A 57,671-nucleotide genomic window follows, 5' to 3' on the forward strand; every position below is an offset into this window, starting at 1 on the left:
TTAAATGCTTTAATTCCCAAACAGCTTCTTCTACTTGCATGGAAATTTCATACCATTTTTCTTCGCCTTTTTCGGTAGTTAACTTTCTAGACATTTCACGTAGATGTTGCGCACGTGGGTCTCCACCACGATAAACTCGGTGACCAAAGCCCATAATTTTTTGTTTCGTATCGATTTTTGTTTGGATGTAATTGCGCACATCACCAGCTTCATCGATTTCTTCTAACATATCAAATACACGTTCATTGGCCCCACCATGAAGTGGTCCTTTTAATGCCCCAATTGCAGCCGTAACACCAGAATAAACATCAGAAAGTGTTGCTACACAAACTCGCGCTGTAAAAGTAGATGCATTAAATTCGTGGTCTGCATGAAGTACAAGTGCTTTATTCATCGCTTCTACAGATAATTCATCTGCTTCTTCTCCAGTAATCATATAAAGAAAATTCGCAGCCATATTTAAATCTTCTCTTGGCGGAATCGGATCAAGACCACGACGAATTCTGGAAAATGCAGCGACAATTGTTGGCATTTTTGCTTGTAGACGTAATCCTTTGCGATAAACTGCTTCCCCGTCATCCAATTCTGCTTCTGTGTCAAATACACCAAGCATAGAAACAGTTGTTCTTAAAACGCTCATTGGATGTAATTTTTGATGATTTTGCATTCTTAAACTTGTAATAATTGTTTCAGATACAGCCATATTTTCTTGGATTTCTAATTTAAATTTTTTAAATTCATCTTTATTAGGCAAACGTAAATGCCATAATAAATAAATCACTTCTTCAAAAGATGCATTGTTTTCCATCAAATCATCAATACCATAACCAACATAAGTTAACATATCATCAATGATAGAGCTAATCGAAGTCTCAGCAACATATACATTTTCTAATCCTTTAGATAACGTCATTTCTTTTCCTCCTTTTATCCTTTTTTACATATGTACTTATTTTATGAATGCAACTAACTGCATTGCCATGTACGCAATACCAGCAGCAATTACTGGTCCAGCAGCTATCCCTCTAAAAAGTACCACTGCTAAAATAGTTCCAAACACTAGAGAAACCGTCACTTGTGGATCAACAGCCATATAGCCAACACCTTTTTTAGCTAATATAGAAACGGCAATTCCTGCTCCAAGACCAATCCACCCAGCGGCCGATTTAAAAGAGTCAATTAAATCTTTAAAACCGATTTGCCCAGTTGCAATTGGAATTAAGATGGCAACAGTAATAATCGTTACACCCCAATTTATTCCTTTTGCTTGAATCATTTCCATTATCTTGCCATCAGCGTGAAATAACTTCAACAAAATGACAACCGCTACCGCAATAATAAGCGAATTATTTTTTGCTATAAGTCCGAGAAGTAAAAAAAGAAGTAAAAACAACATACTTTCCGTAAACATACTAAGTCACCTTTCAGTATCGCGCATCTATGAAGCGAGATAACAATTATTATATCATAAATATACCTTATAGTAATACTAAAATGCCATAAGGAAAATGAATTGCCCTTTTTTTAACTAAACCTCTATAGAAAGATTTTCCCATAGAGGTTTTTATTACATATCAAAATAATAATATTGTGTATGTTTCTTTTGATTTCCAAGCCATTTCGTTAATTTAGGTTTTAATAGTTTGCGAGAAAATGGAATAAAAATAAGTAATCCTAGTATTGTTGTAATAATTCCAGGAATAATTAATAAAAAGCCGGCGATAAAAAAACATAAACTATCTAATAAATACGGCGCTACCGTCCGTCCATCTCGCAAATTTCGGAAAAGATTGCCACCAAGACGCTTGAAAATAAAAATACCAAAAGCGCTGGACGCTATTTGAATAAAAAGAAGTGGTAAAAAGCCGATTACTTGGAATAACCAAACATACATAATCAATTCTATTAAACCATATAAAGCCCAATAAAGCATAAATTTTCTCATACAATCAACTCCAATACTTAATAACCATTATAACCTATTTTTTTGTAATCGAAAAACAATACAGGCGCGCAAATAAAAAAAGCGCCCCGCTAACGAGACGCTTTTTTGAAAGTTAAATTTTAGTGAGTAGCTGTTTTGCCGTTATAAACAACACCTTGACGAGAATCAACAGTGATAATTTCACCGTCTTTTACAAGAGAAGTTGCATCTTTAGCACCAACGATAACAGGAATACCAAGATTAATTCCAACGACTGCTGCGTGACTAGTTAAGCCACCTTCTTCAACAACGACTGCAGCACTTTTCTCAAATGCAGGAAGGATTTCTTTATCTGTTGTTTTAATGATTAAGATTCCGCCTTCTTCTGCTTTTTGAAGCGCTTCTGCATTAGATTTTGCAACAATTGCTTTACCAATTACAGATTTACTACCAATTCCTTGGCCTTTAACTACTTTTTCACCAATTAATTGGATTTTCATTACGTTTGTTGTTCCGCTTTCTGCAACTGGAACACCTGCAGTAATAATGATAAGATCACCTTGTTTTGCAACACCTGAAGCAAGTGATTCTTTCACTGCAAGGTCAAACATTTCATCCGTGTTGCTAACTGGAGTAGCTAAGCGAGGATAAACACCCCATGAAAGAGCTAAACCACGGTATACATGCTCATTAAATGTTACTGCTACGATATGAGATTTCGGACGATATTTAGAAATCATACGCGCTGTGTGACCACTTTGAGTTGCAGCAACGATTGTTTGTACATTTAGGTTTTTCGCAGTATGACCAACTGCTTGTCCAATAGCTTCTGTCATATCTGTATTTTCGTGAAGTTTAAGCGCAAATTTATCCTGAGCAACTAGCACTTCTTCTGTACGAACAGCGATTTTCGCCATCATTTTAACTGCTTCAATTGGATAGTCCCCAGCAGCTGTTTCACCAGATAACATAATTGCATCTGTTCCGTCAAAAATCGCATTCGCTACGTCACTTGCTTCAGCGCGAGTTGGACGTGGATTACGTTGCATGGAATCAAGCATTTGTGTTGCAGTGATAACAGGTTTTCCAAGTTTATTACATTTTCTAATAAGTTCTTTTTGTACAATCGGAACTTCTTCAGCAGGAATTTCAACACCTAAGTCTCCACGAGCAACCATTAAGCCTTGTGATACTTGTAAGATTTCGTCAATATTATCAACGCCCTCTTGGTTTTCGATTTTCGGAATAATTTGAACGTGAGTTGCGTTATATTCTTCTAAAATCTTAGTAATTTCAAGAACATCTGTAGCTCGACGTACAAAAGATGCCGCGATAAAATCGATACCTTGTTCTAAACCAAAACGGATATCTGCAGCGTCTTTTTCTGTGATTCCTGGTAGGTTGATAGAAACGTTTGGTACGTTAACGCCTTTTTTATTTTTAAGCACACCTGGGTTAAGTACTTTTGTTACTAGTTCACGATTAGCTTCGTCTTTTTCAATTACTTCCAGACCGATTAAACCATCATCAAGTAAAATGGAAGATCCAATTTCTACATCGTCAAAAAGTTCTCCATAAGTTACAGAGAATTTTTCTTTTGTTCCTTCAACAGGTGTCATAGAAACACGTACAACGTCGCCTGTTTGGAATTCTAATTTTCCGCCAACCATGTCATTTGTACGAATTTCTGGACCTTTTGTATCAAGTAAAATAGCAACTTGTTTGCCAGTAATTTTTGATGCTTCACGGATGTTCACAATTCGTGCACCGTGCTCTTCAAAATCTCCGTGTGAGAAATTAAGACGTGCTACGTTCATTCCTGCTTCAATTAGTTGAACTAATGTGTCAACTGACTCGCTTGCAGGACCAATTGTACAAACAATTTTCGTTTTTTTCATGTTATTACTCCTCCTAGAACTTAGCTATTCATTCGTATTTATTATAAACATATCTTTCACATTTTACCAGTAACAACCATGTATTACAAGTAAGTTTGTGAATAAAAATGCATTTACCCAGTATAGTGCTGTTATTAAGAAAACGCTTTATAGGATTTTACGGCATCCCTATTCAGACATTTACTTCTTTTGTTTCAAAGAAGTTTATAACTACATTTTTTCACAAAGAAAGGCTACCATGCGTTGTTATGGCAGCCAGCTCTTCAGCCGTTTTAAATCGACAAAATAGAAGCAAGATCAAACAGTTGTTTATCACATACATGTTTTTCTTTCAAAATTTCGCCAATATTATTTTCGACAATACGATTTTCGCGGATTCCTACAGCTAATCCACCACGATTTTCTAATAATAATTCTACCGCATGCGCGCCAAGACGGCTTGCAAGCACACGATCAAATGCAGTTGGGCTTCCACCACGTTGAACATGTCCTAAAACAGTTACACGTGCATGATAGTCGCCATATTCAGCTAATTGTTTAGCAAATTCATTTCCTGACATAACACCTTCTGCAACGACAATAATGCTATGTTTTTTACCACGTTCACGACCTTTGTTTAAACGATCCACGATATCATCCATATTGAATTCTTGTTCAGGTACGATGATAGCTTCAGCGCCGCCACCAAGACCAGACCAAAGTGCGATATCCCCAGCATCACGACCCATTACTTCAATAATAAAAGTACGTTCATGACTTGTCGCTGTATCACGGATTTTATCTAATGCATCTAAAACAGTATTTAGCGCAGTATCAAAACCAATGGTGAAATCAGTACCAGAAATATCATTATCAATCGTTCCTGGAATACCAATAGTTGGAAAACCACGATTTGTAAGTGCTTCCGCTCCGTGGTAAGAGCCATCTCCACCGATAACAACTAAGCCGTCGATTTGATGTTTTTTCAGTTGTTCGATTCCTTTAAGTTGTCCTTCTTCTGTAGCAAATTCAGGATATCTTGCAGAATAAAGGAATGTTCCTCCACGATGAAGTATATCACCAACAGAACCTAACTCTAATTTATGGATATCACCATTAACCAAACCTAAAAAACCATAGTTAATACCATAAACTTCAAGTCCTTCATAGATTGCTTTACGTACAACAGCACGAGTGGCTGCATTCATTCCTGGAGCGTCTCCTCCACTTGTCAAAATTGCAATTCGTTTCATTTTACTTACCACCTCAGACAATGATATTGTTTTTCATCACATGTGTTTATTCTACATGAAAATCCGCTAAATGAAAAGCACGAATAGAACACTTTTTTCGCCAGCAATAGCACTATTTCAGCTTTTTTTATATCGGTCTATTCCAATTAACTGTTCAAACGGCATTATATCAACAAAAAGATATAATCGGTCTATACTTGTTAAGTGTTTAACTTTCTTTATCTATTTTGGTACATACCAAAAAGATGATTTCCAAAAAACAGGAAATCATCTTTCATTATCGCTTATAAAGTTTCATATGCACCAATTTTCTTGAATTTTTCATAACGTTGCTCTTTTAATTGTTCTTCAGAAAATGCCATTAAAGCATGTAGCGACTTGGTAATTGTTTTATTTATTTCTTCTGCTTGAGCAGCTAAGTCGCGATGTGCTCCTCCTTTTACTTCTGGAATAATTCCATCCGTAATATTAAGTTCATACAAATCGCCTGCAGTGATACGCATTGATTCCGCTGCTTTTTTTGCTTGCCCAGCATCTTTCCATAAAATGGCTGCCGCTCCTTCTGGTGAAATAACCGAGAAAACCGCATTTTCAAGCATGAATATCTGATTTCCAACACCTAAAGCAAGCGCTCCTCCACTACCACCTTCACCAATAACAATAGAAATGATAGGTACTTTCATATCGCTCATTTCATAAAGATTCCGAGCAATTGCCTCACTTTGTCCGCGTTCTTCGGCAGCACGACCAGGATATGCTCCTTTTGTATCAATGAAACAAATAATTGGTCTACCAAATTTATCTGCTTGTTTCATTAACCGAAGCGCTTTTCGGAAACCTTCTGGATGTGGCATTCCAAAATTACGATGCAAATTATCCTTTGTATCCTTACCTCGTTGATGTCCAACAATAGTCACAGGAATACCTTTAAACGTAGCAATCCCGCCAACAATAGCTGCATCATCGCCAAAAGAACGATCGCCATGAAGCTCCATAAAATCTTCAAATAAAAGTGGAATATAGTCAAGTGTTGTAGGTCGTTCTGGATGACGAGCGACTTGAAATTTATCCCAAGCAGTCATATTACTATAGATACTTTCTTCCAATTTAGCTAGACGCTTTTCTAACTTTTCGATTTCACTAGATAAGTCTACATCTGATGTTTCGTTATATTCTTTTAAGTCAGCAATTTTACTTTTTAGTTCTAATATAGGCTTTTCAAATTCCATTTCATTCGCCATCAGATTCACCTCCTGATTCAGGTGTTTTTACATGGATTTTTAAAATAAAACTTAATTTATTTTGCAAATCAAGCCGTGAAATGCAATCGTCCAGTTGTCCATGCTTAAGTAAAAATTCTGCTGTTTGGAAGTCTTCTGGCAGCTCTTCTCGGACAGTTTGTTCAATCACTCGACGCCCAGCAAAGCCAATAAGTGCTCCTGGCTCAGCAAAATTATAATCGCCTAAAGAAGCAAAACTTGCAGAAACTCCACCTGTTGTCGGGTGTGTCATCACAGTGATTGCTAAACCGCCATGATTGCTAAACCGCTTGAATGCAGCGGATGTTTTCGCCATTTGCATAAGGGAAATCATTCCTTCTTGCATACGAGCGCCACCTGAAGCAGTAAATATCACAAAAGGTTTCTTTGTTTTATCTGCCTCTTCTACTGCACGAAGAATTTTTTCGCCTACAACAGATCCCATACTTGCCATTCTAAAACGAGAATCCATTACTGCGATAACTAAAGGATTTCCATCTATCGTTGCATGACCAGTAACAATAGCTTCGTTCAATCCAGTTTTTTGTTTATCTTTTTCGATTCTATCCATATAATTTTCAAAACCAAGTGGGTTTGCTGTAGTTAAGCTAGCATCAAGTTCTTCAAAAGAATCCGGATCAACAAGCATATCAATTCTTACTTTTGCTCCAATTGGATGATGAAATCCGCAATAACTGCATACCATCAAGTTTTTTTGCAATTCTTTAGTATACATTATTTTTTTACACTCTGGACATTTTGTCATAATACCTTCTGGAACATCTGCTTTCGTCCCATCAGAAGGAATTGTGGCATATTTTCTCTTTTTTGGTTTTGTAAACAAGTCTCCTAACAAGGATAACCCTCCCCATTTACGCTTTCTATTGTGGTAATAACGGTTTTTAAATACTATAAAATGAAAAATTATAAAGACATGAAACATATTTTTAACCGCATTTTCCCATAAGAAGACAAAATGCCAGTCCGTCCGAATAATCATTGGACAGACTGCGCAATATCGTTTCCCACGTTAAACTATAACATACTTTTGCTAAATATAGAAAGTTTAAGATTACTTAAAAACAACATTCTCTTTACCAAGAAGTGTTACTAAGGCCTCGTGTAATCTCTCTGAAGGCTCTACTTGAATATTTTTTAACTCTGTTGTTTGCTTAGTTAATGCTTGATGGATAATAACCTTAGAGCTCCCTTTAAATTTTAATAAAATGGGTCTTATGCGTTCCATTTGAGACGGCTCAGTTAGTTGAATAAATAGTCTCATTGGAGCTTTCACTTCTTTTAAATCTTCTGCTTGATTTACAATTAACTGAAGTTCGCCATTTCGCTTATCTGCTTTCACTTGTAAAAACAGAATCTCTCCTTTTTGAGCGAAAGAAGCATATTTACGATAACTTTCAGGGAACATCACTGCACTTAATTCTTTCGTGTCATCACTAACAGTCAAAAAGCACATTGTCTCCCCTTTTTTCGTTCTAATGGATTTAACTTCATGAACATAAACTGCAACTTGATAATTTTTCCCAGAACTAATTTCCGCAAGTCTAGTAATTTCGATATTTTGTAGTTTAATTTGATAGTAAGCTACTGGATGCGCAGAGACATATTGGCCAGTATAGAGCTTTTCTTTTTCTAATTTTTCATCAATGGAAATAGGTGCTGTTTTTCGGTAACGCGGCTTCATTTTCTTTAAAAAATCATCATCTTCTGCAAAAAGGTTCATCCCTTTAGAATCTTCACCAAGTAAAGAAATATACTGCAATACGGCATCAATCGTCGCGAGTATCGTTGCTCTATCTTCACCAAATTCATCAAAACAACCTGATAATACTAAAGCTTCTAAGACAGTTTCTGATAACATTTTATGTGGCATACGTTCACAAAAATCAAAGAAATCTTGGAAAGGTGCTTTTTTTCGTTCGTTAATAATTTCGAGAACAAACTTGGTTGGCACTTTTCGAATGACTCGAAAACTATAACGAATGGCCGTTTCGCCTTCCATTTGAAAATAATAATGACTATGATTAATACTAGGCGCTAACATTTGGATACCATAGTTTTTTGCTTCAGTAATATATTGCGCAATCTTATCATCATTTCCAGAAACAGAGCTAAGCAAAGAAGACATAAATGCCGCTGGATAATTCGCCTTTAGGTAGGCTAATTGAAAAGCAATTTTAGAATATGCCGCTGCATGACTACGGTTAAATCCATAATTCGCAAACTGTACAATCATGTCATACACTTGATTGGCGCTACTATCAGAATAGCCCTTACTTCTCGCCCCATCTACAAAATGTATCCGTTCTTCATTTAGCACATCTGCTTTTTTCTTACTTACTGCACGACGTAATAAATCCGCTTCGCCAAGTGAAAAACCTGCCATTAAGTTAGCGACTTGGATAATTTGTTCTTGATAAACAATCACCCCATAAGTCACTTCTAAAATTGGTGCTAAATCTGGATGTGGATATTGAATCGCTTCTTTTCCATGTTTTCTGGCAATAAATGTATCAATTTGTTCCATTGGACCTGGGCGATAAAGGGCGTCTACTGCGACGATATCTTCAAAAGAAGTTGGTTTTAACTTCCTGAGCACCCGACGAATTCCGTCCGATTCAAATTGAAAAACACCGGTTGTATCCCCTGTTTGGAATAACTTCAATGTTTTTTCGTCATCTAGTGAAATATCAGCCAAAGTTAATGGTTTTTCACGAGTGTAATTAACTGATTTTAGCACACGATCAAGTAAACTTAGATTTCTAAGGCCAAGAAAATCCATTTTAAGTAAACCGATTTTTTCTAGTTCTCCCATGGCAAACTGTGTTAAACGTGCATCACCACTGCCTAATTGTAGAGCAACTTGTTCAACAAGCGGTTTATCACTTATTACAATTCCAGCAGCATGCGTTGAAATATGTCGTGGGAGGCCCTCTAGCTGACATGCAACTTCCCAAATCATTTCATTTACTTTGGAGCTTTTTATATGATTTTCTAGTCGTGGATTTTCTTGAATCGCCTTCTGTAAAGTAATACCTAACTGGCTTGGAATTAATTTAGACCACTCAGATAAAAGAACCGAATTTAAACCAAAACTTCTTGCAGTATCACGGATAGCTGCTTTTGCTGCAAGTGTACCAAATGTACCAATTTGTGCCACATGTGCTTCACCGTATTTTGATACAACATAAGAAATTACTTCATCACGACGATTATCCGGAAAATCCAAGTCAATATCGGGCATGGTAATTCGTTCTGGATTTAAAAAACGTTCAAATAACAAATGGTATTTAATTGGGTCCACATCTGTAATTCTTAATGCAAAAGAAACTAACGAACCTGCTGCGGAACCACGACCAGGACCCGTTAAAATTCCTGCTTCTCTAGAATAGCGAATAACATCCCATACAATAAGAAAATAATCCGCAAATCCCATTTCGGTAATTACTTTTAACTCATAATCTAAACGTTCTTGATATTCAGCCCCCATTAGTCCGCGTTCTTTTAATCCGGCATATGCTGTTTGTTGTAAAACATCAGAGGCCTTTTGATTATCAGCTATTGGAAACCTTGGCAGTAGATGTTGATCTAATGCTATTTCAACTTGACATCGATCTGCTAATTTACCAGTCTCCTCGCATGCCTTTTTTTCAAAATCAGTTTGCCAAACTCGCTCCATCTCATCCTGCGAAGTAAAATAATTAGAGCCCGCAAGTGGAAGTGTCGTCCAGTCCACCGTCCGATTATCACGAATGGCTGTTAATACTTCTCTTGCCTGTGCATCTTTTGGTTCAATATATTGCACATCTTTAGTCGCTACTGCGCGTACTTTTTCTTCTGCGCAAAATGTTTCAATTTTTGCGAAAAGACGTGGGTTTTCTTTTTGCACTGATAGATAAACAGAATCTTTACCAAAAATAGTCACTAAGTTTTCGTAAGCTTCTAATGATCCATCCTGATTATCTTCCATAAGAAGCCGCTCTACTTCTCCTTTTGCTCCTGGTGAAATTGCAATAAGGTCAGTACTATAAGCACGTAGCCAGCTTTGCGGAAGCTCTAATCCTTCTTCGCGTGTTTGAATGGCACTAGCGATTTTCAGTAACTCATGATATCCAGCAGTTGTTTTTGCAATTAATATTAACTCGTAGGAATTAATTGGATTTACATAACCTTGTATCGTTACCGTCATCCCAATAATTGGTTTTATATCCGCCGCTAAACATTTTTGGTAAAATTCAATTGCTCCATAAAGCACGTTTTTATCCGTAATTGCTAAGGCTGGATAATGGTATTCTTTTGCTTTAGCGACAAGCGAATCAACTGATGCAGTACTTGAAAGTAAATCATATGCGCTTGCAACTTGTAAATGAACAAATCCCACTATCCTCTCTCCTTTCAAAACTCTCTTTTTCCATTATATCGGTTAAATTCTAAAAAAGAAAGTGTGTTCGTGTTTTTATGTAAAAATAAAGCCAGATAGATATCTGACCTTATCGTCCTTCTATTTAGTCGCACAAATCAGTTGTAATTTTTCTGTCATTTCTTTAATTTCTTCTTCACTATGCAAGGTCGCGCCAGAAGCAAGCGGATGACCACCGCCACCATATTCTTTCGCTAGTTCGTTAATGACAGGTCCTTTTGAACGTAATCGTGCTCTAAAAACAGATCCCTCTTGAATATACATAATCCAGGCTTTAATACCCGCTACATTCTCAATAGAGGAAACAAGTGCTGAAGCGTCTCTCGGATTAACATCAAATTCAGCTAATAGTGTATCACTTAGATAAACTGTTGCTGCACCATTTTCGTCCATCACAAAGTTTTGTAAAATATAACCAGAAAGCTTTATTGTATTTTTGGGCAATTCATATAGTTGCCGGTAAAGCGCTGGACGATCAAATGGAAAAGTAACAAGACTCGCTGATAATCTTAACGTCTCCTCAGTCGTACTCGGATATAAAAATCTGCCTGTATCCCCAACAATTCCAGCATATAGTAGTCGAGCTGCTTTTTCATTTAATACGAGTTCTTCGGAAAAAGTTTCCCAAAAATCAACTATCATTTCACTACAAGAAGAAGCATTTGTGTTTACCCAAAGTATGTCCCCGTAAGCATCATCATTTGGGTGATGATCTATTTTTATTAATTTTTTTCCTAATTGAAAACGTTGATCTGAAACACGTTCTTGATTGGCAGTATCACATACAATAACAAGTGCCTCTTTGTAAGTATCATCGGAAATCTCTTCTACTTTGCCAAGAAATTGTAAAGAAGTTTCATCATTTCCTACTGAATAGACTTTTTTTTCAGGAAAACTTGCATGAATAATTTCCGCAAGTCCCATTTGCGAACCATAAGCATCTGGATCTGGTCTTACATGCCGATGCAAAATAATCGTTTCATATTGTTTTACTTCATGTAAAATCTCATTTTTCATTTTTTCGCCTCATTTTCTGTTTAACGTTCCATCATTTGACAAGCCACAATTGCTTTTCCGGTTAATATTCCTTCTAAATATAGTTCCACATCTAATTTTCCTGCTTTACGTCCCATTTCCAAAATACGTGGTTTAATCACCATTGTCGCATCCATTTGGACAGGTTTTAAGAAATACATGGTCACATTTTCGATTGCCACATTGCGTTTTTTCATTGAAAATAATTTCTGCTGAACAACTTCACATACAATCTGCGTGAAAACACCATATGATAATGTACCAAGAGAATTAGTCATTTGCGGACTCACTTTAAATTCATAATCTGCCTCCACATGTGTGTCAGCTTTTTCGGAAAGTTGATTCGTAATCGTGTCATCAATGGTCTCACCAACTTGTGGTTGTTTTTGAATCATTTGCATTGATTTTAGAATATCTTGTCTGCTCACAATCCCAATTAATGTTAAATCATCTTTTACTACTGGGATTACTTCAATACTTTCCCAAATCATCATGTGCGCAACGGAAGCAACACTCATTTTTGGTCCTACTGTTAGAGGATTTTTCGTCATTACTCGTTCTATTGAAATACTTGGATTTTTATCTAAAATATCTTTGCTTGTAACCATTCCGGTCAGCCTCATAGCTCGGTTTACAACTGGAAAACGGCTATGTCCGGTAGTATCTTCCATTTTATGCCAGTCTTCTACTTTATCTGCTGTGGATAAAAATGCAGTTGTTTCTAGTGGTGTTAAAATATCCTCCACAAAAACAACTTCCTTTTTGATTAACTGGTCATAAATTGCTCGATTAATCATGGTTGCGACAGTGAATGTATCATAAGAAGTAGACAAAATCGGTAGTTCTTTTTCATCTGCTAGTCGTTTTACTTCATCATCCGTGTCAAATCCACCTGTAATCAGTACTGCTGCCCCGCGTTTTAGAGCAAGTTCATGGGCGCTCACTCGATTTCCAACAATTAGTAAATTGCCAGCATCTGTGTAACGCTCCATTGCTTCTACAGTCATCGCGCCAATAACAAACTTGTTTAGTGATTTATAAAGTCCAGCACGTCCGCCAAGAACTTGTCCATCAATCATATTGACAATTTCTGCAAAAGTTAATTTTTCAATGCTGTCTTTTTGTTTTCGTTCTATTCGAAGGGTCCCCACTCGCTTAATAGTAGAAACAAAGCCGATTATTTCCGCGTCTTTGATTGCTCGATAAGCAGTTCCTTCACTAACAGATAAGTTTTTAGCAATTTTTCTTACAGATATTTTTTCTCCAACTGCAAGGTTTTCAATATATTTCAAAATCTGTTCATGTTTTGTGGCCACGACTCATTTCACCCATTTCTTTTGTTAGATTTCGATTTCTTCGCCAATTTCTAGTACTTTTCCAGTAATTTCTTTATCTAGCGATGCAACAAATTTATATGGATCTTGTTCAATTAGTGGAAATGTATTGTAGTGCATGGGAATAACCATTTTTGTTTGTAAGAATCGAGCCGCAATCGCAGCATCTTCAGGTCCCATTGTAAAATTATCACCAATTGGTAAAAAAGCTAGATCTAGCGGATTTAATTCCCCGATTAATTTCATATCAGAAAATAGACCTGTATCTCCTGCAAAATAAATATTCTTTCCCTCAATTGTAAATACGATACCAGTTGGAAAACCTACATTAATAATACGGCCGTCACGAACGGTTTGCGAGCCATGAAAAGCTTGTGTTAACTTCACTTGGCCAAAATCAAATTGTCTTTTTCCACCAATATGCATTGGAGAAATTTTTTCAAGTCCATCTTCCACTGCTAAAAATGCAGCCAAATCTGCGTTACAAATAACTTCTGATCCAGCGTTTTTCGCAATTTGAACTGTATCACCAACATGGTCATCATGTCCGTGTGACAGCACAATATAGTCTGGCATCTGCTCTTCTGCTTTTAAATCGCATTTTTCATTTCCAGAAATAAATGGATCGACTAAAATAGTTGTATTTCCAGTAATAATTTTAATACAAGACTGCCCGTGAAATGAAATCTTCATGAAAAAAACATCCTTTCCAATTAATATTAAGTGCGTATTGTTGTACCACTCTTATTATAAACTAATATATAACACCTCGTAAACTAGGAGGTGTTTATTAGCAAAATATTTCCTTTGCATGTTATTATTATATAGAAATCAATTGGAAAGAAGGTACACAAAAATGGAAAAAAATATCGATGTCCTACAAAATTGGTTAAAAGAGCAAGGTGCCGAAGTAGCATTTTTAACAGATCCTGAAAATATTGCTTACTTTTCTGGTTATCACAGTGAACCACATGAAAGAGTACTAGGACTAGCTGTATTTTCAGAAAGCGAACCATTTCTTTTCACTCCTGCTTTAGAAGTAGAAGATGTACGTGGAGGCGACTGGACTCATCCAGCATATGGTTATACTGATACAGAAAACCCGTTCGAAATCATCGCTAGTGAAATTAAAAAGCGAGTAGCAACTCCAAGTAAATTTGCAATAGAAAAAAACCATCTGAATGTTGATCGTTTTGAGCAATTAGCTGGTCTTTTCTCTACTAGTTCTTTTATTCCGATTGAACATAAAATAGCACAAATCCGCTTAATAAAAACAGAAACAGAATTACAAATATTAAAAGAAGCAGCTTTACTTGCTGACTTCGCTGTTCAAGTGGGCGTAGATGAAATTGCAGAAGGAAAAACAGAGGCAGAAATTGTTGCCAAGATTGAATACGAAATGAAGAAAAAAGGCGTAACAGCAATGTCTTTTGATACAATGGTTTTAACTGGTAAAAACGGTGCCCTTCCGCATGGTACACCAGGAGAAACAAAAATTAAAAAAGGAGATCTAGTCCTATTTGATTTAGGCGTAGTTCATAAAGGATATTGTTCAGATATTACTCGGACAGTTGCTTTTGGTGAAATTTCTGAAGAACAGCAAAAGATTTATAATACTGTTCTAGAGGCGCAAACAGCAGCAGTTGCTAAAGTAAAGGCAGGGATAAAAGCGAGTGAAATTGATTTAACTGCAAGAAACATTATCCGAGAAGCTGGTTATGGAGATTATTTCCCGCATCGTCTCGGTCATGGTCTCGGAGCAAGTGTCCATGAGTTCCCTTCTATTACAGAAACGAATGACATGCCGCTTCAAGAAAATATGGTGTTTACAATTGAACCAGGAATTTATGTACCAGGAGTTGCCGGTGTTCGTATTGAAGATGATTTAGTCGTAACAAAAGACGGCGTGAAAGTTCTAACGGAATTCCCAAAAACATTACAAATCATCCAATAAGATAAGCAATTAAAATCAATTAGTATAAAATAAAAAGCAGAAATCATTATATAACCATTTTTTAAGGATTCTCTATCTCTAGCGTTTGATTTATACTCTAGAAGGAGGCTTAAAATGGCATATACTAGGTTTCTGCTTTTTTGGTGTAAAAATACTTCTATTTTAATCTTGTTGTTAAATTAATTGTTTATTATCTGTATAAACTAGTCCAAGTGAGTCTGCCACAGCTTGATACGTAATATGCCCTTGATACGTATTTAATCCACGCAGTAAATATGGGTCTTTTTTCACAGCTGCTTCTAATCCATGATTTGCAAGTTTTAATCCAAAAGGTAATGTTGCGTTGGTAAGTGCTATAGTGGATGTTCTTGGTACTGCACCTGGCATATTAGCTACAGCGTAATGAAGAACGCCAAATTTTTCGTAGGTTGGATTATCATGTGTGGAAACATGGTCTGTTGTCTCAAAAATCCCTCCCTGATCAATGGCAATATCTACTAGAACAGCTCCCGGATTCATTTGTTTAATCACATGCTCTTTTACTAATTTTGGCGCTTTAGCCCCTGGAATAAGCACTGCTCCGATAACTAAATCTGCTTTTTTTACAGCTATTTCAATATTAAAATCATTCGACATTAAGGTTTGTACTTGAGTGCCAAAAATATCATCCAACTCACGTAATCGTTTTAAATTTAAATCTAAAATAGTTACATTTGCACCAAGTCCTATCGCAATTTTTGCAGCATTAGTACCTGCAATGCCACCACCAATAATAACGACTTCACTTTTTTCTACACCTGGAACCCCGCCGAGCAATACGCCCATTCCACCATTTGTTTTTTGCAAAAATTGTGCACCTATTTGAGCTGCCATCCTCCCAGCCACTTCACTCATCGGCGAAAGTAACGGCAGTGAGTGATCTGCTAATTCCACTGTTTCATAAGCAATGCTGTTAACTTTACTTTCGATTAAAGCTTTTGCCAAAGTTGGCTCGTTTGCTAAATGTAAGTATGTAAAAAGTACAAGTCCTTCTTTAAAATAGCCATATTCTGATGCAATTGGTTCTTTTACTTTTACGACCATATCCACATTCCAAGCTTCTTTAGCTGTTTCAACCATTTTTGCTCCCGCCTGCACAAAATCGGCATCTTGATAACTAGAACCTACACCCGCCCCTTTTTCTACGAGTACTGTGTGCCCTGCATTAACATAGGATAAAACACTCGCCGGAGTCATAGCCACTCTATTTTCATTATTTTTTATCTCTTTCGGTACGCCGACTAACATCTAAATCACGCTCCCTGAATAGGTATAATGAACCACATATTTTTTCTACACCATCATGCTAACACAATATACCTAAGTTGTAAAAAATTAACCAACTGAAATTCACACAAAATCAGCCTAATAAATGCAAAATAATTTTGAAGCCAATTTTTTTAGTAATTAATGGTTCTTTTACGAAAAAAGGGGTAAAGTATAGTTATAGAAGATACATATTTTGATTGGAGGAATTATTATGTTACAACAATACGAAAGAGTTTTAGTGGCAGTCGACGGTTCAAAAGAAGCAGAAAGTGCATTCCAAAAAGCAATTCAGGTAGCTAATCGTAATGATGCTGCACTGGGTCTTGTGCATGTTATTGATACTCGTGCTTTCTCGTCTGTGGCTAACTATGATACAAGCATGGCAGATAAAGCGACTGAATATGCAGATGAACTACTTAGCGGTTATAAAGAAGATGCCTTAAAAGCTGGTGTGACAAAAGTAGAAAGCTATATTGAATATGGTTCTCCAAAAACAGCTATTACAAAAGAAGCTGCAAAAGCATTCCAAGCAGATTTAATTATGTGTGGTGCTACAGGGCTAAATGCAGTAGAACGCTTATTGATTGGTAGTGTATCTGAATATATTATTCGCCACTCCCCTTGTGATGTTCTCGTTGTTCGGAATGACGAACCAGATTACAAAGATGAAAAATAAACATACATGCTTAAAACAGATACTTTCCTTTGAGAGTATCTGTTTTTACGCCAGAAAACGTATAAAATAAACACGAAAAAACAAGAATGTGTCAGTTATGTAGATTTTATTTAAATAATATTGTTTTTATAAAATTCCATGCTATATTTAAAACATCTTATATTTTGTTAAAGGAATGTAACCTTTTGGGCATAACCTGAAACAAATGCGCACTTTTTAAGTACGCGTTTGTTTCAGGTTTTTTTAGCTAAATTAATAATAAGGAGTGGGAAAATGAAAAAATGGATGTTGTTAGTATTTGTTAGCTGTTTACTTATAGTTCTTGCTGGATGTGGCTCCAATCAAAACGAAGAAGCAGAAAAAGACCATTTAAATTACAAAAAAGGAGTTACGGTAACTACTAAGTATGGAAAAGTAAAAGGTTATAAGGATAAAAATGAAAGCGTTTTAGTTTGGAAAGGTGTTCCCTATGCCAAAGCCCCTGTGAAAGAATTACGCTGGAAGAAACCAGAAAGTCCAGAAAAATATGATGGCACTTTAGATGCAACAAAAGATAAAGAAGTATTTATTCAAACTGCACAAGATGGTGTAACAGGAAGCGAAGAAAGTCTTCATATGAATATTTATCGCCCAGACACTTCAGAGAAAAAATTGCCTGTTATGGTTTATATTCATGGTGGAAATAATCAAGGCGGAAGTGCTACAGAAATTGGCGGAGAAGCTTTTGTAAAAGATTTAAATACGATTTTTATTTCTGTTGATTATCGTCTTGGTGCACTTGGTTTTAACCCTTTAAAAGCCTTAAATACTGGTGATAAACTAGAAGATTCAGGTAACTATGCTTTGCTTGATATGGCAAAGTCGCTTGATTGGGTAAAAGAAAACATTGAAGCTTTTGGTGGTGATCCAGATAATATTACTTTCTCTGGTTTTTCTGCGGGTGGTAGAGATGTAATGGCCTCACTCACCTCTCCTATTTTTAAAGATAAATACCAAAAAGCAATTGCCTTTAGTGGAGGTATGACTGTTGCCGATCCCGATGATAGCATCAAAGTTTTTGCCAAAGCAATTGCCCCACTCGTTGTAGAAGATGGTGTAAAAGCAACGGAAGAGGAAGCTTATACTTGGTTACAAGAAAATAATAAGGAAGTTTCTGATTACTTATATGGAGTTTCTGCTGAACGATTAAGTAAACTCATGGGAAATGCTTCCATTCGAATGAGCGCTTTTCCCCACTTGTACACCGATGGAGCAGTGATTCCAAAAAATGGCTTTGATACAAAAAATTATAATAATGTGCCTTTAATTATGCTCTCAGGTACAAGCGAGTTTTCCTTTTTTGCTATGGGAGATCCTTATTTTGCAGAAAGTTTTGCAAGTGGAGCCATTCCTAAAAACAAGGAAAAACTAGCTGAATTCCAGTTCGCTAAGCAATATGGCAGTGATTTTTATACCCTATTTAATACTGAATTATCTGCTAAAAAAATGGAACAACATTACGATGCGCCCATTTACAATACAAAAATGCCATTTGGAACCAATTTAAAAACGACTACAGATATGAGTCTAGTTGGTGCATATCATGGTGTATTTATCCCCTTCTTAGATAGTAACAACCAGACGTATCTCTCTACAATTACAGAGTCTTATCAATTGCCAGGAGCAGAAGAGTTACAAGAAAAATTCCGCGCTTATCTTAAAAATTTCTTGCATGATGGGGATCCAAATGGAGATAATTTAACGAAATGGACAACGTGGAGCGCTGACAATCCAAGTAATCTAATTTTAGATGCTGATGATAACCAAGCTCAAATTAAAATGGAAAAAGAAACCGATACAAATCAAGCTATTATTGATCGTATCGAAGCAGATACAAGTATTTCTGAAACAGCAAAAAACCAAATCGTTCATCAAGTATTAAACAGCCGATGGTTTAGCGATGATTTAGATGCTTACTACTCAAACCCTAGTTTATGGCCTAACTAAGTTATCAAAAAAACAGAACGCCCCTTCTTTTGAAGAAAGGCGTTCTGTTTTTTATAAAGCTAAAAATTACTATTTAGCGATTATTTTTAATTGTTTCTACATCACGAGCAATCATTAATTCTTCGTTTGTTGGAATAATGATAACTTTTACTGGGGAGTGCGGATAGTTAAGAAATCTTTCTTCACCGCGGACTTGGTTAAGTGCAGGATCCCAGTATACGCCCATAAATTCTAAACCACGTAATACTTTTTCACGGATGAAAGAACTATTTTCACCTATACCAGCTGTGAAAATAATTGCATCTACACCGTTCATGCGAGCTGCATAAGATCCAATATATTTATGAATACGATCAACGAATACTTGTAGTGCAAGCTCTGCACGATCATTTCCTTTAGCTGCTTCATCTTCTAAATCACGAAGATCACTAGAAATTCCTGATACACCAAGCATGCCAGATTCTTTATTTAAGACATCTAATACTTGTTCTGCTGTTTTACCTGTTTTTTCCATGATAAACGGAATAAGCGCTGGGTCAATGTTACCAGAACGAGTTCCCATTGAAACACCGGCAAGTGGTGTGAATCCCATGGAAGTATCCATTGATTTTCCACCTTCAACTGCGGCAATACTTGCTCCATTACCAAGGTGACAAGTTAATAGACGTAATTCTTCTACAGGGCGTCCTAGAAGTTCTGCAGCACGTTCGGATACATATTTATGGCTTGTTCCGTGGAAACCATATTTACGGATGCCATAATCTTCATAGTAGCTAAATGGTAAACTATATAAATAACTTGCTGGTGGCATAGTTTGGTGGAAAGCAGTATCGAAAACAGCAACTGATACAACATCCGGCAAAATTTTACGGAAAGCTTTAATTCCTGTAACGTTAGCTGGGTTGTGAAGTGGTGCAAGTTCAGACAACGCTTCAATATCTTTAATTACTTCATCGTCAATATAAACGGACTCAGGGAATCTTTCCCCACCGTGAACAACTCGATGACCAATACCTGTAATTTCGTCATAAGAACCGATTACTTTATGGTTAATTAATTTTTCAAGTAACATTTGTACTGCGACTTCGTGGTCAGGAATATCCACCACTTCTTTAATTTTTTCTCCATCTACAGTAATAGTAAAAATAGAATCCTTTAAGCCAATTCTTTCTACAATACCTGCTGTAATAACTCGTTCAGATGGCATATCGTATAATTGGAATTTCAAAGATGAACTTCCGGCGTTAATTGCAATTGTTTTTTCCATTTTATTTTTGTCCATTCCTTCCATTATTGTTTCCTTTGAACCAATTCTCGATTTCCGCTAAAATCGGCGCAGTAACGCTTGGATCTGTGAGCGATGAGAGATTAGCCAGTAAAACTTCTTTTGGCGGCTTTACATTTTCTGCCGCTTTTCGTAAAATCAAGATGCTTTTTCGTGCTTGTTCAGACTTAAACAGTGTTTCGGGTAATTTAATAATCCCCTCGATATGACCGTTTTTCTTGATAAACTTGTCCACCTTAGCAAAGTCACTAGTCCCAAACATTGCGTCAGGTACCAAAAAGAATAAATATCCTCCTGGTTTTGTGTAGCGCATTCCTTGTTCAATGAAAAGGAAATGTGCAAATGAATGTCCTTCTTCACGGCTAAGTTCAAATGATTTCGCATTTTCATCATCCGGATAATAGCCAACAGGTAAATCACTTAATACAACATCAACTGGGTCCACTAATAAATTAGCTAATCCATCTTGATGCAGCAACGTCATTTTTTGTCGCTGTAAATCCGCCCCAACAAGTGCAAGCGAAATAAGCAAATCGTCTACATCTACACCAGTTGCATGAATCTCTATTGCTTCTTTTAGTTCCAGCTGATTTATTACTGTCGTTAAAAGATTAGCTGTCCCACATGCAGGATCCAAAATCGAAATATTTTTCTTTTTTTGAATCACTTTTTCAAGTAAATATGCCACAATAAAACCAATGGAGTCTGGTGTCATTTGGTGATTCACTTGAATACCATGTTTCATGCCTTTAAGTAGTGCCAGTTGGAGACCTTTGCGAATCTCTTCATTGGAAAAATTATCGAGCTCCAAGCTTTCATAGGACTCTTCTAATTTCGCTTGTTTTTCAGAAGACAGCTCTTCTTTTTGTAAAACTTCTTTTTGAAACAGATTTTCGCCTGTTTCATAGACCGCTTCCAAATAGCTTATTTCAAGCTCATTTTGCAAGATAATAGCTGTATTATCAAGCGCTTGAAATAATTCTTGCGTTGCTTCATTTGCCAAAAGTAACACCTCGAATTTTTATCATTACTAACACCACCAAATATTATACAGTATTTAGAGAGAATGTGAAAGGATTTTCTAGCGTAAAATAAGAATTGTTTATTCTAAATATATAAAATTAATTAGTACAGTTTATTTCTAACAATAATACAGAAAAAGCCTCCCTATAAAAGGAAGACTTTTCTATATTATGCTTTTTTAGCAGCTTCAATTGCCGCTTCATAATTTGGGTGTTCACTACCTTCTGGAACCACTTCTGTATAAACTATTTCACCTGTTGCATTTACAACAAACACAGAACGAGCAAGTAAGCGAAGTTCTTTCATAATTACACCATATGCTTCCCCGAAAGAAAGATCTCGGTGATCTGATAATGTAATTGCATTTGGTAACCCTTCTGCTGCACACCATTTTTTTTGCGCAAATGGTAAATCAACCGAAATTGTCAAAACAACGGTATTATCTAAGTTGCTTGCTTCTTCATTAAATTTGCGTGTTTGTGTTGAACAAACACTTGTATCTATCGAAGGAACAACACTGATAAGTCTAACTTTCCCGTCATAATCGTGCAAAGTTACTTCTTCTAAATCTCTATTTACTACTGTGAAGTTTGGCGCTTTATCGCCAACTTTTCGTTCTGTACCTATTAAGGTAACTGGATTATGTTTAAATGTTACTTGAGTCATTTTTCTTCCTCCTTTAATTTGAAGCTTCTATTTCATTTTAAAGAAGATAATCATTATAAGCTATTTTTTTGCTCCATTTGACCATTTATCATCTAATTCTAAGTAGCCATTGTGTACAACTGAAGTAGACTCAAGAAAGTCAGCAATCCCTTGTTTATTTGGCGTAAAGGCACAAACTAAATATAGCGGCCAAATAGTTTTTAATACAAATCGCATTGCTCCTTCACGAAATAAAACGGTTAACCAAGATAATTTTTCCCCATCGAGTTTAATCACTCGAAGACCAAATAGCATCTTGCCAAGTGTCTGTCCAAAAAACTTAGTTAATAGAACAAAATATGCTAAAAATAAAAGTGTGATGCCAATCCAGTAAATAGAAAAAAAGCTTTTATCCATGGTGATACCTGCGACACGGAAAATCGGATTAACTAGAATGCCAGTAATCGCCAGGATTGCAACTAAATCTACTAGGTAAGCTAAAAATCGAATCCAAAAACCGGCAAAATATTGCTTTGGTATAGAGTTTTCTGGAAGTATTTTAGGCTGATAATGATAGACTTGACGTTTATTTTGAAAAGGGATATTTTCTTCCGTCATTGATACTTCTCCTCCCCTGTTATTCTCCATATAAATACATCATCCTTGGTGCTTGTAGCGTACCAGTTAGTTTAATTAGTTGCGTAATATCCGCATTTTGGCCTGTTATTTTTTGCGTGGCAACAGAGAAGAATGAATTAAAACCGGTTGGAGCATCATATTGAATAACAGATGCATTCGATAATTTTTGCTCTTTTTTAAGTGCGGCTAAGGCATCTTCTTGGTAGCCAAATTCATCAATTAAACCATTTTCTTTCGCTTGACGACCATCATAAATCCGTCCATCCGCAATTTTACGAACTTGTTCTTCGCTCATACCACGACCACTTGCAACCACATGGACAAATTCATTATACGAATCATCAATCATGGACTGCATAATTTTTTTCTCTTCGTCCGTCATTGGTCTTGTCGGGCTCATAATATCTTTATGGGTACCACTTTTAATTGTATTGTCGGAAATCCCTAGTTTTTTCATTAATTCACTATAGTCATATCCTTGCATAATAACACCCAGAGAGCCAGTAAGCGTTTCTTTACTAGCAAAAATTTTGTCAGCTGGTGCGGAGATATAGTACCCGCCTGATGCTGCCATACTACCCATTGAAACATAAATTGGAATGGAACGTTCTTTTTTAATTTGTAAAATTTTATCGCGAATTTGTGCAGATTCCATTACACCTCCACCTGGTGAATTCACATAAAGCAGTACACCTCTAATCGAATCATCGTCACGAACTTGTTCTAATTGATCCATAAAGAAGGAATGATTATATCCTGTTTCTCCAAATAAAGAGCTGCTCTCTCCTGTATCTTGAATTGTTCCATCTACAGATAAGACTGCTATTCTGCTTGGCCCTGCGTCTTCTATAACGGTTTCAGTTAATTCATTTGTCCCTGCAAATAAAGTATCCATTACCGCCATTTCTTCCTCTTCTTCGTTTGCTAGTTGAGTTGATGTAACTTTCGCTAAAGCACTTACGATTAAAAGTGCCAAAACGATTCCCAGTGCAATCCATCTTTTAGCATTCATTAATTTCTCCCCTTTTTTCCTTTAAGATACTGTAATAATACCAGTATCGGTAATTTTGTACAAATATCTTTCATAATTGTGTCCCATTTCACTTTTTTCAGGATGAAGAAAGAAATTGCCTCTAAGTCATGTTATAATAAGTTTGTTGATTTAAAATTGTATTCTGGAGGGACAACTAACATGGCAAAAACTATTTTTTATTTTTCCTATCGAAAAACAGAAGAACTACATGCAAAAGCAAAAGAATTAAAGAAAATTACAACGGACTACGGTTATGAACTAACTGATGACTATCAAAAAGCAAATGTAATTATTAGTATTGGTGGAGACGGTGCATTTCTTAAATCAGTCAGAGAAACTGGCTTCCGTCAAGACTGTCTATATGCTGGAATTGCATTAACTGAGCAATTAGGACAATACTGTGATTTCCATATTAATCAATTAGATGAGATTATTAAAGCAGCCATTGAAGATCGCTGGTTGGTTCGTCGTTACCCAACAATTTACGGTACGGTTAATAATACCAAAGCATTTTATGTATTAAATGAATTTAACATTCGTTCTTCCATCATCCGAACACTTACGATGGACCTATATATTAATGACTCACACTTTGAAACTTTCCGCGGTGATGGTATGGTTATTTCCACACCAACAGGAAGTACAGCTTATAATAAATCAGTAAACGGTTCGATTGTGGATCCATTACTTCCATCTATGCAAGTGAGTGAGCTTGCTTCTATTAATAATAACAAATTCCGGACGCTAGGGTCTTCGTTCATACTTAGCCCAAAACGCAAACTGCGAATTGAAATCTCTTCAGAAGAAGGAAACAATGAATTTCCGATGATTGGCATGGATAGTGAAGCACTTAGTATCCAACATGTCCATGAAGTAAATTTAGAAGTTGGCGATCGTTTCATTAACATAATTAAATTGCCTAAAAACTCTTTCTGGGACAAAGTAAAACGTAATTTCCTATAAAAAATAACAGTCTGGCCAAGCTCGGCCGGACTGTTATTTTTTTGTTTCTAAAATGGCGGCAAGTAATGCTTTTTGTGCATGCAATCGATTCCCTGCTTGCTGATAAATAACCGAATGCTCACCGTCGATAATTTCCGTTGTCACTTCTTCTTCCCTATGTGCTGGTAAACAATGTAAAAAATGATAATCTGATTTCGCATATTTTGTTAACGCTGCATTCACTTGATATTTTTCTCCAAAGTCTGCAAATCTTTTCGCATTCTCCTCTTCTTGCCCCATACTCGTCCAAACATCAGTATAAATGAAATCAGCATCCATTACTGCAAGTTTTGGGTCTTCAGTAATAAAGAGTTTACTTCCTGTTTCTGCTGCTAATTTTTGTGCAGTTAACAGAATTGCTTCATCTACTTCATATCCTTTTGGCATCGCGAGGCTAATATCTAAGCCAACCATCGCACCAGCTAAAAGTAAGGAATGGCAAACATTATTTCCATCTCCAATATAAGCTAACTTCACTCCATTAAATTGATCTTTCCATTCATAAATCGTCATTAAATCTGCAAGCGCTTGGCAAGGATGATGTAAATCTGTTAACCCATTGATAATCGGAATTTCTGCATGCAGTGCGAGTTCTTCTACTTTCTGATGGCTAAAAGTTCGAATCATAATAGCATCAATATATTCTGACATTACGTGAGCTGTATCTTTGATTGGTTCCCCGCGACCAATTTGTAATTCTTTTGAGCTCATAACAATTGCCTGTCCTCCAAGCTGTAAAATTCCTGCTTCAAATGAAACCCTCGTTCTAGTGGATGGCTTATCAAAAATCATTCCTAAAATTTTTCCACTTAAAATATGACTGTATTGAGCTGGATTCGTTTTCATTGAAACGGCAAGCTCCATCAAATCTATTAATTCAGCTTTGTTCCATTCTAGCAAACTCAACATATCTTTCCCAAAAGAGTTCGTTTTTGTATCTGTTGTCATCCCATTTCACTCCCAATCAATTGATTTTCTAATACTGTTTTAAGTATGTCTGCTGCCTCATTCATTTCCGCGTAACTTACTGTTAAAGGTGGTAAAATACGAAGAACATTAGGACCAGCTGTTAGTATGAGCAAGCCCTGTTTCATTAAATCACTTACTAGCAAATCTGCGCGACAACCCACTTCTATTCCAATAAGAAAACCTTCTCCACGAATGCTCGTTACGTTTGGCAAATGAGCGCACTTTGTTTCTAATATATCTCTGAAATAATCCGCTTTTGCTTGTACTTCTTCTAAAAAAGCTGGTTGCTTTATCGTTTCTAAAACTTCTTTTGCAGCGGCAAGTGCAATTTTATTTCCCCCAAAAGTTGAACCATGACTTCCAGGTCCAAAAGCGCTACTAAGTTCTGATTTTCCAACCATCGCTCCAATTGGCAAACCATTACCTAATCCCTTTGCTAAAGTAAAAATATCTGGATCTAAACCAATATGTTGATAACTATAAATGGAGCCGGTTCGCCCAAGTCCAGTTTGTACTTCATCAATAATTAATAATGCACCAGCTTTTCTACATAGTTGTTGAACCTCAAGCAACCATGCTGCATTCGCAGGAATAACGCCTCCTTCGCCTTGAATTATTTCCAGCATCACTGCCGCTGTATTTTCATCAATAGCTGTTCGAAAAGCTGCTATATCATTAAAAGGAACATAGGTAAAACCAGGCACAAGACCGCCGAATCCTTGGTGAATTTTTGCTTGAGCTGTAGCGGACATCGAGCCAAATGTTCGACCATGAAAAGATTTTTCGAAGGTGATAATTTTCTCTTTCCCAGTGTGTTTTCTTGCTAATTTTAACGCTGCTTCATTTGCTTCTGTTCCGCTATTGCAAAAAAATACTAATCTATCTTCCGCGCCAACAATCAGTTCGGCAACATGATCTTGCAAAGCCGATTCATATAAATTGGATGTATGCCAAATGCGGCTTAATTGGTTTTGGATTGCATTAGTGATATTTTCCGGGCAGTGGCCCAAGTTGCAGACTGCTATTCCGCTTGTGAAATCAAGATATTCTTGACCCGTTTCAGCTGTTACAACGGTCCCTTTTCCTTGGACTAAATCAATTGGAATTCTAGTATATGTTGGAAAGACATGTTTCATTATATCGCCACCTTACTTGTTATTTTAGTGCCTACTGATAAAAGAGAATCAGTAATAATTACTTGTTTAACCCCATTTTCTACGGCAAAAGCAGCACTTGCTAATTTTGGAATCATACCACCCTTTATAATACCGGTTGTTTGTAGTTGTTCCATGTCTGAACTAGTTATCTCCGTAAGTATTTCAGATTCATTTCTTACTCCTGGAACATCTGTTAAAAGATAAAGAGCCTCTGCCTTTAACGAACTTGCAACCTCACAAGCTACCGAATCTGCATTTACATTTAACCAGTTGTATTCTTTAGTTACCCCAAGTGGCGCAATAACTGTAATCATATTTTCCCCAAGTAGCTGCTCTATTAAAGTTATTTTCACTTTGGTTATTTCACCAACAAAGCCAAGTTCGCAATCACTTACTTGGACAGCTTCGAGCAAACCAGTATCTCCAGCATTTAAACCAATTACAGCCATCCCTCGTTTTTGAAAAGCTGTTGTAATTGCTGGCTGGACCTGACCAATTAATACCATTTTGGTTACGTCTAAAGTGGCTTGATTGGTAATACGCAATCCGTTTTTTGTCTCTACAGGAATGTCCATTGCTTGCATCATTTTCGATACATAATGACCGCCACCATGAACAATAACTATTTTCTTTCCATCAGCTTGCCAATGAGCGATTTGTTCAAAGAAAGCTTCTGTCAAATTATCACTTGCTACCCCACCCAATTTGATTACAATCGTATTTTCCATCTTTTTTCACTCCTTACGTCCGGTAACAAGCATTGATTTTAACATAGTCATAACTCAAATCGCAGCCCCATGCAGTTCCTGATTCAAGACCGATATGCAAGTCCACTTCGATAACGATATGTTCTTCTTCTAAATAATCATCTAATGCTTGTTGATTAAAAATTGTTTGGTTGCTATGATTTAAAATTTCAATACCACCGATTTTAATCGTAATATTATCTGGGGCAAATCGACCACCAGAATAGCCAATCGCACAAATGATCCTTCCCCAATTACCATCACCACCAAATGCAGCTGTTTTAACAAGACTAGAGGATACTATTTTTTTAGCGATCATTCGTGCATCTTCTGTTTTTGTTGCTCCATTTACTCGTACTTCAATCAGTTTGGTTGCTCCTTCACCGTCACGAGCAATACTTTTGGCTAAATGTTCTGTCACCGCTTGAAACATTGCTGCGAATTTTTCAAAGTCAGCCGTTCCTTCTTGGAGTAATGGATTTTCTGCACAACCATTTGCCATTACAACGACCATATCATTGGTTGAAGTATCGCCATCTACTGTTATTTGATTGAATGTTTTGTCTACTTTTACTTTTAATAATTTTTGCAATAATGGAGCTGGAATCGCTGCATCGGTTGTTATAAAAGCAAGCATCGTCGCCATATTTGGATGAATCATTCCTGAACCTTTTGCAACACCTGACATTGTCACTGTTTTTCCACTTAGTTCTGTTTGAAAGGTAATTTGTTTTTGAAATGTGTCTGTTGTCAAAATAGCTTCTTCAAAATCAGCCGCATTTCCAGCCTGTTTTTCAAGCATATCAATACCAGCAATAATTTTATCCATCGGCAATAGTTCTCCTATAATTCCTGTAGAAGCCACTGCCACTAACTCGGCTGGAACCTGTAAATTTTCAGCAGTTTTAGCACGCATTGTGAGCGCATCAAGCATTCCTTGATTTCCATTACAGGCATTTGCATTACCACTATTTACAATAATTGCTTGTAATTTAGCACTACTGGCAAAAGAATCTTTTGTTACAAAAATCGGCGCGGCTTGCATTTGATTCATTGTATAGACAGCTGCCGATTCTGCTGGTTTTTCTGAATAAATCCAACCTATATCATTTCTCTTCCTTTTTAATCCAGCATGTTTTCCATCTGCGTAAAAACCAATTGGTGAGGCTATATTGCCTTTTATTTGTTTCATCATCTTCTTCCCCCTTTATGGATAAACTGGGATAAAATTTAATCCATCATTTTCAGCAAAATTAGCGATAATATTTAGGTTTTGAATTGCTTGACCAGCCGCTCCTTTTACTAAATTATCAATAACCGAAACGATCGTGATTGTATTAGTTTTTTCATTATAGGCAAGTCCAATATCACAATAATTCGATGCTGTTACTTGTTTTATAGTTGGATAGCAATCCTCTGACTGGATTCGGACAAATGGCGAATTTTCATAAGTCGTTGTATAAAGTGTATGTAATTGTTTTTTTGTTAGTGGATTTTTAGGTTTTACATAGATAGTTATGAAAATTCCTCTTGTGATGGGGATTAATGAGGTGGAAAATTGAATGGCTGGAATACTCTCATCCCAGCTATTTAACTGTTGCATAATTTCCGGAATATGTTGATGAGCATTCATTTTGTAAAGTGTCATATTTTCATTCGTTTCTGTAAAATGTGTACTAGCAGACGGGGCTTTCCCTGCTCCTGAAAGACCTGACTTGCCATCCACAATAATAGACGTTGGCTCGATTAACTGATTTTTCACGAGTGGGGCTAAACCAAGTAATGTTGCTGTTGCGTAACATCCCGGGTTAGCGATAAATGTTGCTGCCGTGTTTGTTTGAAATTCAGCTAAACCATATACAGCATTAGCTAAATAACGCTCTGCTGCTGCACTTTTTCCGTACCATTTTTCATATACTTTACCGTCTTTTAAGCGAAAATCCCCTGATAAATCAATGACGTTTAAACCAGCTTCCAAATATGGCGTGGCAATATCTTTAGAAATACCAGATGGCGTTGCTAAAAAAACAGTTTCACTTTTATCTATAATTTCTGCTGGATTTAGTTGATTTAAGGGGCTAGACTCTAAATTTTTTAAATGTGGATAAACATCAGCCAGTGTTTTTGAGTGTGTAGAAAAGCTATGTAACGAAGCAATGTCAATCAGTGGATGATGATGAAGTAACCGAATTAACTCCAAACCACCATATCCTGTTGCCCCAATAATCGAAACTTTCATCCTAACCCCTCCCGTTAATTATTAAATGATACTTTTCATTATAGTGATGTATATTTATAATGTCAAATGGTTTTTTATTAAATTTAAAAACTGTTTTATGCATAAAAACAAATCATTAATGTATATAGTATACAAAAACCGTTTACCTTAATAAAAAGGCAAACGGTTTTTGTTTTAAAATAAATCGGCAAACTCATCTTTGACTTGCTCCGTTTCTGCAATATTCACAGAAATGGTTTCAATTTGTTCAAGTGCTTTACTTATTAATGAATCAAAGTCAGTAAAGCTTTCATAATGCTCGATTTTATCAAGTTTTGGTTTTGTTTTTGGGGATGGTGGTGTAAAAATCGTACAGCAATCTTCAAATGGTTGTACAGATAAATGATACGTATCGATTTTTTGTGCAATTTGTATGATTTCATTTTTGTCCATTGAAACTACCGGACGAATAATAGGTGTTGCTGTAACTGCATTAATAGCTAGCATGCTTTCTAGTGTTTGGCTGGCAACTTGTCCTAAACTTTCTCCATTTACAATTGCAAGGCCATTTCTTCTGCGGCGAATCTCATCTGTAATTCTAAGCATCATCCGGCGAGTAACAGTCATGATGACGCTCTCCGGAATTTGTTGTTTAATGACCTCTTGAATTTCTGTAAATGGTACAATATGCATCTGCACTTGTCCGCTATATTTAGCAAGTTTTGCTGCTAAATCAATTGCTTTTTGCTTTGCTTGCTCACTAGTGTATGGGGGACTATGAAAATGAACTGCTTCGATTTCCACGCCACGTTTTTGTGCTAAATAACCAGCTACTGGACTATCAATTCCACCTGATAACATTAACATTGCTCGTCCAGATGAACCAACTGGAAGACCAGCCGCACCAAGAATAGTTCGGCAAGATAAAAATACGCCTTCTTTTCGAACATCAATAGTTAGCTTCACATCCGGATTTTTCACATTAACTGTTAAATCTGCTATATTTTGAAGTACGTGAGCGCCAATTTCTTGGTTTATTTCATTAGAATCTAGTGGGAATTCACGATGACTTCTTCTTGCCGCCACTTTAAATGTTCCATTCTCTTTATGCGCATCTTGAACTAAAGCGAGTGCTGCATTTTTCACTTCTTCCAAATCCAAATCCACTCGAACAGCTGGACTAAAAGATTGAATCCCAAAAATCGGTTTTAAACGTTCTTCTGCAAGCTGATAATCCGCGCCATTTAAAATAATATACATCCGGTCGCGTTCGCCGTGTATCCGAACTTCCGGTAAATCCTTCATAGCCCGCTTCACATTTTGCGCTAGCTTTGTGACAAACTGTTTTCTGTTTTTTCCTTTTGTAGATAATTCTCCGTATCTAATTAACATTCGATCAAATTCCAATTTATTTCACCACTTTATTTAGATTTTCGATGATTTCTTGCAGTTTTTGAATAAATATTTTTGCTTCTGACAGACGATTTTCATAAGATAAACTTACTCGAACCGCACCAGTTGCTTCTTCGTCCGTCACACCCATTGCTTTTAATGTGCTACTTGCTAATTTTTGTTTGGATGAACAGGCACTTGTTGTGGAGATGTATATATCTTCTTTTTCAAGTGCATGGACGAGAATTTCACCGCGATGTCCTTTTGCTGAAAAACAAACGATATGTGGTGCAGCAACCACCTTTTTTGTATGAACGGTCATATCGGGCATCTTAGCAATCTCCGTTAATAGAAAATCGCGAATTGTAACTATATCTGTTTGCTTTTGTTGCTGTTCTAAAGCAAGTCTTAGAGCTTTGGCAAGTGCCACAGTTCCAGCTAGATTTTCCGTTCCACTACGGTAACCCATTTCCTGACCACCGCCAATAATTTCAGGATGTAAATGCACATTTTTCCTTTTAAAAAGCACACCTGAACCACGTAAAGCATGAAATTTATGACCTGAAATAGTTAGTAGATCAATATGATGTTCTTTTATTTTTACAGGGATTTTCCCAATTCCTTGGACAAAATCGACATGAAAAAAAGTATCTGGTCGTTCTGCTGTTAATTGACCAATTTCCCGCAGTGGTTGAATACTTCCTACTTCATTATTTACGCCCATAATGGATACTAAAATAGTGTCCTCGGAAAGTGCTTGTTTTAATTCCGTTAGATTGATGACACCATTCTTATCTACTTTTAAATATGTTACCTTAAACCCTTCTTGCTCTAGCTCCTCCATCACGAGTCGTACAGACGGATGTTCAATGCTTGAAGTTATAATATGTTTGCCGCGGTTTTGATAGCTATAAGCAAGCCCTTTAATGGCTAAATTATTCCCTTCCGTTCCACCAGATGTAAAAATAAGTTCTTCTGGTAAAACTTCTAACATCGTTGCTATTTGCTTTCTTGAAGTATCCAGTAATTCTTTAGATTTAGCTCCAAAACGATGTAAGGAAGAAGGGTTGGCAAAATAAGTACTTGCCACTTTCGTATATGTTTCAAGCACGGCACTATTTGGCTTTGTTGTCGCGCTATTATCGAAATAAATCATACAGACTAGATTCTCCTCCCCAATATTCCACTTATCATTTTATCATAATTCCATTACAATCCAACTACTATTTTCATAAAAAAACAGGATTCCTATAAAAAATAGAAATGCCTGTTTTTGTTTTTATTCAATATCATCTACACTAACTTTAGCTTCATACGCTTTTTCGACTTTTTTAAATGCACCTGTTTCCACTTTTTCAAGCGCTGTTACAGCAATTTCTAACGCTTTTTTGTATTGGTAATCATTGTAAAAGTGATTTTCAGCTTGAACTAACTCATTCGCTAGCTCTTGATTACGTAATCGGTATCGGTTGGCGTACTGGATAACATGCTCGACTAAACGAACATTTTCCATCATTTCTTCCGCTTTTTCTGTCAAATGCGTTAAATCTTCTTCAGCAACTTGCCAATCTTGACTAACAGCTTTCATATTCAAAGGCTTTTCTTCCAAACGTTTTTCTAGCGCATCAATGGACTCTCCCATATGAACGCGTAACGATAGATACTCTTCCGGAAGTCCAGGCAAGCGTTCTCGTTCCATCTTTCGGTCTAGTGTGATAATAGCCCGACGCATACGCTCTGCATCATCACGTGCTTCTAATTCATCTTTACGAAGCGAACGTAATTCTTCAGCAAATTTGTCTTGTTCTGTGCTAATAGTAATAAGTGCTGCATCAATTTCTTTTAATGTATCTTGCGCTGCTGAGTAAGCAATTTCTCCACTAGCTATTAGCGCTGTGAGTTGTTCAAAGTTCTCTTTTGCTTCACTTAATTTAGCACTCGTTTTCAAGTATATAGCTAAATCTTCTTCTCCAACATGATAAGTTTGCTTCACTTCTGTAATTTGTTCAGCAAGTGCATCAGATACCACATTTTGACGTTGCAATTTATCTGAAGTTGGACTGTGATTTTCTTTAACGAAATGACGTGCTTCTGCTTCATGTTCCAATGTATCATAGAATAAGTCAATTTCTGTGTGCAACTCTTCTATGCCTTGCTCTGCTGCATCCAAATCTAGATTGATTACATTTTGTTTCATTTTATCCATTTGTGTCTTCATCCGAGAAATTTCTTTATCTAGTTCCATTTGAGCTAAATAATAGCCTTTACGAACCATTTCTTCGTAACCAATACGTAGTTTACTTATTTCTTCGGGTAAAATAGTATCTGTCTCATGTAATAATGAAGGAATACGATCCATTTGGCCTTCGATAACTTTCATTTCTTTTTGGACAACTAAAACAATTTCTCGGGCTTCTAAGTGATCGCCTTGGTCTGTTAATAAGTCATATTGATTTAGACTCTCTGCAAGTGTATCTAGTTTTGTTTCAACATAACTTAATGTATCACCTAGTTTAAATCCTCTTGTTAAAACTTCACGGCGAAGCTCTGCAAATTTTTCTTTGGTCATACGGCTTTCTTTTGCATTTTTTTCTTCACTAATAAGTAATTCTTTTAAACCACCAAGAATTTGATCCATTTGTTTTTCAATGACAACAAGCATTTGTTCGATATCATTTTCAACGTATGTAGCAGAACGAAATTTATAACGATCTGTATTCATCTCAGCTTCGAGTAACACTTCTTCTAAATCAGGAAATAATCTTGTTTCAATTTCATCCCAAGATGTTCTCCATGATTCAAAAAGCGCTTCTGTTTGACCAGTAAGTTTTAACTTTTTGACTTTGGTCAGTTCATCAATCACAGGTCTCTCTCTAAGCTTAATTTTCATTTCTTCTAACTCATTTATTCTTTGGTAATGTTTTCTTTTTAATATGTAGCCTGCACCAATGACCGCAATTACTACGATAATAAAACCAATTAACATGTAGTACATCCAAAATCCTCCCATCAACGTCAACTTGTGAAAGAAGAACAGCCAAACTTGTGCTGCTCATACATTTTTTCCATTATGTACATCTTTCCATATGTAGTCTATTTTATTCTTCCTTTTTAGCTAATTATACACATCTTTTATTTTAACACGATTTGCCAAGAATTACTTGCGTTTAGCGAAAAAAATTTCAAAGCACCCTTTTTTTATTTTTGACTAAAACAAAATTCCCGAAATCCCCTACTGTTCATGCTATACTATATTCATTATTTGAAAAGAAAAGTGGGGATACTTAATGATTGAAATATCAAAAATGACTGGTTCAAAAGAAGAGAATTACGCACTCGCTTTAAAACAAGTACAAGCAATGATCGCTGGTGAAACAAACCTTATCGCGAATTTAAGTAATGTTTCTTCTATATTAAATCAAGCGCTAACAAATATTAATTGGGTTGGCTTTTATTTACTCGAAAAAGAAACGAACCAATTAGTTCTCGGTCCATTCCAAGGTTTGCCAGCCTGTATCCGCATTCCTCTTGGTAAAGGTGTATGTGGTTCTGCTGCATCCGCTCAAAAAACATATATTGTAGAAGATGTCCATCAATTCCCCGGACATATTGCATGTGACGCTGCTTCAAATTCAGAAATCGTTCTACCACTTGTAAAAAATGGACAGCTTCTTGGTGTGCTGGATATTGATAGCCCTTCTACTGCTCGTTTTGATGAAGTGGATCAATTTTGGCTTGAGAAAATTCGTGATGCCATCGTTCACGAATTACCTAACGAAATCAATTGACAACAGACTACTAATTATACTATACTGGAAGATGTGTAAAATGCAGCTTGAGTGAAATGAATGAGTGTGTTGTTTACCCCCAGATTAATTCTGTGGTATATCGCGTAACCGGCGGCTGCTATGGTGATGGTATATGAAGGTAAACTGCCCTGATTTGGTTTTACGTCACGTTTGTTTTATACCAAAAACAAATAAAAGGAGGAGTCTCTTATGGCTCGTTATACAGGTCCAAGCTGGAAAGTTTCCCGTCGTTTAGGAATTTCACTTTCTGGAACAGGTAAAGAATTAGAGCGTCGTCCGTATGCTCCAGGTCAACACGGCCCAACTCAACGTAAAAAAATCTCAGAATATGGTTTGCAACAAGCTGAAAAGCAAAAATTGCGTCATATGTATGGATTAACTGAACGTCAATTCAAAAACACGTTCAACAAAGCTGGTAAATTACAAGGTAAACATGGTGAGAACTTCATGATCTTACTAGAACAACGCCTTGATAACATCGTTTACCGTCTTGGTCTTGCTCGTACTCGTCGTGCAGCTCGCCAACTCGTAAACCATGGCCACATCACTGTAGATGGCAAACGCGTAGATATCCCTTCTTACCAAGTTTCTGTTGGTCAAGTGATTTCTGTTCGTGAAAAATCTGCTAAAAACTCTGCAATTGCTGAAAGCCTTGACGTTTCAAGCTTCGTGCCTGATTACGTAACTTTCGATGCAGAAACTCTAACTGGTTCACTTAACCGTATTCCAGAACGTTCTGAACTTGCTGCTGAAATCAACGAAGCATTTATCGTAGAATTCTACAGCCGTTAATTAGAACTAATCGCCTTGCAAATCATGACTTTTGTTGTGGTTGCAAGGTTTTTTGATGTAAAAAAGCACTCGTTTGCTAAAACGAGTGCTTTTTCATTATTTATAAGAAACTAAGAAATACTTCTTCTTCCCACGTCTTACAATCGTAAATTTATTTTCGATGCGATCACTTTCACCAATAACTTTTTCTAAATCTTGCACTCGCTCGCCGTTAATGTATATTGCCCCATTTATTACATCTTCACGAGCTTGGCGTTTTGATGATTCAATTCCAAGAGAAACTAACCAATCTACTAAATTCATTTCCGCTTCCTCTGCTTCAAAAGTAGGCACATCTTTGAAACCTTGTTCGATTTCTGTTGCAGTGAGCGCTTTTACATCTCCACTAAATAATGCTTTAGATATTTTGAGTGCTTGAGTAAGAGCTTCCTCACTATGCACGAATTTAGTCATTTCAGCAGCTAACGTTTTTTGTGCTGCTCGTAAATGCGGTTCTTCTTCCACTTGTTTTGCTAAATCAGCAATTTCGGCTTCCGTCAAAAAAGTGAAGTATTTCAAATATTTCACGACATCACGGTCATCGGTATTAATCCAAAATTGATAAAACTCATATGGCGTTGTTTTTTCTGGATTTAACCAAATTGCGCCACCTTCTGATTTACCAAATTTAGTTCCATCGGCTTTTGTTAATAAAGGAATAGTTAAACCAAAAGCTTTGGCATTTTCTCCTTGTTTTTTACGAATTAAATCAAGTCCGGCTGTAATGTTTCCCCACTGATCACTGCCACCAATTTGCAAACGACAATCATTAAATTCATATAAATGATTAAAGTCCATTGCTTGCAAGATTTGGTAAGCAAACTCTGTGAAGGAAATTCCTACTTCTAAACGACTTGCAACAATATCTTTCGAAAGCATCGTATTCACATTAAATTCTTTTCCATAATCACGCAAGAAATCAAGAATGCTGAGATCTTTCGTCCAGTCATAGTTGTTTACCATGCTTGCCGCAGAATCACCTTTGAAATCAAAAATCTTTCCAAGTTGAACACGCAAACTTTCGACGTTTTTACTAATTTGTTCCATTGATTGCAACTGACGCTCTTCTTTTTTACCACTTGGATCACCAATTGTCCCTGTTGCTCCGCCGACTAAAATAATCGGACGATGCCCAGCGTTTTGAAAACGACGTAATATCATAAATGGAATTAAATGCCCAATATGCATTGAATCTCCAGAAGGATCAATCCCACAATAAAGCGAAATTTGTTTTTCCTCAACCCATTTACGTAGCCCTTCTTCGTCCGTTTGTTGATAAATGGCTCCGCGCCACTCTAATTCATCGATAATATTCATTTTCATCAGTCTCCTTTATTTTTTGAAAATAAAAAACGTCCCTTCACCAGCTAAACTAGCGAAGGGACGTTGTAATTAACGTGGTACCACCCTACTTTTAGGAAAAATTCCTACTCAAGTAAAATAACGGCTTAACACCGGTCGCGCCATTATCCTGCGCAACGTGACTCCGGGATGTAATTCGACTACTTACCTCTACTAGTTTTCACCACCCACTAGCTCTCTAAAAATAAGAATAAGTAACTACTTCGTCCGTTCATTGTCATTTTCATTATAGAAAGTATACATACATTTATAACATATTGGTAAAAATGATGTCAACTTTTTATTTTTCTTTTGTTGTACCGCGAAGTTTTTCGCTATGTGGCAAGATAACCGTTTTTTCGTCTACTTCTTCGTTTGTCATTAATTTTGTTAGTAAACGCATCGCTACTGCACCAATATCATACAACGGTTGTACAATTGTCGAAAGTTGCGGACGAGACATTAATGTTAGCTTCGTATTATTACTAGTCATTACCTCTAATTCTTCTGGAACCTTAACACCAGCATCAAGCGCAGCATTTAAAATACCAATAGCTAATTCATCATCCGCTACAACTACAGCATTTGGTTTTTTTGCAAGCGTACTTAACTCTGCCCAAGCTTTAACTCCAGCATTGTAGTTATATTTCGCTTCAATAATATAATCTTCTTGGTACTTAATACCAGCTTCTTTAAGCGCTTCTTTATAACCCGCAAGTTTCATTTCACTATTTACTGGCTCATTTAAAGGACCACTTACAAAGGCGATTTGTTTATGACCATTATTTACAAAACGTTTTACCGCTTCTTTGGTTGCTTGTTTGTAGTCAATATTAACAGAAGCTAATTTATTTTCCATATCCACTGCTCCGGCTAAAACAACTGGCGCTGGTGAACGATCAAATTCTTCTTGCAATTGTTCTGAAATACGTTCGCCCATATAAATAATTCCGTCCACTTGTTTGCCAAGAAGTGTATTTAGTACTTGAAGTTCTTTATCCTCATTTTCGTCTGAATTGCTAAGAATAATATTATATTTGTACATCGTTGCAATATCTTCAATTCCACGAGCAAGTTCTGCGTAGAATACGTTAGAAATATCTGGAATAATTACACCAACAGTCGTCGTACGTTTGCTAGCAAGTCCTCTAGCTACAGCATTTGGACGATAACCTAATTGATTAATCACATCCAATACTTTTTTTCTTGTTACTGGTTTAACATTCGGATTGCCGTTGACTACCCGAGACACTGTTGCCATGGATACATTTGCTTCCCGCGCAACATCATAAATTGTTACATTCATCCCTATTCACTCTCCATATCAATTATTTTAATGGCTCTCTATACCATTTGAAAACGGAATCATACTAGCCTTCCTTTAATAATACGATAACTTTTTTCGATATGCAATTGTTTTCACTCTTTATTTTCATTTATTTTCATATCAAAACAGCATTATAATTTACATATAAATGCCGATTAAGCATTACTGTTTATTGGCAAAATAAAAAACCTTGGCGTACCAAGGTTTTTAGAAATTATTTGATTTTATGAGGAACTAAATTACTAGCTAAAATTTCTTTCCAAAAAACTTCAAATTCAGGTATATCCATTTGTTGAGCGGAATCAGATAATGCTACCGCTGGGTCAGGATGAACTTCTGCCATAACCCCATCCGCTTCAATAGCAAGAGCAGCTTTTGCACAAGGCAATAACAAGTCTTTTCTACCTGTAGAGTGTGTTACATCCACCATTACCGGTAAATGAGTTTCTTTTTTCAATATAGGTACTGCGGAAATGTCTAGTGTATTTCTTGTCGCTTTTTCGTATGTGCGTATACCACGTTCACAAAGAATAATTTTGCCATTCCCTTGTGACATAATATATTCAGCGGCACCAATAAATTCTTCAATTGTTGCCGATAAGCCACGTTTTAGTAAAATTGGTTTATCTACTCGACCTGCTGCTTTTAATAATTCAAAGTTTTGCATGTTTCTAGCACCAATTTGAATAACATCCACATAGTCAAGTGCTACTTCTATATCAGCTGGTGTAACGATTTCACTAATAACTGCCAAACCATATTTATCAGAAACACGTTTTAGGATTTTTAAACCTTCTAGTCCCAATCCTTGGAAGTCATATGGGCTAGTACGTGGTTTAAATGCTCCACCACGGATGAGTTTTAATCCCTTAGCTTTAATTGACTCTGCAACTGCTGCTACTTGTTCGTAAGACTCTACAGAACAAGGACCAAAAACAAATACCGGTTCACCATTTCCAATTGGCAAACCTTTTACTGTAACAATCGTGTCTTCTTTTTTGTTTTTTCGAGATACAAGTAATGCTTTAGAGTGATCATCTTCTTGAAGTTCTAATCCTGCTTTAAAAATTTCTTTAAATAATTGCTGAATCGTACTATCTTCAAAAGGACCATTATTGGCTGCGAGAATTGTATTAAGCATTTCTCTTTCACGCAATGGATCAAAACGAAGAGAACCTTGAGTCCCTTTAATTTTCCCAATTTCTTGTACTAAATTCGCACGTTTACTAATTAATTCTAGCAAATCAATATTTAATTGATCTACCTGTGTTCTTAATTCCTCTAAATTTGCGTTAACCATGTAACTTCCACCCTTCTAAAAATCTGCTCCAAGATTATTTCTCATTATAGAGGAAAACAGATGATTTGTCACGAATCTACTTTTATACTTAATCGCTTTTAAGTGTTAAAGCGATTAATATGAATTAATGGTAACATATTATCAAATAAAATTCAATACCATAAAATCGGATAATTAGCATAACTTTATGGATTAACACTAACTTGATTTTGAAAAAAACGAAGCATTTCAATCAATCCGATTTTCGTAAAAACATTTTAAATCACCCATTAAAATTTTGCTTAAAATAACGGCATTTTGGTGTGAAAGTCTTACTGTTCCTTTTTCTATGTTACTGTAACCGCTAGTGTACTTGTTAAGAACCCTATAATTTTATGATACGATGGGTTGTATTTAGCCCATCAAAAAGCTAAAAATATTTTTAGCTTTAAACAAAAGAACAAACCGAATTCAAACAGTTTGTTCTCCTAAAAATAGGTCGGCTATTGTTACATTTGGAATTACATTTTTTATTATAGCTATAAAACTATTGCTTTAATATCAACATCAACTAAAATTTACGTCTTGACATATTATTTGTAGAAACTCATTTTCATCATTTACTGTAAATATTTTAATTACAATTTGATTTTTTATTTGTTCTACTTTCACTTTAGTAATTGTAAATTGACTATAGTTTAACTTAAAGTGATTTAATTCATAGACATCTCTTTTTAGCGAATAATTTACTGCTGTACATTTTTTGAACAATAAAGCGATATGTTCTTCTTCTTTTTCGGTAAAATAGTAATCAACAATTATTTTAAGATCCATTAGATTTTCGGTAAATTGAATACTTTCTATTATACTATCTGTAAGATCATAGTTATAAAAATCATTTTTTATCTTTAATAATATTTCTTTAACTTACAATAATAAAACCTCCTTAACTAATTAAAATAAAAATGGGTTAAATCTCGTACTTCTTGTTTGGTGGCATTAGAAGGGAAATTACCTGTATCATCAATATAATTCCCCCTCACTAACTCGAATAATGCTTAAATTGTCCGTTCTACTAAAATTTCAAGATCATAAATTTCCCCTAATATTTCAGTTTCACCTTTTATTTCGGTACAGTTATCAGAAATAATTAAAGTCCCAAAAAAATCATTATACTCCATTAAATATAAAGCAATATCATATTCATCTAAAAGAGCATCATCTATGGTGATTTCAATTGTATCAAAATGCTGGCAAGATATGTTTCTAAAATATACCTCGGGAGCATAAAGAGTCCAGTTCCATTCACTGCTTTCATCACTCTTTATTTGCTTGTAGAACTCTTTATTGCCTTTAATTTCCAAATCAAAGATATGATTCTCTTTGTCGATATTAAAAACTACTTCACCAACCCCAAAATCGGTATCACCAATCTTAAAAATATTCATTTAATTATCCTCCACTGATATAAGTTTCCAACTACCTTAATAATCTAAGTAAAATCGTGATAATATTTATTATCTAGATGTAATAAAAATACATTACTTAGTATAATTTTTTATAAATGTTTTTATGCTAGATTTCTTCCTTAAATATTTCGTTTTGTCGGGATTCTTTTTTGTAGCGCAATTAAGCCAAATTATCAAATTTTAAAAATAAGGTGTGCCTCTTAAGAAAGAATAAAGTATGCATGATCTGTTGTCAATGAAACGAGCAACATTTTAGCTATTAACTTGGCAAAGGTTTTAGATAGCAATACCATAATATTTATATTAACTTATTTGGTAACTTACACAGTATCACAAAAGTATCCTTTTTATACTAAAAAATACCCCCGCAAAAAAGCGAGGGCTAAAATCTATAAGTTAATTTTTGATGATTTTTAACTTATAATTATTTATTAATGTGCTTCAAATACTTACTAGTGTACTTGTCAAGAACCCTATAATTTTATGATGCGATAGGCTGCATTTAGACAATCAAAATACGCCCCAAAGTTAGATTTTTTTGTCTAACTTTTGGGACGCACTACAATCAGATAGTAAAGTGCCTTTTTTATTTTTTTAATTGTGTTCCTTTAACTTCTGTAACTTCTATTGTTTCATTATTCTTGTTTACAAACTCAACTTCATAGATTTCATTTTCTGAATCTAACATCATCAAAATTACACCTTTAGTTCCTGTAGGAACTTTTTCATTTAATTCTACAGAGCTAAATACAACATCATATTCTTTAAACATGAATATCCACCTACTTTTTAGTCGGAATTGATGTAACTAATCTCACAATTCCATCATTATTTTTTATCCACACAAACTCCACATTAATAACCTTTCCATTAACACCTTTGATTGGAATAATCTGACTATATTTTGTTCCATATTCTGTTACTGCCGTTTGAACAGCTTTTGATTTATCAAAGATAATTTGGCTACTTAATTGCTGACTGTTACTTTTATTAAAACCAAGTGCTTTTTCAAACCAATTGGCTTTTGATCCTCCGACAGGATGTTCTTTGTTTAAAAGATAGCCATCTAATTTGGAATTAATGCTTTCTTGTGTCAGCTGAGCATTTTTAGCCCCACTGGCTTTCTTCGTACTCTTTTCAGCCTCTTTCACCTTGTCTGCTTTTTTATGAATCTTATTTGCGTCTTCTATGCCTTCGTAAACAAATTTAAACCCTTTGCTCCCATATTTGCCTACTTTCGCAAGTGGGATGATAAGTAACAAGGACAGTCCTCGTTCGCCCCATGATAGCTTGTCTCCGGTTATTGGGTCTTCGCCTGTCATCACTCTAGCACCGTCTCCTATCGGTGTAAAGAGGTCGGCTATTTCTTTCATTGCTTTCACTGGGTCAAAGTTTTTCGCTTCGGCTTTCATTGCTTCTGCTTGGGCTAGCATTTTCCCTAATCCACCATCTTTTCCTGCCCATTTATCATGTTTTACGGTGAATTGAATATCGTCTTGGGTCAGTGTACGACCATCTTTGGACCATGCCCATATGTATGTCCCGTTTTCTACGTCTATTCGTGTATAGGTTCGGCCCGTTGTATCTGGTTCTTCTTGTGCCTCTTTTTTCTGTTGAAAAGTTCGAATGGTATTGGCCCATGCTAGTTTCTCTTGGCTTGGCACTACAAAGGTACCCGATGTTGGATTCCATGCGGTCTTTGTTTGAGCCAAGCCTTGATCAATCGCCTGTTTCAAATGCGCGATTTCGGAAAAAATACGGGGCGAACTTGCGTGAAAGGCGATTAATTTTTGAAGTTTTTCTTCTAGTTCTTGTTTGCTTGTTTGATACGCTTCTAGTAAGGCATGATTAAATTGCAGCTGGATTTGCTGATCCGTTTCGGATAACGGGGACTGTCTCACTTGGTTCTCTAGGTCATTTGCTTGGTGGATGAGTTCATTGACTCGGCGTATTTGTTCTTCTAGTTCGGACTGTTTGAGATCTCCACTGTCTACTTCACTTTGGTACCATTGTTACTGTAACTGCAAGTGTACATATCAAGAATCCTATAATTTTATGATATGATAGGTTGCATTTAGCTAATCAAAAATCTAAAAATTTATTTAACTTTAAATAAAAGAACAAGCCGATTTAACAACTTGTTCTTTCATTCACTCCAAAAATTAATTATCGATTTCTTGGTAAAGTGCCTTTTTTAATTTAATGCCATTTCTTCTTTTTTATTTTCAGATAATAAAAAAATATTTCTCCCAAATTGCTCAATTAGTCCTAACTCACTATAAATATAAAATTTACATCTGTGTTTTCTATCAGGATTATCGTCAATTTCCATATCAAGTTCAATTTCTACACGTCCAGAATTATCAGCTTTTAGAAAATCCAAAGAAAATGCTGGTGTAAAATCTCCTGCTTTTTTCCCAAATTCTACATAACACTCCTCTTTTGAATCAAAAGAATAAGCGACAATCTTTTCTCCAATTTGTTTCAAATCTATATCTTGCACGTAACATAATTGATGAATTTTCACAAACTCTGCTTCTGCACTTACATTTATTTCTACTAAGTCATTATCTTCCCAATTCTTTGCTATCATTAAATTACTCATTTATTAGTTTCTCCTTTATTTAAATTTAAAATCATCAAATTGTCCAGTAATCTTATTATAAACAAAATGCACATTAACTTTTGTTCCATCTTCCAAAATAACAACATTTTGCATTTTTACCCAATCGTCTTCACTAGTCCATCTTTTGTCAGTCATTTTAATAGGTAATTCTTTAGCTCCCTTCAGTGGGTTAGACTGTATTTGATGCATTGCCATTTGTTCATTCAGAATATTAGGTGTTGTTCTACCAGTACACCTTTTCCTTCAATCTTTACAGGATTCCCAACACCTTTAGGTACATCAACTCCACTGGCTTTCTTCGTACTCTTTTCTGCCTCTTTCACCTTGTCTGCTTTTTTATTGATTTCATGTATGTCTTCTACGCCTTCTGTTACAAATTTAAACCCTTTGGCCCCATATTTTCCTATTTTAATAGGTGGAATGATAAATAACAAGGAGAGTCCCCGTTCGCCCCATGATAGCTTGTCTCCGGTTATCGGGTCTTCTCCTGTCACCACTCTAGCACCGTCTCCTATTGGTGTAAAGCGGTCGGCTATTTCTTTTATTGCTTTCACTGGGTCAAAGTTTTTCGCTTCGGCTTTCATTGCTTGTGTTTTTGATATTCTTTCCTAACTGGCTTTCTTGGAGCTATAAATTAGCTCTAGATGTAGAAAAAGAAGCGATTGCACTCAATCGCTCCCTTTCTCAAAAATAAATTTTTCTTACAATGAATACAATTAGCTTTGGTTAGCTATTGGCAACTTGATTAGTGAATTTACGCATACTAATACTAGTCAAGGTTCTATTTTCTCGATGCTAAGCGAGGAAGTAAAGTGTCTTTTTTAATTTATAAAAAACTATATTTCCAATCTTCACCCTCAGAATCTAGCAAAATAGTGGGTAAAAAAACTAGGGAAACGTGATTTTCAGTCTTATGATAAAGTCATTTTTTATTTATTTTGTTGCAAAAACACCTCCAAAATTCGTTTTACTGGTAAACTTGCATTTTTTAGTAGTTTTTCTGCTTTATCAATTATTGCCTTATCAGAAATAATCAAGTTTCTATAGGGCTCGCCCTCGAATGAACGTAATGAATCTATCGCATATTCTGCTACTTCATCATCTTCATCAAGTAACTCTAATAATAAATTAAATCCATTCATACCTATGTTTTCTTCCACAGAATAAGCTAATCTAATTTTGTATTTATCATTTTTACTTTTTATAGTGGTCATTAATTTTTTCCAATCATCATCAGTGAAATTTTCCAATAACTCCTCAGCATAAATACATCCATCATCATACCAAGAATCTTCTGAACTATCCTCCGATAATATTTTATTTAATTCGTCAAACATAGTTTAACACTCCTTATTTACTAAATCCTACTGGTGGAGGTCCATTAACTGTTCCTGTAGGATAAGCACTAATTATTTCATTTCCTCGCTTAATTACATCAATTTCTACACCATCTATAACACTTCTGTGCCATGTTGCTCCATCACTGGATCTGACGCTTATGGGCGCATTATTTCCAATACTTGTTGAACTTTCAAGGATTTTTGTATCACTCCATCCCTCCGGAAATACTGTACTTGTTTTTATTTTAGATAAATTACCGTCTGGAAATTGAGTCGTATACTTTAATTTTCTTGTTCCATCAGGATTCAAAATTATCTCTTCCACAGCATAATTAGGATGATTATTGCTAATTTCTGGAGAATGTCCACCAATAATTTTATTTTTGTTTGGATTGGTTCTTTGTCCCCAAAGAATTTTTTCTTCCATTTCTGGAGTAATAATTGAGTTAGCTCCACTAGCTTTCTTCGTACTTTTTTCTACCTCTTTCACCTTGTCTGCTTTTTTATGAATCTTATTTGCGTCTTCTATGCCTTCGTAAACAAATTTAAACCCTTTGCTCCCATATTTGCCTACTTTCGCAAGTGGAATGATAAATAACAAGGAAAGTCCTCGTTCGCCCCATGATAGCTTGTCTCCGGTTATCGGGTCTTCTCCTGTCACCACTCTAGCACCGTCTCCTATCGGTGTAATGAGATCGGCTATTTCTTTCATTGCTTTCACTGGGTCAAAGTTTTTCGCTTCGGCTTTCATTGCTCCTGCTTGGGCTAGCATTTTTCCTAATCCACCATCTTTTCCTGCCCATTTATCATGTTTTACGGTGAATTGGATATCGTCTTGGGTCAGTGTGCGGCCATCTTTGGACCATGCCCATATGTACGTCCCGTTTCCTAAGTCTATTCGTGTATAAGTTCGGCCCGTTGTATCTGGTTCTTCTTGCGCTTCTTTTTTCTGTTGAAACGCTCGAATGGTATTTGCCCATGCTAGTTTATCCTGGCTCGGCACTACAAAGGTACCCGATGTTGGATTCCATGCGGTCTTTGTTTGAGCCAAGCCTTGATCAATCGCCTGTTTCAAATGCGCGATTTCGGAAAAAATACGGGGCGAACTTGCGTGAAAGGCGATTAATTTTTGAAGTTTTTCTTCTAGTTCTTGTTTGCTCGTTTGATACGCTTCTAGTAAGGCATGATTAAATTGTAGCTGGATTTGCTGATCTGTTTCGGATAATGGGGATTGCCTCACTTGGTTCTCTAGGTCATTCGCTTGGTGGATGAGTTCATTGACTCGGCGTATTTGTTCTTCTAGTTCGGACTGTTTGAGATCCCCACTGTCCACTTCACTTTGGTAACGTTCTGGGAATTTTTTGACGGCCTCCTCGGTCGCTTCGGTTAATAAAATCCCTCCCTGCACAAGGGGATAGAGCACGGTGCTATAATAAGCTTTGGCCGAGTCGTATGCTTTTCCTTTTAAGAAAGGCTCGAGGGTGAACTGACTGATTGCTTGTTGGAGTGCTTCATAGCCTTCTAAATGTTGCTGGCAAACTTGGCTGGTACTCGTCGCTTGGGCTTTGGATTTGGATACGTACATATCAATACTCATGATTTCGCCTCCTGTTCTTCTAAGCTTGCTTTTCTTTTTCCGTAGGCGACTTCATTGAATTCATCTTCTAGATTTCTTTTTTCTTGTCGTAAGGTTTCTTCCATGGTTTCAAAATGTGCTTGTGTCGATTGTGAAAGAGAGAAAACCCGTTCTTGCGTTTGTTCCCGTAAAAAGGCTCGATCATTTTTCCGAAACTGCCAGCTAACTTCTTCCACAAATCGGAGTCCTTGTCGCAAATGGATGTCATAGGCTTCTTGAAGTTGCTGGACAGCTCGCCTTTTTTGTTGATTTTCGTCTTCTTTTCCCATTAATCGCCGTTCCTCTTGTTGCCACTCGGTCCACGTCTTCATGGTGTTGAACCTCCAATGGTTGAAAGGTTGGCCCCCAGTTCCGCATCTTTCGCAGCAAAGGCCTCTGCGACACTATGTAAATTCGTACTTGCCATCGTTAACGCACTCGCAATCTGAGTGGCTGCTTTGCCTTCTGCTTGGATTGCCGTGTGTGCCTGTGTATTCCCCCCAACCGTTGTTTCTTCATCTTTCATAGTGGTTGTTCCTTGTTTCTGAAGGATCGAAACAGCTTGTTGAAGCGCAGTGGCTTTTTCTGTGGCTTGCCCTAAATCACTTGCTACTGTGCTCATTTTTCTTCATCCCTTCCTGTTCATTTTTAGAAAAAACGCCTCTTACTAGCATCTATATCAACGATGCCACCCTTCCATAAACTAATGCTTTTCCCGAAAGTTCTGATGTCGTATTCATTAAAACGGTTTTGATATTTTTCAGCATGGTTCTTGCTTCATTATTACTTTTCTTCAAGTTATGTAGAAATTCAGTTAATTCATCGGTGCCTATTCGGCTCAATGTTTAGCAATTCCTTGTGTCTTGGCATAAGTTGTTGTTCCCGTTCCATTTACTCGCATCCTCTCTGTTAATGTTAATAGGAGCCCATTCTCCTGCTCTTATTATATCATTCACAAATAGAAATGCTAGAATAATATCTACTAATTGCTATATCTAAACGGATTGAATTTTAAAGTTAGCGATGTAAAAACCTCGATTTTTTACATCAAGGTTTAATCAAAGCATAGCTATTATTGAGGATTTTTTCGGGTAATTCTTAACAGTTACAGAATATTTTATATATATTTATTAGTTTTCGGATGTTTTTCTGTTTTTTGACTTCTAATAATAAAATATGTAGTAATAAACATGTAGATACAGTTCGCTACCTACTGATTCCATTCAACTTTCTGTTTGATACTATTGATCTGATCCCGTTTTTTACTAGTACATGCAGAGCTTTAATCGGTTGATAATTTATTTGTATCAATAGATTCTCAATATCTGATAAAACTTTCAGCAATATATAAAAAAGACGTAAACAAATTTATAACAAAATTTGTTTACGTCTTTTCTAACAGCCATTTTGGCTAATTTTGAAATTATTTCACTTCTTTTTTTGCATCTGTTGCCACTTTCTTAGCAGCGTCTTTGCCTTCTGATACTGCTTTTTTTGCTTCATCTTTTGCTTTATCTGCTGCTTTTTCTACATCATCAGCAGCATCTTTAGCTTCACTTTTTACTGTTTCTGCTGCTTTTTTAGCTGCTTCAGCATTTTCTTCATTATTTTTGGAAACGACATCTTTAACAGCTTTTCCTTGTTTAGCAACTGTATCTGCTAATTTACCAGATTTGTCTTTAACTACATCTACAAATCCACCAGCAGAATCAACTAATTTATCTTTTGTTCCCTTTGCTACGCCACTAATTTCGATACCTTTTTCGTATGCAACATCTTTCCATTGGTTGCTTTTTTCTTTCAATGTATCTACTTGAGTATTTAAGTCTTCACGTAATTCTTTACCTGATTTCGGTGCTAAAAGAAGTGCTGCCGCTGAACCAACGATTGCTCCAATTAAACCACCGATTAGAAAATCTTTTGTATTAATACCATCTTTTTCTGCCATGATAAATCCCTCCAGATTATATTAGAAATTTGATTGTTCAGATGCTTCTTTTGCGGCTTCTTTCGCTGCTTTATTTGCTTTCATTTTTTCTCTAAAAGAAAGAATGGAATTGCTAATGGAGACAGCTTGAGAAATCTTTGCTTCATTTTGTTCTACTTTATTTGTTGCTAGTGTTGCTAATTCGCGAACAGATTGGCTTAATCCGAGTAAAGATGTTCCAATATCACCAACTGCATCAAAAACTGGATCTACTTTCGCAACTTTACCATTCACGTCTTCTAGAAGTATATTGGTTTTATCAAGTAATTTTTGTGACTGACCTGTAATACCTTGTACTTCTACTGTTATTTTTTCTAATGATTTAGCTACCTCGTCCATTGTTTGGGAAGTTGATTTTAATGTTTTCCCCAAATTGATGGCAATAACTAATAGTGCTATCGCAGCGATCAATGCTGCAATATACAAGATTACTATCATCTATCCACACCTCCATGTTCTTTTTTCTATACCCTGAGCATTTCTCTCTAAAACTTTCTTCCCCTAAGAAATCTATGTACTTATTGTAAAAAAAGAAAAGGTATTAGCTTCATTTTAGCAATTAACTGCAAAAAAATAAACTAATAAGAAAGAAACTGGCTAATTAATTACAGATGGTTGCTTTTGGTTAAATTTAGAGTAAAATAGATAGGAGCAACTTTTTGCTTATTTTTAATTTCAGGGAGGTCAAAAGATTGAGAGATTCAAGAATTGAAAAATTAGCACATAATTTAATCAACTATTCCGTCAAACTTGGTGCTGGAGAAAAAGTTTTGATTGAAAACTTTGGTGTCCAAAAAGAGCTTGTGATGGCTTTAGTGGAAGAAGCATATAAAGCAGGTGGTTTCCCGTTTGTTTCTTTGAAAGAACCACAAATCGACCGAGCGTTAATGCTTGGAGCAAATAGTGAGCAGTACGAAAAGATTGCTGAGTTTGAAGGTAATGTGATGAAAGAAATGGATGCATACATAGGTTTACGCGCAGGAGATAATATTAATGAAACATCCGATGTTCCTGCTGATAAATTAAAAATTCATGGTGATACAATTGGTAAAATGCATTCTAATATTCGCGTCAAAAACACAAAATGGGTAGTGCTTCGTTATCCAAGTTCATCTATGGCTCAACTTGCAAAAATGAGTACAGTCGGATTTGAAGATTTCTACTTTAATGTATGCAACTTAGATTATGGAAAAATGAGTGCTGCGATGGACGGATTAGTAGAACTTATGAATAAAACAGATAAAGTTCACTTAGTTGGACCGGGAACAGATTTAACATTTAGCATTAAAGATATTCCCGCAATTAAATGTGCTGGTGAAATGAATATTCCGGACGGCGAAGTATTCACTGCCCCTGTACGCAACTCTATTAATGGGAAACTTACTTACAATACCCCTTCCCCTTATCAAGGATTTACTTTTGAAAATGTTTCTTTTACTTTTAAAGATGGAAAAATTGTAGAAGCAACTGCCAATGATAGCGCTCGTATTAACAAAGTTTTAGATACAGATGAAGGCGCTCGTTTTGTTGGAGAATTTGCGATTGGTGTCAATCCATTCATCCATGAACCAATGCAAGATATTCTGTTTGATGAAAAAATTGAAGGAAGTTTCCATTTTACACCTGGTCAATGTTATGATGAAGCCTTCAATGGTAATCAATCAGCAATACACTGGGATTTAGTAAATATTCAACGCGCTGATTATGGCGGCGGAGAAATTTATTTTGATGATATGCTCATTCGTAAAGATGGTATTTTCGTGCTTCCTGAATTAGAAGCATTAAACCCAGAAAATTTAGTATAAAAATAAGCGCTTAGGAATTTATTTCCTAGGCGCTTTACTTTTTTATACAATTGTTTTTTCACCAGGTTGCCAATTTATCGGGCATAGTCCACCAGTTTGCAAGGCTTGTAAAACTCTTAAAACTTCATCGACTTCGCGGCCGATATTATTATGATGCACTACCTCGTATTGAATTTCACCTTTAGGATTAATAATGAAAAGACCACGCAATGCGACACCCTCTTCTTCAATTAACACCCCATAATCACTTGCTACTTGATGGTTTGTATCAGCTGCAAGAGGATAATTCAACTTGCCAATTCCACCTTCTTTAATCGGCGTATTTGTCCATGCAAGGTGAGAATGAATGGTATCTGTTGAAGCACCAATGATTCTCGCATCTAAAGCATCAAATTCATCTGAACGAGCGGAAATCGCTACAATTTCTGTCGGACAAACAAATGTAAAGTCCATTGGATAGAAAAACAGAACTGTCCATTTATCATCTTCTATATTTTTTTCTAGACTTACTTTCCCAAAAGTCTGATTGGGCATAACAGCTTCCATTTCAAACCTTGGAGCTTGTGTGCCTACTAAACGTTCTGCCACTTTTATCCCTCCATTTAATCTATGTAGTTGTATTTTGTATCACAAGATATATTTTAATACACGGATTAAGCAGTGTAAAGCTTTAATTTATAATAATTATAAACAAGTAAAGAGCATGCCAACAAACAGGCATGCTCTCGTTATTTATTAATTAATAGCACTTTTTTTTAATTCAGTATCGGTCAGTGCTTCTTGGCTTAATACTTTTTCGTAAGCAGCTTGGAATTTTTGAACATCACCAGCACCCATAAATAAAATCACTGCTCCAGGATATTTCAAAAGTTCTTCCGTATGCTCTTCTTTTATAATGTGATTACCTTTTGTTTTATGTGCCAAATCAGCAATCGTTAAATTGCCTGTTTTTTCGCGTGCTGAACCAAAGATATCGCAAAGATAAACTTCATCCGCTAAATTTAAGCTGTCCGCAAATCCTTGTAAGAATGTGCGTGTACGTGTAAATGTATGCGGTTGGAATACAGCGACAACTTTTTTATCAGGATATTTTTGTCGTGCAGCATTCACTGTTGCACGTATTTCTGACGGATGATGGGCATAATCATCTACTAAAACTTGATTGCCTTTTTCCGTGATACTAAATCTCCTTTTAACACCCTCAAATGTTTTTAATTCGGCTTTAACCTCTTCTACAGGTAGTCCTTCATAATCACATAAAGCGATAACACTTAATGCATTTAATACATTATGATCTCCGTACGCAGGAATTTCAAAAGAAGCTAAAAACTCATCGCGATGATAGACATCAAAACGTGTTCCAGTCGTTTCTTTAATAACATTTTTCGCTTGGAATTCGTTGTCTTCGCCAAAGCCAAAATATATGATTGGAATATCTAACGAAAGTTTGCGAAGTTCTGCGTCGTCCCCAAGTGCAAAAACAGCTTTTTTCACTTGTTTTCCAAGTGTTTCAAACGCATTAAAAACATCATCCACACTCTTAAAATAATCTGGATGATCCCAATCAATATTCGTCATAATAGCATATGTTGGCTTATAAGCAAGGAAATGACGTTGATATTCACAAGCTTCCAGTGCAAAATACTCAGCACCTTTTGTTCCACTACCTGTTCCGTCACCAATTAAGTACGAGGTAGGACGAATTGCACCAACTACATGAGAAAGTAGACCTGTTGTTGATGTTTTACCGTGCGAACCTGTAATAGCAATACTTGTGTAACCGTCAATTAATTGACCTAAAAATTTATGGTAACGAATAACTGGAAGATCTAATTCCACCGCGCGCTCAATTTCCTCATGTGTATCTGGAAATGCGTTTCCTGCAATGATTGTTAGCCCACTCTTTATATTATCCGCCGAAAAAGTAGTAATCGGAATTTGCTTTTCTTCTAAAGCTTTTTGTGTGAAGAAATATTTATCTACATCGCTTCCTTGCACTTGAAAACCTTTATCATGCAGAATCTGAGCAAGTGCACTCATTCCTGACCCTTTTATTCCAACAAAATGATAGATAGTCATTATTTGAACCCCCATTAATTTATCTTGAAGAGGGTGCCTAAAAAAATATGTTAACAGTTAAGCATTAAGTCTTAACTTTGAAAACAGTATAAATCGTTCACTTTCTAGACATCATCTTACGTTCCAGTTGTGTTTTTTGTTTATACTCTTGCTGTATCAATAATTCACCAGCTTATTATATCACTTTCCATGTAAATAGAAAAACCTTTCATCAAATATAAGAGAAATGACTCATAAAAATAGGCAAATAATGCAAGACAGGTGAAGTATCATGTTAGTTTAGTACTATGAAATTATGTTTCTTTATTTCTAAGTTTCGCTAATTGATCTTTTGTGATAATTACATCGCGTGGTTTGGAACCATTGATTCCGGAAACAATTTGATGATTTTCAAGCGATTCCATCAATCTAGCCGCCCGGTTATAACCAATTCTAAAATGTCTTTGTAATAAAGAAGTTGATGCGGCATTTTGACTTAATACAAAATCACAAGCCTCTTCAAATAATTCATCTGTATTTTCTTTTGCGGTTTCTTTGATAAGAAGTTCTTGTTCTTCAAAAATGTAATTAGCCTCACCTTGAGTACGTACATGTGCAACAACAGCATCGATTTCTTCGTCACTAACAAATGTCCCTTGTAGTCGTACAGGTTTACTTGCACCACTTGGCAAGAAAAGCATATCCCCTTTTCCAAGTAGTTTTTCAGCCCCACTTGAATCAAGTATCGTTCTAGAATCGATTTGCGACGATACAGAGAAAGAAACACGTGTTGGTATGTTTGCCTTAATAAGACCTGTAATTACGTCTACAGATGGCCTCTGTGTTGCTACAATCATATGAATACCACACGCACGGGCTTTTTGAGCAATACGGCTAATAGATTCTTCTACATCATTTGGCGCTACCATCATTAAATCTGCTAACTCATCAATTACGATTAAAATATAAGGTAATTTTTCCCCTGTGTGATCTGGATGACTTGCATACTCATTATATTTTTCCATATTTCGAACACCTGTATGGCTAAATAATTGATAGCGGCGTTCCATTTCTTCTACTGCCCATTTTAATGCGACTGTGGCTGCTTTTGCATCTGTAATAACAGGACTTACAAGGTGTGGAATTCGGTTATATGGTGCTAGTTCTACCATTTTCGGATCAATTAAAAGTAATTTTAACTGGTCTGGTGTCGCTTTATAAAGCAAGCTTACAAGGAGTGAATTAATACAAACACTTTTACCCGACCCTGTCGCCCCTGCAATTAAACCATGGGGCATTTTTTGCAAATCAGTAATAATTGGAGTCCCTGAAATGTCTAGTCCGAGTGCAGCAGTAAGCGGTGACGTAGAAGATTGAAAGGCTTCTGTGTTCATTAATTCTGAAAGCATTACTGGACGACTCGTCTGATTAGGAATTTCAATACCAACTGTGCTTTTACCAGGTATTGGCGCTTCAATTCGAATATCTTTCGCAGCCAAGCTTAATTTAATATCATCTGTTAAATTAGTTATTTTGCTAACTTTTACACCTTTTTCTGGCTGAACTTCAAATCTAGTAACAGCTGGACCTTGTGTTCTATTAACAACACTGGCATGAACATTGAAATTTTCTAATGTTTCATTTAACATTTCTTGCTGCATTTGAAGCCACGAGTCATCTTCTCTTTTAGAGACCGGTGGATGGAGCAAGTTAAATTCTGGAAATTGATAGTTACCAACAGTTTCTACTACTGATTCTTTTGGTTCTTTTGGTTCTTCCCTTCTTACTGGTTGTTCTGATATGACCTGTTGTTCAGGAATCTCTTTTTCTTTTTGAAGTGCTTGTTTATCACTTCTTACCATCATTACATTAAATGGAATTCTGCTTTTCCGTAATTGTTCTTGTCTATTATTTTCTACTTGTGTTGCTTTTTCAGGTGGTGCAGCAGTTGTTTCTTCTTTTATAAGTGAGACTCGCGATGTTTTCGGTTCATCTGTAACTGGCTCTGTCGGTTGCTCTGGCAAAACAGCAGGAATCTCTTCTGCGATAACTACTTCTTCTATTTCTTCTGGGATAGTTTCTTTTATTTGCTGCTCAATTTCAGCATCAAATGCAATTGTTTCAGCTTCTGCTAAATCTGGTGAATCTACTGGTGCAATTGTTAAGTCTTCGCGTATTTCTTCTATTTCTTCTGACTCATTTAGCTCAAATTCAAATCTACTAGGTCTTTTATTAAAAGCATATACTGGAGACGGAACATCTGTTGCCGCAAAAGGTCGTTTTCGTACTTCTTCTTTTGCTGCTATTGGTTCTGTTTTTTGTTGTACTGGATTCATTTTTGGTGTTTTTTGTGTTGAAATATTTTGTGGTTTATCTGGTATTAAGGGAAATCGAAATTCACCTTTTGGATATTGATAGACCATTTGCGTTTTCATAGGGCGCTTCACTTGTTGCATTGGCTTTTGTTTTAAGGTCGGCTTGGGCTTACTTGTTACTGGCCGTGTATTTCTTATAGTACGATTTTCTTTTGTTTTTATTGCGGTCACATTGTTGCTTTTTGGTACCTTCTCTGGAGCACTTTTTACTTTCTTTTCTGCTTTTTTAGCAGGTGTGTTTTCATATGTATCAATTTCTTCGTCCATATCTCCAAAGAAAAAATCTTTAAACCATCCCATTCATAATCACCCTATAATTTAATTTTCTTGTTTGATTCTAACAGACAAAAACAAAATAATCCATGACAAAATTGTGAATATGCTTTATTTCGAGTCATATTCGTTATAATACCTTGATATCACATGCCTCAAACCCGATATAAGTTTTTGTTATATAGCGAAAAAATATTGTTTTTAATACGATTTATAGATATTTTGTATACAATTACCAGTTTCATAGTAGAACATTTAAATGAGTTTCACAATATTGTAATATAAGCAAATAAAAAAACATCTGATTTAATATCAGATGTTCAAAAGCGGTTATCTTAATTAGAAATTAACTGGAAAAACGTCTCCAGTAATTGCGGAATCATCTAAAACAAGTATCCCTTTTTCCGTCGGTGCATTAGGAATCGCTAACTCTCTTGCTGCACAAACCATCCCAAAGGAATCTTCTCCTCGTAAATTCGATGGTTTTATGATCAATCCACTTGGCATAACCGCACCAATCTTAGCAACTACTACCTTTTGCCCCACGTCTATATTGGGTGCACCACAAACAATTTGTAATACTTCCTCACCAACGTTAATTTGACAAACATTTAGTTTATCTGCATTAGGATGCTTCTCTTTCGACTCTACATAACCTACAACAAATTTAGGTGATAAATCAGCAACAATTTCAGGTTTAAAACCCGCTTTTTCAATAACTTGATTCATTTTAGCTACTAATTCTTCTGTTAGTTCCACTTTTCCATTTGCAGTAATAGCAAAGTACTCGGAGCTATTGAAAATATTAAAACCTGCTAATTCATTTGTTTCTCGGTTAAAAATTCTTGTTACATCTCCACGGCGTTCCCACTCGCGATTTTCAAAAGTTACTTCTCCCGTTTCGATTAGTAGTGTATCCCCTACTCCATTTTTGTTATAAAATGCGTTTACTATCACGTCTTCTACTCCTTTAATCTGTTTTTTGCCATTATAAATATCGGTTCCAGTTTACCATTATTATACACAAATGGCAAAGAGGTAATTGGTACAAGTCCATCCGCAAAGAAATCCATTGTCATATGAGCAAGAACATCATACCCTGTATTATCCTGAATATCACCAATAATTAAGACATCTTGATGCGGTACCGCAATCACCATTTCTCCGGTCAATTTTTTACGCATTTCAGCTAAAAACGATTCATTTAACAGCCTACTTGCATCATAACCATCATTCGTTCTTACAAAATAAAAATCATTTCCATTGACCGAATCTTTCTTAAGCGGTACTTCCAATTTCGCCAAATTAAGAAAGGCAGCCGTTTTAATAGCTTCTGATGTTATTCCTTCTTGTTGCAACATATCTTCCTCAATAAAACGGTAAGATTTACCTAAATCAAAAGCATAAAAAAGCTGTGTTTCGGCTGTATGTGGTTCTGTTAGAAGTTTTGTTCCCGTTTTTGTTTGATTTGGAAAAGAAGTGGCACGAACAACTGGATATATACGCTCCATGTTATTTTTAAGCGCCACTTCACCCACCGCCGCTCGAAAGCCTTCTTCAACATAATAAACAATTTTTTGGATAGCCGCCTCTCCATCATTTTCGTAATTAGCAATAATTTGCGGGATTGTAAGGCTCACTTTTTTATCCGCTTGCATTACTAGAAGCGTATCATTGTCACGATTATAAGAAAACTGTCGATTAGGCGCATTTAATTCTTTTTCAAGTCGTTCTTTCATTTTTAATGTAGTCATTTTCGCCAATAGTTGCCTCCCCTTCCCTGAAAAACCGGCACTTTTTAAATCGCAGCTAGAAAATCATTAATTTCTTCTTTTGTTTTTCGATCTTTACTAACGAAACGCCCCACTTCTTCTCCATCTTCAAACGCAAGAAAACTAGGGATTCCAAAAATCGCTAAATCAGCACATAACATAATAAAGGCATCTCGGTCAACATGATAAAAAGTGAAATCTTCATTTTCCGCCTCAATCTCTGGCATTATAGGTTCAATATATTTACAATCGCCACACCAATCAGCGCTAAACATAAAAACAGATTTACCTTCTGATTTAATATCGTTAAATTGTTCTACAGATTCTAAGTTTTTCATATTTATGCTCCTTCTCTTCATATTCTAGTTAAATCGTACCGCCAAAAAAAGCTTTCGTCCAGAATAACGCTCAATATGTTTACGTAAGAAAAAAGTTCGGCTTTTACGAAAAAGCCAAACTTTTCATCTCACTTTAGAACGCGCTTTTTTTCGCTTTTGATAATCACCATAATATCCAAAGATCAACGTTAGCGCCCCTGCTACAAAAGTAGTTATAATCCAACCAAATTCCGTTGCTCGAAAATAGGAGCCTTTCACAGCATAGCCTAGATA

Annotated in this window: 55 protein-coding genes, 1 pseudogene and 1 other annotated feature (2 of these 57 cut by a window edge); of the genes and pseudogenes, 7 read left to right on the plus strand and 49 right to left on the minus strand. The window is 36.0% G+C overall.

The genetic code is table 11. The features are described 5' to 3' along the window. From citZ to HCJ50_RS03745, 11 genes are all read right to left on the minus strand, one after another. Positions 1-913: the 5' portion of a citrate synthase gene (gene citZ / locus HCJ50_RS03695; protein ID WP_185347381.1), read on the minus strand. 209 nt of this gene lie to the left of the window's left edge; the window shows 913 of its 1,122 coding nt (coding positions 1-913); it begins with the start codon at positions 911-913; the stop codon falls past the left edge of the window. Between the two features lie 36 nt (positions 914-949). Then, positions 950-1,411 (minus strand): DUF441 domain-containing protein, encoded by a 462-nt coding sequence (locus tag HCJ50_RS03700; RefSeq protein WP_185347379.1) that lies wholly within the window; start codon positions 1,409-1,411, stop codon positions 950-952. Positions 1,412-1,567: 156 nt separating this feature from the next. Further along, positions 1,568-1,945: an FxsA family protein gene (locus HCJ50_RS03705; protein ID WP_185347377.1), complete on the minus strand. Its 378-nt coding sequence runs from the start codon at positions 1,943-1,945 to the stop codon at positions 1,568-1,570. Between the two features lie 119 nt (positions 1,946-2,064). Further along, positions 2,065-3,822: a pyruvate kinase gene (gene pyk / locus HCJ50_RS03710; protein ID WP_185347375.1), complete on the minus strand. Its 1,758-nt coding sequence runs from the start codon at positions 3,820-3,822 to the stop codon at positions 2,065-2,067. A 272-nt stretch (positions 3,823-4,094) separates the two neighbouring features. Then, on the minus strand, positions 4,095-5,054 hold the full coding sequence (gene pfkA / locus HCJ50_RS03715) for a 6-phosphofructokinase (RefSeq protein ID WP_185347373.1): 960 nt from the start codon (positions 5,052-5,054) through the stop codon (positions 4,095-4,097). 284 nt (positions 5,055-5,338) lie between these two features. Next, positions 5,339-6,295 (minus strand): acetyl-CoA carboxylase carboxyltransferase subunit alpha, encoded by a 957-nt coding sequence (locus HCJ50_RS03720; protein ID WP_185347372.1) that lies wholly within the window; start codon positions 6,293-6,295, stop codon positions 5,339-5,341. After that, positions 6,285-7,169, minus strand: a complete 885-nt coding sequence (gene accD, locus HCJ50_RS03725; protein ID WP_185347370.1) for an acetyl-CoA carboxylase, carboxyltransferase subunit beta — start codon at positions 7,167-7,169, stop codon at positions 6,285-6,287. Before accD ends, HCJ50_RS03720 begins: the two co-directional genes overlap by 11 nt. A 216-nt stretch (positions 7,170-7,385) precedes the next feature. After that, on the minus strand, positions 7,386-10,712 hold the full coding sequence (dnaE, locus tag HCJ50_RS03730) for a DNA polymerase III subunit alpha (RefSeq protein WP_185395575.1): 3,327 nt from the start codon (positions 10,710-10,712) through the stop codon (positions 7,386-7,388). A 120-nt stretch (positions 10,713-10,832) separates the two neighbouring features. Next, positions 10,833-11,768 carry a DHH family phosphoesterase gene (locus tag HCJ50_RS03735; RefSeq protein ID WP_185347366.1) on the minus strand — a complete coding sequence of 312 codons (936 nt, stop codon included), beginning with the start codon at positions 11,766-11,768 and terminating at the stop codon, positions 10,833-10,835. Between the two features lie 20 nt (positions 11,769-11,788). After that, entirely contained in the window at positions 11,789-13,102 is a 1,314-nt protein-coding gene (gene ytoI / locus HCJ50_RS03740; RefSeq protein WP_185347364.1) for a CBS-HotDog domain-containing transcription factor YtoI, read from the minus strand. A 24-nt stretch (positions 13,103-13,126) separates the two neighbouring features. Continuing rightward, complete coding sequence (locus HCJ50_RS03745) at positions 13,127-13,813, minus strand: metal-dependent hydrolase (protein ID WP_185347356.1); 687 nt, start codon at positions 13,811-13,813, stop codon at positions 13,127-13,129. A gap of 163 nt (positions 13,814-13,976) precedes the next feature. Here HCJ50_RS03745 and HCJ50_RS03750 point away from each other — a divergent pair, with 163 nt between their 5' ends. Then, positions 13,977-15,074, plus strand: coding sequence for a M24 family metallopeptidase (locus tag HCJ50_RS03750; RefSeq protein WP_185347354.1), 1,098 nt, complete (start codon positions 13,977-13,979; stop codon positions 15,072-15,074). A 174-nt stretch (positions 15,075-15,248) separates the two neighbouring features. Here the strand turns inward: HCJ50_RS03750 and ald are convergent, their stop codons facing one another. After that, positions 15,249-16,361, minus strand: a complete 1,113-nt coding sequence (gene ald / locus HCJ50_RS03755) for an alanine dehydrogenase (protein ID WP_185347352.1) — start codon at positions 16,359-16,361, stop codon at positions 15,249-15,251. Between the two features lie 232 nt (positions 16,362-16,593). Between ald and HCJ50_RS03760 the strand changes: the two genes are divergently transcribed. Together HCJ50_RS03760 and HCJ50_RS03765 are read left to right on the plus strand one after the other, a co-directional pair. Then, on the plus strand, positions 16,594-17,058 hold the full coding sequence (locus tag HCJ50_RS03760; protein WP_185347350.1) for a universal stress protein: 465 nt from the start codon (positions 16,594-16,596) through the stop codon (positions 17,056-17,058). 273 nt (positions 17,059-17,331) lie between these two features. Then, complete coding sequence (locus tag HCJ50_RS03765) at positions 17,332-19,044, plus strand: carboxylesterase family protein (protein WP_185347348.1); 1,713 nt, start codon at positions 17,332-17,334, stop codon at positions 19,042-19,044. Between the two features lie 73 nt (positions 19,045-19,117). Here the strand turns inward: HCJ50_RS03765 and HCJ50_RS03770 are convergent, their stop codons facing one another. The 5 genes from HCJ50_RS03770 to sppA all read right to left on the minus strand — a co-directional run bounded on the left by HCJ50_RS03770 (position 19,118) and on the right by sppA (position 23,648). After that, positions 19,118-20,311, minus strand: a complete 1,194-nt coding sequence (locus HCJ50_RS03770; protein ID WP_185347346.1) for an acetate kinase — start codon at positions 20,309-20,311, stop codon at positions 19,118-19,120. Position 20,312: 1 nt separating this feature from the next. Beyond that, positions 20,313-21,332 (minus strand): class I SAM-dependent methyltransferase, encoded by a 1,020-nt coding sequence (locus tag HCJ50_RS03775; RefSeq protein ID WP_185347344.1) that lies wholly within the window; start codon positions 21,330-21,332, stop codon positions 20,313-20,315. Positions 21,333-21,520: 188 nt separating this feature from the next. After that, positions 21,521-22,018, minus strand: coding sequence for a thiol peroxidase (gene tpx, locus HCJ50_RS03780; RefSeq protein WP_185347343.1), 498 nt, complete (start codon positions 22,016-22,018; stop codon positions 21,521-21,523). A gap of 60 nt (positions 22,019-22,078) precedes the next feature. Continuing rightward, complete coding sequence (locus HCJ50_RS03785) at positions 22,079-22,615, minus strand: RDD family protein (RefSeq protein ID WP_185347340.1); 537 nt, start codon at positions 22,613-22,615, stop codon at positions 22,079-22,081. Positions 22,616-22,634: 19 nt separating this feature from the next. Next, positions 22,635-23,648 carry a signal peptide peptidase SppA gene (gene sppA, locus HCJ50_RS03790; RefSeq protein ID WP_185347339.1) on the minus strand — a complete coding sequence of 338 codons (1,014 nt, stop codon included), beginning with the start codon at positions 23,646-23,648 and terminating at the stop codon, positions 22,635-22,637. 180 nt (positions 23,649-23,828) lie between these two features. On the opposite strand from sppA, the gene HCJ50_RS03795 reads away from it, so the two are divergent. Continuing rightward, the gene (locus HCJ50_RS03795; protein WP_008947953.1) at positions 23,829-24,632 is read left to right on the plus strand and encodes an NAD kinase; all 804 of its coding nucleotides are present in this window, start codon (positions 23,829-23,831) and stop codon (positions 24,630-24,632) included. Between the two features lie 33 nt (positions 24,633-24,665). Here HCJ50_RS03795 and argF read toward each other — a convergent pair whose 3' ends face one another. The 8 genes from argF to ezrA all read right to left on the minus strand — a co-directional run bounded on the left by argF (position 24,666) and on the right by ezrA (position 34,148). Further along, on the minus strand, positions 24,666-25,619 hold the full coding sequence (gene argF / locus HCJ50_RS03800; RefSeq protein WP_185347337.1) for an ornithine carbamoyltransferase: 954 nt from the start codon (positions 25,617-25,619) through the stop codon (positions 24,666-24,668). Next, on the minus strand, positions 25,616-26,776 hold the full coding sequence (locus tag HCJ50_RS03805) for an acetylornithine transaminase (protein WP_185347335.1): 1,161 nt from the start codon (positions 26,774-26,776) through the stop codon (positions 25,616-25,618). Before HCJ50_RS03805 ends, argF begins: the two co-directional genes overlap by 4 nt. Next, a complete protein-coding gene (argB, locus tag HCJ50_RS03810; RefSeq protein ID WP_185347333.1) occupies positions 26,776-27,525 on the minus strand; it encodes an acetylglutamate kinase in 750 nt (249 codons plus the stop codon). The genes HCJ50_RS03805 and argB overlap by 1 nt, the downstream gene beginning before the upstream one ends. A 13-nt stretch (positions 27,526-27,538) precedes the next feature. After that, complete coding sequence (gene argJ, locus HCJ50_RS03815; protein WP_185347487.1) at positions 27,539-28,735, minus strand: bifunctional glutamate N-acetyltransferase/amino-acid acetyltransferase ArgJ; 1,197 nt, start codon at positions 28,733-28,735, stop codon at positions 27,539-27,541. A gap of 15 nt (positions 28,736-28,750) precedes the next feature. Then, positions 28,751-29,782 (minus strand): N-acetyl-gamma-glutamyl-phosphate reductase, encoded by a 1,032-nt coding sequence (gene argC, locus HCJ50_RS03820; protein WP_185347331.1) that lies wholly within the window; start codon positions 29,780-29,782, stop codon positions 28,751-28,753. Positions 29,783-29,956: 174 nt separating this feature from the next. Next, positions 29,957-31,168, minus strand: coding sequence for a tRNA uracil 4-sulfurtransferase ThiI (gene thiI / locus HCJ50_RS03825; protein WP_185347329.1), 1,212 nt, complete (start codon positions 31,166-31,168; stop codon positions 29,957-29,959). A gap of 1 nt (position 31,169) precedes the next feature. Continuing rightward, complete coding sequence (locus tag HCJ50_RS03830; RefSeq protein ID WP_185380640.1) at positions 31,170-32,309, minus strand: cysteine desulfurase family protein; 1,140 nt, start codon at positions 32,307-32,309, stop codon at positions 31,170-31,172. A 123-nt stretch (positions 32,310-32,432) separates the two neighbouring features. After that, positions 32,433-34,148: a septation ring formation regulator EzrA gene (gene ezrA, locus HCJ50_RS03835; RefSeq protein ID WP_185347325.1), complete on the minus strand. Its 1,716-nt coding sequence runs from the start codon at positions 34,146-34,148 to the stop codon at positions 32,433-32,435. Positions 34,149-34,440: 292 nt separating this feature from the next. Here ezrA and HCJ50_RS03840 point away from each other — a divergent pair, with 292 nt between their 5' ends. Both HCJ50_RS03840 and rpsD read left to right on the plus strand, forming a co-directional pair. After that, positions 34,441-34,941, plus strand: coding sequence for a GAF domain-containing protein (locus HCJ50_RS03840; RefSeq protein ID WP_185347323.1), 501 nt, complete (start codon positions 34,441-34,443; stop codon positions 34,939-34,941). A 210-nt stretch (positions 34,942-35,151) separates the two neighbouring features. Then, positions 35,152-35,754: a 30S ribosomal protein S4 gene (gene rpsD / locus HCJ50_RS03845; protein WP_003719890.1), complete on the plus strand. Its 603-nt coding sequence runs from the start codon at positions 35,152-35,154 to the stop codon at positions 35,752-35,754. A gap of 96 nt (positions 35,755-35,850) precedes the next feature. On the opposite strand, the gene tyrS is transcribed toward rpsD, so the two are convergent. The 17 genes and pseudogenes from tyrS to HCJ50_RS03935 all read right to left on the minus strand — a co-directional run bounded on the left by tyrS (position 35,851) and on the right by HCJ50_RS03935 (position 49,215). Further along, positions 35,851-37,110, minus strand: a complete 1,260-nt coding sequence (gene tyrS / locus HCJ50_RS03850; protein WP_185347321.1) for a tyrosine--tRNA ligase — start codon at positions 37,108-37,110, stop codon at positions 35,851-35,853. 59 nt (positions 37,111-37,169) lie between these two features. After that, positions 37,170-37,379 (minus strand) — a binding site (T-box leader). Between the two features lie 56 nt (positions 37,380-37,435). Beyond that, entirely contained in the window at positions 37,436-38,440 is a 1,005-nt protein-coding gene (gene ccpA / locus HCJ50_RS03855) for a catabolite control protein A (protein WP_185347319.1), read from the minus strand. Positions 38,441-38,675: 235 nt separating this feature from the next. Then, positions 38,676-39,761 (minus strand): bifunctional 3-deoxy-7-phosphoheptulonate synthase/chorismate mutase, encoded by a 1,086-nt coding sequence (locus HCJ50_RS03860; protein WP_185347317.1) that lies wholly within the window; start codon positions 39,759-39,761, stop codon positions 38,676-38,678. A gap of 228 nt (positions 39,762-39,989) precedes the next feature. Then, positions 39,990-40,115 (minus strand): annotated as a pseudogene (locus HCJ50_RS15710) (helix-turn-helix domain-containing protein); the annotation flags it as partial. A gap of 683 nt (positions 40,116-40,798) precedes the next feature. Then, positions 40,799-41,188, minus strand: a complete 390-nt coding sequence (locus HCJ50_RS03865) for a hypothetical protein (protein ID WP_185349623.1) — start codon at positions 41,186-41,188, stop codon at positions 40,799-40,801. A gap of 607 nt (positions 41,189-41,795) precedes the next feature. Beyond that, positions 41,796-41,981 (minus strand): DUF4926 domain-containing protein, encoded by a 186-nt coding sequence (locus tag HCJ50_RS03870; RefSeq protein ID WP_185347971.1) that lies wholly within the window; start codon positions 41,979-41,981, stop codon positions 41,796-41,798. A gap of 10 nt (positions 41,982-41,991) precedes the next feature. Further along, complete coding sequence (locus HCJ50_RS15980; RefSeq protein ID WP_185347969.1) at positions 41,992-43,110, minus strand: DUF6883 domain-containing protein; 1,119 nt, start codon at positions 43,108-43,110, stop codon at positions 41,992-41,994. Between the two features lie 293 nt (positions 43,111-43,403). Further along, a complete protein-coding gene (locus HCJ50_RS03880; RefSeq protein ID WP_185347967.1) occupies positions 43,404-43,814 on the minus strand; it encodes a hypothetical protein in 411 nt (136 codons plus the stop codon). A 15-nt stretch (positions 43,815-43,829) separates the two neighbouring features. Then, positions 43,830-44,024, minus strand: a complete 195-nt coding sequence (locus HCJ50_RS03885) for a hypothetical protein (RefSeq protein ID WP_185347965.1) — start codon at positions 44,022-44,024, stop codon at positions 43,830-43,832. A 14-nt stretch (positions 44,025-44,038) separates the two neighbouring features. Next, positions 44,039-44,419 carry a pre-toxin TG domain-containing protein gene (locus HCJ50_RS03890; RefSeq protein ID WP_185347963.1) on the minus strand — a complete coding sequence of 127 codons (381 nt, stop codon included), beginning with the start codon at positions 44,417-44,419 and terminating at the stop codon, positions 44,039-44,041. 345 nt (positions 44,420-44,764) lie between these two features. Then, a complete protein-coding gene (locus HCJ50_RS03895; RefSeq protein ID WP_185347961.1) occupies positions 44,765-45,172 on the minus strand; it encodes a hypothetical protein in 408 nt (135 codons plus the stop codon). 13 nt (positions 45,173-45,185) lie between these two features. Further along, complete coding sequence (locus HCJ50_RS15720; RefSeq protein ID WP_221636595.1) at positions 45,186-46,772, minus strand: EndoU domain-containing protein; 1,587 nt, start codon at positions 46,770-46,772, stop codon at positions 45,186-45,188. Beyond that, positions 46,769-47,122, minus strand: a complete 354-nt coding sequence (locus tag HCJ50_RS03915) for a DUF3958 family protein (RefSeq protein WP_185347959.1) — start codon at positions 47,120-47,122, stop codon at positions 46,769-46,771. Before HCJ50_RS03915 ends, HCJ50_RS15720 begins: the two co-directional genes overlap by 4 nt. Then, positions 47,119-47,412: a TIGR04197 family type VII secretion effector gene (locus tag HCJ50_RS03920; protein ID WP_185347957.1), complete on the minus strand. Its 294-nt coding sequence runs from the start codon at positions 47,410-47,412 to the stop codon at positions 47,119-47,121. The genes HCJ50_RS03915 and HCJ50_RS03920 overlap by 4 nt, the downstream gene beginning before the upstream one ends. Before the next feature lie 52 nt (positions 47,413-47,464). Then, positions 47,465-47,632, minus strand: a complete 168-nt coding sequence (locus HCJ50_RS03925) for a hypothetical protein (RefSeq protein WP_185347955.1) — start codon at positions 47,630-47,632, stop codon at positions 47,465-47,467. A 581-nt stretch (positions 47,633-48,213) separates the two neighbouring features. Then, positions 48,214-48,738, minus strand: coding sequence for a YtxH domain-containing protein (locus tag HCJ50_RS03930; RefSeq protein WP_185347953.1), 525 nt, complete (start codon positions 48,736-48,738; stop codon positions 48,214-48,216). 21 nt (positions 48,739-48,759) lie between these two features. Continuing rightward, positions 48,760-49,215: a DUF948 domain-containing protein gene (locus HCJ50_RS03935; RefSeq protein ID WP_003719894.1), complete on the minus strand. Its 456-nt coding sequence runs from the start codon at positions 49,213-49,215 to the stop codon at positions 48,760-48,762. A gap of 254 nt (positions 49,216-49,469) precedes the next feature. Between HCJ50_RS03935 and HCJ50_RS03940 the strand changes: the two genes are divergently transcribed. Further along, positions 49,470-50,582 carry a M29 family aminopeptidase T gene (locus HCJ50_RS03940; protein WP_185347951.1) on the plus strand — a complete coding sequence of 371 codons (1,113 nt, stop codon included), beginning with the start codon at positions 49,470-49,472 and terminating at the stop codon, positions 50,580-50,582. A gap of 42 nt (positions 50,583-50,624) precedes the next feature. On the opposite strand, the gene HCJ50_RS03945 is transcribed toward HCJ50_RS03940, so the two are convergent. From HCJ50_RS03945 to HCJ50_RS03975, 7 genes are all read right to left on the minus strand, one after another. Beyond that, positions 50,625-51,170 (minus strand): peroxiredoxin, encoded by a 546-nt coding sequence (locus tag HCJ50_RS03945; RefSeq protein ID WP_185347949.1) that lies wholly within the window; start codon positions 51,168-51,170, stop codon positions 50,625-50,627. Positions 51,171-51,317: 147 nt separating this feature from the next. Continuing rightward, complete coding sequence (gene murC, locus HCJ50_RS03950; protein WP_185347947.1) at positions 51,318-52,661, minus strand: UDP-N-acetylmuramate--L-alanine ligase; 1,344 nt, start codon at positions 52,659-52,661, stop codon at positions 51,318-51,320. A gap of 293 nt (positions 52,662-52,954) precedes the next feature. Further along, positions 52,955-55,315 (minus strand): DNA translocase FtsK, encoded by a 2,361-nt coding sequence (locus HCJ50_RS03955; protein WP_185347945.1) that lies wholly within the window; start codon positions 55,313-55,315, stop codon positions 52,955-52,957. A 312-nt stretch (positions 55,316-55,627) separates the two neighbouring features. Then, positions 55,628-56,245 (minus strand): YtpR family tRNA-binding protein, encoded by a 618-nt coding sequence (ytpR, locus tag HCJ50_RS03960; RefSeq protein ID WP_185347943.1) that lies wholly within the window; start codon positions 56,243-56,245, stop codon positions 55,628-55,630. A 5-nt stretch (positions 56,246-56,250) separates the two neighbouring features. Then, a complete protein-coding gene (locus tag HCJ50_RS03965) occupies positions 56,251-57,051 on the minus strand; it encodes a DUF1444 domain-containing protein (protein ID WP_185347941.1) in 801 nt (266 codons plus the stop codon). Positions 57,052-57,086: 35 nt separating this feature from the next. Continuing rightward, complete coding sequence (locus HCJ50_RS03970; protein WP_185347939.1) at positions 57,087-57,398, minus strand: thioredoxin family protein; 312 nt, start codon at positions 57,396-57,398, stop codon at positions 57,087-57,089. Positions 57,399-57,521: 123 nt separating this feature from the next. After that, positions 57,522-57,671, minus strand: partial view of a hypothetical protein gene (locus HCJ50_RS03975; protein ID WP_185347937.1) — the 3' portion only. The gene runs 69 nt beyond the window's last position; only the last 150 of its 219 coding nucleotides appear in the window; its start codon lies off the right edge, out of view; it ends in the stop codon at positions 57,522-57,524.

Origin of the sequence: Listeria immobilis, from assembly GCF_014322765.1 — a bacterium.
Taxonomy (GTDB): Bacteria; Bacillota; Bacilli; order Lactobacillales; family Listeriaceae; genus Listeria; species Listeria immobilis.

Bases quoted from the DNA above. Each gene is read 5' to 3' on its own strand.
- HCJ50_RS03930 (WP_185347953.1), bottom strand. From the start codon at position 48,738: ATGGCAGAAAAAGATGGTATTAATACAAAAGATTTTCTAATCGGTGGT.
- HCJ50_RS03970 (WP_185347939.1), bottom strand. From the start codon at position 57,398: ATGAAAAACTTAGAATCTGTAGAACAATTTAACGATATTAAATCAGAA.
- HCJ50_RS03805 (WP_185347335.1), bottom strand. From the start codon at position 26,776: ATGAAACATGTCTTTCCAACATATACTAGAATTCCAATTGATTTAGTC.
- HCJ50_RS03705 (WP_185347377.1), bottom strand. From the start codon at position 1,945: ATGAGAAAATTTATGCTTTATTGGGCTTTATATGGTTTAATAGAATTG.
- pyk (WP_185347375.1), bottom strand. From the start codon at position 3,822: ATGAAAAAAACGAAAATTGTTTGTACAATTGGTCCTGCAAGCGAGTCA.
- HCJ50_RS03840 (WP_185347323.1), top strand. From the start codon at position 34,441: ATGATTGAAATATCAAAAATGACTGGTTCAAAAGAAGAGAATTACGCA.
- HCJ50_RS03890 (WP_185347963.1), bottom strand. From the start codon at position 44,419: ATGAAAGCCGAAGCGAAAAACTTTGACCCAGTGAAAGCAATAAAAGAA.
- HCJ50_RS03745 (WP_185347356.1), bottom strand. From the start codon at position 13,813: ATGAAGATTTCATTTCACGGGCAGTCTTGTATTAAAATTATTACTGGA.
- argC (WP_185347331.1), bottom strand. From the start codon at position 29,782: ATGAAAGTTTCGATTATTGGGGCAACAGGATATGGTGGTTTGGAGTTA.
- HCJ50_RS03860 (WP_185347317.1), bottom strand. From the start codon at position 39,761: ATGGTTAACGCAAATTTAGAGGAATTAAGAACACAGGTAGATCAATTA.
- HCJ50_RS03865 (WP_185349623.1), bottom strand. From the start codon at position 41,188: ATGAATATTTTTAAGATTGGTGATACCGATTTTGGGGTTGGTGAAGTA.
- HCJ50_RS03785 (WP_185347340.1), bottom strand. From the start codon at position 22,615: ATGACGGAAGAAAATATCCCTTTTCAAAATAAACGTCAAGTCTATCAT.
- HCJ50_RS03760 (WP_185347350.1), top strand. From the start codon at position 16,594: ATGTTACAACAATACGAAAGAGTTTTAGTGGCAGTCGACGGTTCAAAA.
- murC (WP_185347947.1), bottom strand. From the start codon at position 52,661: ATGACTATCTATCATTTTGTTGGAATAAAAGGGTCAGGAATGAGTGCA.
- HCJ50_RS03915 (WP_185347959.1), bottom strand. From the start codon at position 47,122: ATGAAGACGTGGACCGAGTGGCAACAAGAGGAACGGCGATTAATGGGA.
- argB (WP_185347333.1), bottom strand. From the start codon at position 27,525: ATGGAAAATACGATTGTAATCAAATTGGGTGGGGTAGCAAGTGATAAT.
- pfkA (WP_185347373.1), bottom strand. From the start codon at position 5,054: ATGAAACGAATTGCAATTTTGACAAGTGGAGGAGACGCTCCAGGAATG.
- HCJ50_RS03870 (WP_185347971.1), bottom strand. From the start codon at position 41,981: ATGTTTAAAGAATATGATGTTGTATTTAGCTCTGTAGAATTAAATGAA.
- HCJ50_RS03770 (WP_185347346.1), bottom strand. From the start codon at position 20,311: ATGGAAAAAACAATTGCAATTAACGCCGGAAGTTCATCTTTGAAATTC.
- HCJ50_RS03935 (WP_003719894.1), bottom strand. From the start codon at position 49,215: ATGATAGTAATCTTGTATATTGCAGCATTGATCGCTGCGATAGCACTA.
- HCJ50_RS03830 (WP_185380640.1), bottom strand. From the start codon at position 32,309: ATGATTTATTTCGATAATAGCGCGACAACAAAGCCAAATAGTGCCGTG.
- tpx (WP_185347343.1), bottom strand. From the start codon at position 22,018: ATGACTCAAGTAACATTTAAACATAATCCAGTTACCTTAATAGGTACA.
- HCJ50_RS03885 (WP_185347965.1), bottom strand. From the start codon at position 44,024: ATGCATCAAATACAGTCTAACCCACTGAAGGGAGCTAAAGAATTACCT.
- argJ (WP_185347487.1), bottom strand. From the start codon at position 28,735: ATGAAACAAATAAAAGGCAATATAGCCTCACCAATTGGTTTTTACGCA.
- HCJ50_RS03880 (WP_185347967.1), bottom strand. From the start codon at position 43,814: ATGAGTAATTTAATGATAGCAAAGAATTGGGAAGATAATGACTTAGTA.
- HCJ50_RS15720 (WP_221636595.1), bottom strand. From the start codon at position 46,772: ATGAGTATTGATATGTACGTATCCAAATCCAAAGCCCAAGCGACGAGT.
- HCJ50_RS03700 (WP_185347379.1), bottom strand. From the start codon at position 1,411: ATGTTTACGGAAAGTATGTTGTTTTTACTTCTTTTTTTACTTCTCGGA.
- tyrS (WP_185347321.1), bottom strand. From the start codon at position 37,110: ATGAATATTATCGATGAATTAGAGTGGCGCGGAGCCATTTATCAACAA.
- sppA (WP_185347339.1), bottom strand. From the start codon at position 23,648: ATGAATGCTAAAAGATGGATTGCACTGGGAATCGTTTTGGCACTTTTA.
- HCJ50_RS03765 (WP_185347348.1), top strand. From the start codon at position 17,332: ATGAAAAAATGGATGTTGTTAGTATTTGTTAGCTGTTTACTTATAGTT.
- HCJ50_RS03720 (WP_185347372.1), bottom strand. From the start codon at position 6,295: ATGGCGAATGAAATGGAATTTGAAAAGCCTATATTAGAACTAAAAAGT.
- HCJ50_RS03735 (WP_185347366.1), bottom strand. From the start codon at position 11,768: ATGAAAAATGAGATTTTACATGAAGTAAAACAATATGAAACGATTATT.
- HCJ50_RS03920 (WP_185347957.1), bottom strand. From the start codon at position 47,412: ATGAGCACAGTAGCAAGTGATTTAGGGCAAGCCACAGAAAAAGCCACT.
- rpsD (WP_003719890.1), top strand. From the start codon at position 35,152: ATGGCTCGTTATACAGGTCCAAGCTGGAAAGTTTCCCGTCGTTTAGGA.
- HCJ50_RS03750 (WP_185347354.1), top strand. From the start codon at position 13,977: ATGGAAAAAAATATCGATGTCCTACAAAATTGGTTAAAAGAGCAAGGT.
- HCJ50_RS03895 (WP_185347961.1), bottom strand. From the start codon at position 45,172: ATGTTTGACGAATTAAATAAAATATTATCGGAGGATAGTTCAGAAGAT.
- HCJ50_RS03795 (WP_008947953.1), top strand. From the start codon at position 23,829: ATGGCAAAAACTATTTTTTATTTTTCCTATCGAAAAACAGAAGAACTA.
- HCJ50_RS03955 (WP_185347945.1), bottom strand. From the start codon at position 55,315: ATGGGATGGTTTAAAGATTTTTTCTTTGGAGATATGGACGAAGAAATT.
- argF (WP_185347337.1), bottom strand. From the start codon at position 25,619: ATGACAACAGATACAAAAACGAACTCTTTTGGGAAAGATATGTTGAGT.
- ccpA (WP_185347319.1), bottom strand. From the start codon at position 38,440: ATGAATGTAACAATTTATGATGTTGCGCGGGAAGCAAATGTATCCATG.
- ezrA (WP_185347325.1), bottom strand. From the start codon at position 34,148: ATGTACTACATGTTAATTGGTTTTATTATCGTAGTAATTGCGGTCATT.
- ald (WP_185347352.1), bottom strand. From the start codon at position 16,361: ATGTTAGTCGGCGTACCGAAAGAGATAAAAAATAATGAAAATAGAGTG.